At 62.7% G+C, this 56,379-nt stretch carries 50 protein-coding genes, 1 tRNA gene, 1 other RNA gene and 1 pseudogene (1 of these 53 only partly in view); 21 read left to right on the top strand and 32 right to left on the bottom strand.

The window, feature by feature from the left end:
* Window positions 1–99: 99 nt before the first annotated feature.
* Together UCMB321_RS21085 and UCMB321_RS30815 are read right to left on the bottom strand one after the other, a co-directional pair.
* Entirely contained in the window at window positions 100–963 is an 864-nt protein-coding gene (locus tag UCMB321_RS21085) for a methyl-accepting chemotaxis protein (RefSeq protein WP_425338592.1), read from the bottom strand.
* Window positions 948–1,094: a hypothetical protein gene (locus UCMB321_RS30815; protein ID WP_157016017.1), complete on the bottom strand. Its 147-nt coding sequence runs from the start codon at window positions 1,092–1,094 to the stop codon at window positions 948–950. The genes UCMB321_RS21085 and UCMB321_RS30815 overlap by 16 nt, the downstream gene beginning before the upstream one ends.
* A 261-nt stretch (window positions 1,095–1,355) precedes the next feature.
* On the opposite strand from UCMB321_RS30815, the gene pyrF reads away from it, so the two are divergent.
* Window positions 1,356–2,054, top strand: a complete 699-nt coding sequence (gene pyrF, locus UCMB321_RS21090; RefSeq protein WP_040070385.1) for an orotidine-5'-phosphate decarboxylase — start codon at window positions 1,356–1,358, stop codon at window positions 2,052–2,054.
* Window positions 2,055–2,124: 70 nt separating this feature from the next.
* Here the strand turns inward: pyrF and UCMB321_RS21095 are convergent, their stop codons facing one another.
* The gene (locus tag UCMB321_RS21095) at window positions 2,125–3,129 is read right to left on the bottom strand and encodes an NADP-dependent oxidoreductase (protein WP_040070387.1); all 1,005 of its coding nucleotides are present in this window, start codon (window positions 3,127–3,129) and stop codon (window positions 2,125–2,127) included.
* A gap of 236 nt (window positions 3,130–3,365) precedes the next feature.
* Here UCMB321_RS21095 and UCMB321_RS21100 point away from each other — a divergent pair, with 236 nt between their 5' ends.
* From UCMB321_RS21100 to UCMB321_RS31845, 4 genes and pseudogenes are all read left to right on the top strand, one after another.
* Window positions 3,366–4,127, top strand: a complete 762-nt coding sequence (locus tag UCMB321_RS21100; protein WP_040070388.1) for an SDR family oxidoreductase — start codon at window positions 3,366–3,368, stop codon at window positions 4,125–4,127.
* 250 nt (window positions 4,128–4,377) lie between these two features.
* Entirely contained in the window at window positions 4,378–5,802 is a 1,425-nt protein-coding gene (locus UCMB321_RS21105; protein ID WP_040070389.1) for an aminotransferase-like domain-containing protein, read from the top strand.
* Window positions 5,803–6,800: 998 nt separating this feature from the next.
* A pseudogene (locus UCMB321_RS31840) lies at window positions 6,801–6,977 on the top strand (HAMP domain-containing protein); the annotation flags it as partial.
* Window positions 6,978–7,181: 204 nt separating this feature from the next.
* On the top strand, window positions 7,182–7,886 hold the full coding sequence (locus UCMB321_RS31845) for a methyl-accepting chemotaxis protein (protein WP_425338594.1): 705 nt from the start codon (window positions 7,182–7,184) through the stop codon (window positions 7,884–7,886).
* A gap of 130 nt (window positions 7,887–8,016) precedes the next feature.
* Here UCMB321_RS31845 and UCMB321_RS21115 read toward each other — a convergent pair whose 3' ends face one another.
* Window positions 8,017–9,207 (bottom strand): benzoate/H(+) symporter BenE family transporter, encoded by a 1,191-nt coding sequence (locus UCMB321_RS21115; RefSeq protein WP_040070392.1) that lies wholly within the window; start codon window positions 9,205–9,207, stop codon window positions 8,017–8,019.
* A 227-nt stretch (window positions 9,208–9,434) separates the two neighbouring features.
* Here UCMB321_RS21115 and UCMB321_RS21120 point away from each other — a divergent pair, with 227 nt between their 5' ends.
* Window positions 9,435–10,199, top strand: a complete 765-nt coding sequence (locus tag UCMB321_RS21120) for a GntR family transcriptional regulator (RefSeq protein WP_040070393.1) — start codon at window positions 9,435–9,437, stop codon at window positions 10,197–10,199.
* Between the two features lie 10 nt (window positions 10,200–10,209).
* On the opposite strand, the gene guaD is transcribed toward UCMB321_RS21120, so the two are convergent.
* From guaD to xdhA, 4 genes are read right to left on the bottom strand one after another with little or no spacing between them, the layout of a single operon-like run.
* On the bottom strand, window positions 10,210–11,514 hold the full coding sequence (gene guaD / locus UCMB321_RS21125; protein WP_040070395.1) for a guanine deaminase: 1,305 nt from the start codon (window positions 11,512–11,514) through the stop codon (window positions 10,210–10,212).
* Between the two features lie 8 nt (window positions 11,515–11,522).
* A complete protein-coding gene (gene xdhC, locus UCMB321_RS21130) occupies window positions 11,523–12,365 on the bottom strand; it encodes a xanthine dehydrogenase accessory protein XdhC (protein ID WP_040070396.1) in 843 nt (280 codons plus the stop codon).
* Entirely contained in the window at window positions 12,362–14,764 is a 2,403-nt protein-coding gene (gene xdhB, locus UCMB321_RS21135) for a xanthine dehydrogenase molybdopterin binding subunit (protein WP_040070398.1), read from the bottom strand. Before xdhB ends, xdhC begins: the two co-directional genes overlap by 4 nt.
* Window positions 14,757–16,211, bottom strand: a complete 1,455-nt coding sequence (xdhA, locus tag UCMB321_RS21140; protein WP_040070400.1) for a xanthine dehydrogenase small subunit — start codon at window positions 16,209–16,211, stop codon at window positions 14,757–14,759. Before xdhA ends, xdhB begins: the two co-directional genes overlap by 8 nt.
* Before the next feature lie 256 nt (window positions 16,212–16,467).
* Here xdhA and UCMB321_RS21145 point away from each other — a divergent pair, with 256 nt between their 5' ends.
* The 5 genes from UCMB321_RS21145 (at window position 16,468) to UCMB321_RS21165 (ending at window position 25,549) form a co-directional block, all read left to right on the top strand.
* Window positions 16,468–17,127, top strand: coding sequence for a GntR family transcriptional regulator (locus UCMB321_RS21145; protein ID WP_040070402.1), 660 nt, complete (start codon window positions 16,468–16,470; stop codon window positions 17,125–17,127).
* Between the two features lie 2 nt (window positions 17,128–17,129).
* A complete protein-coding gene (gene smc, locus UCMB321_RS21150; protein WP_040070403.1) occupies window positions 17,130–20,618 on the top strand; it encodes a chromosome segregation protein SMC in 3,489 nt (1,162 codons plus the stop codon).
* Window positions 20,619–20,880: 262 nt separating this feature from the next.
* Window positions 20,881–21,732, top strand: coding sequence for a cell division protein ZipA (zipA, locus tag UCMB321_RS21155; RefSeq protein ID WP_040070404.1), 852 nt, complete (start codon window positions 20,881–20,883; stop codon window positions 21,730–21,732).
* Between the two features lie 111 nt (window positions 21,733–21,843).
* Window positions 21,844–24,201 carry an NAD-dependent DNA ligase LigA gene (gene ligA / locus UCMB321_RS21160; RefSeq protein ID WP_040070405.1) on the top strand — a complete coding sequence of 786 codons (2,358 nt, stop codon included), beginning with the start codon at window positions 21,844–21,846 and terminating at the stop codon, window positions 24,199–24,201.
* A gap of 181 nt (window positions 24,202–24,382) precedes the next feature.
* Window positions 24,383–25,549: a zinc-binding metallopeptidase family protein gene (locus UCMB321_RS21165; RefSeq protein WP_040070406.1), complete on the top strand. Its 1,167-nt coding sequence runs from the start codon at window positions 24,383–24,385 to the stop codon at window positions 25,547–25,549.
* Between the two features lie 87 nt (window positions 25,550–25,636).
* On the opposite strand, the gene UCMB321_RS21170 is transcribed toward UCMB321_RS21165, so the two are convergent.
* Complete coding sequence (locus UCMB321_RS21170; protein ID WP_245220838.1) at window positions 25,637–26,035, bottom strand: type VI secretion system amidase immunity protein Tai4; 399 nt, start codon at window positions 26,033–26,035, stop codon at window positions 25,637–25,639.
* A 678-nt stretch (window positions 26,036–26,713) separates the two neighbouring features.
* Here UCMB321_RS21170 and UCMB321_RS21175 point away from each other — a divergent pair.
* The 3 genes from UCMB321_RS21175 (at window position 26,714) to ffs (ending at window position 28,254) form a co-directional block, all read left to right on the top strand.
* Complete coding sequence (locus UCMB321_RS21175; RefSeq protein WP_040070407.1) at window positions 26,714–27,025, top strand: DUF6124 family protein; 312 nt, start codon at window positions 26,714–26,716, stop codon at window positions 27,023–27,025.
* A gap of 315 nt (window positions 27,026–27,340) precedes the next feature.
* Window positions 27,341–27,964: a hypothetical protein gene (locus tag UCMB321_RS21180; RefSeq protein WP_040070408.1), complete on the top strand. Its 624-nt coding sequence runs from the start codon at window positions 27,341–27,343 to the stop codon at window positions 27,962–27,964.
* A 193-nt stretch (window positions 27,965–28,157) separates the two neighbouring features.
* Window positions 28,158–28,254: signal recognition particle sRNA small type (gene ffs / locus UCMB321_RS30285), an RNA gene on the top strand.
* 123 nt (window positions 28,255–28,377) lie between these two features.
* On the opposite strand, the gene UCMB321_RS30820 is transcribed toward ffs, so the two are convergent.
* From UCMB321_RS30820 to UCMB321_RS21205, 5 genes are all read right to left on the bottom strand, one after another.
* The gene (locus UCMB321_RS30820; protein WP_157016019.1) at window positions 28,378–28,965 is read right to left on the bottom strand and encodes a hypothetical protein; all 588 of its coding nucleotides are present in this window, start codon (window positions 28,963–28,965) and stop codon (window positions 28,378–28,380) included.
* A 384-nt stretch (window positions 28,966–29,349) separates the two neighbouring features.
* A complete protein-coding gene (locus UCMB321_RS21190) occupies window positions 29,350–30,171 on the bottom strand; it encodes a helix-turn-helix transcriptional regulator (RefSeq protein WP_040070412.1) in 822 nt (273 codons plus the stop codon).
* 5 nt (window positions 30,172–30,176) lie between these two features.
* A complete protein-coding gene (locus UCMB321_RS21195) occupies window positions 30,177–30,728 on the bottom strand; it encodes a kinase inhibitor (protein WP_040070414.1) in 552 nt (183 codons plus the stop codon).
* Window positions 30,729–30,960: 232 nt separating this feature from the next.
* Window positions 30,961–31,872, bottom strand: coding sequence for a DUF2167 domain-containing protein (locus tag UCMB321_RS21200; protein WP_040070416.1), 912 nt, complete (start codon window positions 31,870–31,872; stop codon window positions 30,961–30,963).
* A 151-nt stretch (window positions 31,873–32,023) separates the two neighbouring features.
* A complete protein-coding gene (locus UCMB321_RS21205) occupies window positions 32,024–32,338 on the bottom strand; it encodes a helix-turn-helix domain-containing protein (protein ID WP_040070418.1) in 315 nt (104 codons plus the stop codon).
* A gap of 375 nt (window positions 32,339–32,713) precedes the next feature.
* Here UCMB321_RS21205 and UCMB321_RS21210 point away from each other — a divergent pair, with 375 nt between their 5' ends.
* The gene (locus UCMB321_RS21210; RefSeq protein WP_040070419.1) at window positions 32,714–34,405 is read left to right on the top strand and encodes a putative bifunctional diguanylate cyclase/phosphodiesterase; all 1,692 of its coding nucleotides are present in this window, start codon (window positions 32,714–32,716) and stop codon (window positions 34,403–34,405) included.
* Here the strand turns inward: UCMB321_RS21210 and UCMB321_RS21215 are convergent.
* Entirely contained in the window at window positions 34,385–35,161 is a 777-nt protein-coding gene (locus tag UCMB321_RS21215; protein WP_040070422.1) for a substrate-binding periplasmic protein, read from the bottom strand. The two genes, UCMB321_RS21210 and UCMB321_RS21215, sit on opposite strands and share 21 nt — an antisense overlap.
* Before the next feature lie 145 nt (window positions 35,162–35,306).
* On the opposite strand from UCMB321_RS21215, the gene dnaX reads away from it, so the two are divergent.
* The 3 genes from dnaX (at window position 35,307) to recR (ending at window position 38,596) form a co-directional block, all read left to right on the top strand.
* Window positions 35,307–37,418 (top strand): DNA polymerase III subunit gamma/tau, encoded by a 2,112-nt coding sequence (gene dnaX, locus UCMB321_RS21220; RefSeq protein ID WP_040070423.1) that lies wholly within the window; start codon window positions 35,307–35,309, stop codon window positions 37,416–37,418.
* Window positions 37,419–37,485: 67 nt separating this feature from the next.
* Window positions 37,486–37,812, top strand: coding sequence for a YbaB/EbfC family nucleoid-associated protein (locus tag UCMB321_RS21225; protein WP_040070424.1), 327 nt, complete (start codon window positions 37,486–37,488; stop codon window positions 37,810–37,812).
* A gap of 181 nt (window positions 37,813–37,993) precedes the next feature.
* Window positions 37,994–38,596: a recombination mediator RecR gene (gene recR, locus UCMB321_RS21230; protein WP_040070425.1), complete on the top strand. Its 603-nt coding sequence runs from the start codon at window positions 37,994–37,996 to the stop codon at window positions 38,594–38,596.
* Window positions 38,597–38,870: 274 nt separating this feature from the next.
* Here the strand turns inward: recR and UCMB321_RS21235 are convergent, their stop codons facing one another.
* The gene (locus UCMB321_RS21235; protein ID WP_040070428.1) at window positions 38,871–40,109 is read right to left on the bottom strand and encodes a hypothetical protein; all 1,239 of its coding nucleotides are present in this window, start codon (window positions 40,107–40,109) and stop codon (window positions 38,871–38,873) included.
* 63 nt (window positions 40,110–40,172) lie between these two features.
* Window positions 40,173–40,622: a YcgN family cysteine cluster protein gene (locus UCMB321_RS21240; protein WP_040070429.1), complete on the bottom strand. Its 450-nt coding sequence runs from the start codon at window positions 40,620–40,622 to the stop codon at window positions 40,173–40,175.
* A gap of 155 nt (window positions 40,623–40,777) precedes the next feature.
* On the opposite strand from UCMB321_RS21240, the gene UCMB321_RS21245 reads away from it, so the two are divergent.
* A complete protein-coding gene (locus UCMB321_RS21245) occupies window positions 40,778–41,371 on the top strand; it encodes a nitroreductase family protein (RefSeq protein ID WP_040070430.1) in 594 nt (197 codons plus the stop codon).
* A gap of 107 nt (window positions 41,372–41,478) precedes the next feature.
* Here UCMB321_RS21245 and UCMB321_RS21250 read toward each other — a convergent pair whose 3' ends face one another.
* The 5 genes from UCMB321_RS21250 to cynR form a co-directional block, all read right to left on the bottom strand.
* On the bottom strand, window positions 41,479–42,411 hold the full coding sequence (locus UCMB321_RS21250) for a D-2-hydroxyacid dehydrogenase (protein WP_040070432.1): 933 nt from the start codon (window positions 42,409–42,411) through the stop codon (window positions 41,479–41,481).
* A 125-nt stretch (window positions 42,412–42,536) separates the two neighbouring features.
* The gene (locus UCMB321_RS21255) at window positions 42,537–42,830 is read right to left on the bottom strand and encodes a YcgL domain-containing protein (protein ID WP_040070433.1); all 294 of its coding nucleotides are present in this window, start codon (window positions 42,828–42,830) and stop codon (window positions 42,537–42,539) included.
* Window positions 42,827–43,960: a ribonuclease D gene (gene rnd, locus UCMB321_RS21260; RefSeq protein ID WP_040070434.1), complete on the bottom strand. Its 1,134-nt coding sequence runs from the start codon at window positions 43,958–43,960 to the stop codon at window positions 42,827–42,829. The genes UCMB321_RS21255 and rnd overlap by 4 nt, the downstream gene beginning before the upstream one ends.
* 141 nt (window positions 43,961–44,101) lie before the next feature.
* Window positions 44,102–44,779, bottom strand: coding sequence for a class I SAM-dependent methyltransferase (locus UCMB321_RS21265; protein WP_040070435.1), 678 nt, complete (start codon window positions 44,777–44,779; stop codon window positions 44,102–44,104).
* A gap of 149 nt (window positions 44,780–44,928) precedes the next feature.
* Window positions 44,929–45,819, bottom strand: coding sequence for a transcriptional regulator CynR (gene cynR / locus UCMB321_RS21270; RefSeq protein ID WP_040070437.1), 891 nt, complete (start codon window positions 45,817–45,819; stop codon window positions 44,929–44,931).
* A gap of 111 nt (window positions 45,820–45,930) precedes the next feature.
* Here cynR and UCMB321_RS21275 point away from each other — a divergent pair, with 111 nt between their 5' ends.
* Window positions 45,931–46,590: a carbonic anhydrase gene (locus tag UCMB321_RS21275; RefSeq protein WP_040070439.1), complete on the top strand. Its 660-nt coding sequence runs from the start codon at window positions 45,931–45,933 to the stop codon at window positions 46,588–46,590.
* Window positions 46,591–46,624: 34 nt separating this feature from the next.
* Window positions 46,625–47,095: a cyanase gene (gene cynS, locus UCMB321_RS21280; RefSeq protein ID WP_040070440.1), complete on the top strand. Its 471-nt coding sequence runs from the start codon at window positions 46,625–46,627 to the stop codon at window positions 47,093–47,095.
* A gap of 133 nt (window positions 47,096–47,228) precedes the next feature.
* Here the strand turns inward: cynS and UCMB321_RS21285 are convergent, their stop codons facing one another.
* From UCMB321_RS21285 to purC, 10 genes are all read right to left on the bottom strand, one after another.
* The gene (locus UCMB321_RS21285) at window positions 47,229–47,588 is read right to left on the bottom strand and encodes a 5-carboxymethyl-2-hydroxymuconate Delta-isomerase (RefSeq protein ID WP_040070441.1); all 360 of its coding nucleotides are present in this window, start codon (window positions 47,586–47,588) and stop codon (window positions 47,229–47,231) included.
* 118 nt (window positions 47,589–47,706) lie between these two features.
* Entirely contained in the window at window positions 47,707–48,627 is a 921-nt protein-coding gene (locus tag UCMB321_RS21290; RefSeq protein WP_040070443.1) for a LysR family transcriptional regulator, read from the bottom strand.
* A 128-nt stretch (window positions 48,628–48,755) separates the two neighbouring features.
* The gene (locus tag UCMB321_RS29575; RefSeq protein WP_084615123.1) at window positions 48,756–52,097 is read right to left on the bottom strand and encodes an autotransporter domain-containing protein; all 3,342 of its coding nucleotides are present in this window, start codon (window positions 52,095–52,097) and stop codon (window positions 48,756–48,758) included.
* A gap of 43 nt (window positions 52,098–52,140) precedes the next feature.
* A complete protein-coding gene (locus UCMB321_RS21300) occupies window positions 52,141–52,959 on the bottom strand; it encodes a sulfotransferase family protein (RefSeq protein WP_040070444.1) in 819 nt (272 codons plus the stop codon).
* 39 nt (window positions 52,960–52,998) lie between these two features.
* The gene (locus tag UCMB321_RS21305) at window positions 52,999–53,490 is read right to left on the bottom strand and encodes a hypothetical protein (RefSeq protein ID WP_157016021.1); all 492 of its coding nucleotides are present in this window, start codon (window positions 53,488–53,490) and stop codon (window positions 52,999–53,001) included.
* A gap of 21 nt (window positions 53,491–53,511) precedes the next feature.
* Complete coding sequence (locus UCMB321_RS21310) at window positions 53,512–54,615, bottom strand: radical SAM protein (RefSeq protein ID WP_040070446.1); 1,104 nt, start codon at window positions 54,613–54,615, stop codon at window positions 53,512–53,514.
* A gap of 22 nt (window positions 54,616–54,637) precedes the next feature.
* Window positions 54,638–54,874 (bottom strand): hypothetical protein, encoded by a 237-nt coding sequence (locus tag UCMB321_RS30825; RefSeq protein ID WP_157016023.1) that lies wholly within the window; start codon window positions 54,872–54,874, stop codon window positions 54,638–54,640.
* A gap of 76 nt (window positions 54,875–54,950) precedes the next feature.
* Window positions 54,951–55,790, bottom strand: a complete 840-nt coding sequence (locus tag UCMB321_RS21315) for an alpha/beta hydrolase family protein (RefSeq protein WP_040070447.1) — start codon at window positions 55,788–55,790, stop codon at window positions 54,951–54,953.
* A gap of 73 nt (window positions 55,791–55,863) precedes the next feature.
* Window positions 55,864–55,953 (bottom strand) — tRNA-Ser (locus UCMB321_RS21320).
* A gap of 85 nt (window positions 55,954–56,038) precedes the next feature.
* A protein-coding gene (gene purC, locus UCMB321_RS21325; protein ID WP_040070449.1) for a phosphoribosylaminoimidazolesuccinocarboxamide synthase crosses the window boundary here: on the bottom strand, window positions 56,039–56,379 show its end. Its footprint extends 370 nt past the window's final position; the window shows 341 of its 711 coding nt (coding positions 371–711); the start codon falls outside the window, past its right edge — the gene reads right to left on this strand; the stop codon is at window positions 56,039–56,041.

A 56,379-nucleotide genomic window follows, 5' to 3' on the forward strand; every position in this document is an offset into this window, starting at 1 on the left:
CTGGCGATGGTATCGACGCGGTGTCCTGGCAAACCGCGTCGCCTGCATCGCCAGCAAGCCGGCTCCTACAGGAAACGCGTTCAGCCGGGCCTGAGCGGATCAGATCCGGAAATGCCCCACCATCCCCTTCAATTCCATCCCCAGTTGCGCCAGCTCGATGCTTGACGCCGCGTTGCCCTGCATCGCCACCGCCGACTGATCGGCGCTGGCGCGAATGCTCGTCACGCTGCGATTGATCTCTTCGGCCACCGAACTCTGTTCCTCGGCCGCCGCCGCGATCTGCTGGTTCATCTGCTGGATCAGCGACACCGCCGCGGCGATGCTGCCCAGCGCGCTCTCGGTCTGCAACGCGTCGCTGACCGCCAGCTTGACCAACTCGCCGCTGCTCTGGATCTGCTGCACCGACGTCTGCGCCGCCGCGCGCAGGGCACTGACCAGGCGCTCGATCTCTTCGGTGGACTGCTGGGTGCGCTTGGCCAAGGCCCGCACCTCATCGGCCACCACGGCAAAGCCACGGCCCTGCTCACCGGCACGGGCCGCCTCGATGGCCGCGTTGAGGGCCAGCAGGTTGGTCTGCTCGGCCACGCTCTTGATCACGCTGAGCACCGTGCCGATGTTCTGGATTTCCGCGCTGAGGCTTTCGATGCTCTGGCTCGCCGAGTTGGCCGAATCCGCCAGTTGCTCGATACGCTGCATGCTCTGGCGCACCACCTGCTGGCCGCTGTCGACCTTGCCGTCGGCGGTCTGCGCCGCCTGGGCGGCTTCTTCGGCATTGCGCGCGACATCGTGCACCGTGGCCGTCATCTGGTTCATGGCGGTGGCGACCTGCTCGGTCTCCTCCTTCTGGGTGCTGACTTCCAGATTGGTCTGCTCGGTGACCGCCGACAACGAATGCGCCGACGTCGCCAGTTGCTCGATCCCCGCCTGCAGGCCGCTGACGATACCGCTCAAGCCCGCGCCCATCCGAGAAAGCCCAGGGTGCCGGCGCTCCCCCAGCCGTAGCTCCAGCCGAAGTATTCGCCGGAGATCACCAGGCCGACCGCGATACCCCACAGGTGCAACGTGCCCAGCGTGGGTTTGAGTTGTGTGTTCATGCGTTTCTCCCTGAACGGTTTGGATACTGCTCGGATCAGGTGAGTGCAGCGGGCGTGCCAGTCGCCGGGATCAGGTCGTAATAGACGAAAAGCTGTCGTATCGAGGACGTTTCGCCGATGTTCACCTGGATTTCGACTTGCTTTGGTGCGAGCTCGGGCATTTATGGCGCATCAAGGCTAGATTTACCGATCACCGGGTCCCGGTCCGCCCCGGGTTCCGCTACAATGCGCGCCGATTTCGACTTGCCAGAGAGCCCGCCCATGTCCGCCTGCCAGACGCCTATCATCGTCGCCCTGGATTTCCCTTCCCGTGACGCAGCCCTGAAGCTGGCCGATCAACTGGACCCGAAGCTGTGCCGGGTCAAGGTCGGCAAGGAGCTGTTCACCAGCTGTGCGGCGGACATTGTCGGCACCTTGCGTGACAAGGGCTTCGAGGTGTTCCTCGATCTGAAATTCCACGACATCCCCAACACCACGGCCATGGCGGTCAAGGCGGCGGCGGAGATGGGCGTGTGGATGGTCAACGTGCATTGTTCCGGTGGCCTGCGCATGATGGCGGCGTGCCGTGAGGTGCTGGACCAGCGCAGTGGGCCGCAGCCGTTGTTGATCGGTGTGACCGTATTGACCAGCATGGAGCGCGAGGACCTGGCTGGCATCGGCCTGGATGTCGACCCGCAGGTGCAGGTATTGCGTCTGGCGGCGCTGGCGGAAAAGGCCGGGATGGACGGCCTGGTGTGCTCGGCCATGGAGGCCACGGCGCTCAAGAGTGCCCACCCGGGCTTGCAACTGGTGACCCCGGGGATTCGTCCTGCGGGCGCTGCCCAGGATGATCAGCGGCGTATCCTGACCCCGCGTCAGGCGCTGGATGCCGGTTCCGATTACCTGGTGATCGGTCGTCCGATCAGCCAGGCGGCCGACCCGGCCCAGGCGCTGGCGGCGGTGGTGGCCGAGCTGGCCTGACATGGCCCCGTCGTGAGCAATCGGTCGCTGCCCGATTGCTCACGCGACGATCAGCTGGAAAAACGCCGGTTCAGACCTTCAGCACCAGCTTGCCGAAATTCTCCCCGCTGAACAGCTTCATCAGCGTCTCCGGAAAGGTCTCCAGGCCTTCGACGATATCTTCCTTGCTCTTGAGCTGGCCCTTGGCGATCCAGCCGGCCATTTCCTGTCCGGCCGCAGCGAAGCGGCTGGCGTAGTCCATCACCACGAAGCCTTCCATGCGGGCGCGATTGACCAGCAACGCCAGGTAATTGGCCGGGCCTTTCACCGCTTCCTTGTTGTTGTACTGGCTGATGGCGCCGCAGATCACCACGCGGGCCTTGAAGTTCAGGCGGGTGAGCACCGCGTCGAGAATATCGCCGCCGACGTTGTCGAAATACACATCGACGCCTTTCGGGCATTCGCGTTTCAGGCCGGTGTTGACGTCCTCGCTCTTGTAGTCGATGGCGCCATCGAAGCCCAGTTCGTCAATCAGGAACCGGCACTTCTCGGCGCCGCCGGCAATCCCCACCACCCGGCAACCCTTGAGCTTGGCGATCTGTCCGGCAATGCTGCCGACCGCGCCGGCCGCGCCGGAAATCACCACGGTTTCGCCGTCTTTCGGGGCGCCGACATCCAGCAGGGCGAAGTAGGCGGTCATGCCGGTCATGCCCAGGGCGGACAGGTAGCGCGGCAACGGCGCCAGTTTCGGATCGACCTTGTAGAAGCCCTTCGGCTCACCGAGGAAATAATCCTGCACGCCCAGGGCGCCGTTGACATGATCGCCGACGGCAAAGCCCGGGTGGTTGGAGGCCACGACCTGGCCGACACCCAGGGCGCGCATCACTTCGCCAATACCCACCGGCGGGATGTAGGACTTGCCCTCGTTCATCCAGCCACGCATGGCCGGGTCAAGGGACAGGTATTGGTTCTTGACCAGGATCTGGCCCGCTCCCGGCTCGCCCACCGGCACTTGCTGGTAGGTGAAGGTCTCGCGGGTCGCAGGGCCGACCGGGCGCTTGGCCAGCAGGAATTGGCGATTGTTCTGGGTGGTCATGGCAGGCACTCGAAGATCAATGAAGTCTTGTAGATAGACCCTCATCGGGCCGACGGCAAGTTTTGCAGGTCAGGCGAATAGGCCGCGATCCACTTCAATGATGAAAGGTCGCAGGAACTTATCACTGCGATGCATGAGCCATTAACCGGCCTTCTGATAGTGCTGCCGTGACCGTCGGTCCGCTGGCTAGACTTGAGAGCACAGCAGCCCTTTCGTATTGCATTGAGGACATCACCATGAGCATGACGTTTTCCGGCCAGGTAGCCCTGGTGACCGGCGCGGCGGCCGGCATTGGCCGCGCGACCGCCCTGGCGTTCGCCGCCGAAGGCCTGAAGGTGGTCGTCGCCGACCTTGACGTCGCCGGCGCCGAAGGCACGGTCGAGCTGATCCGCGCTGCTGGCGGCGACGCCGTGTTCGTGCGTTGCAATGTCACTCAGGAGGCGGATGTCGAGAACCTCATGGCCCAGGCCGTGAGTACCTACGGACGGGTCGACTACGCCTTCAACAACGCCGGTATCGAGATCGAGAAAGGCAAGCTGGCCGATGGCACCCAGGACGAGTTCGACGCGATCATGGGCGTCAATGTCAAAGGCGTCTGGCTGTGCATGAAGCACCAGTTGCCGCTGATGCTGGCCCAGGGCGGTGGTGCCATCGTCAACACGGCCTCGGTAGCCGGCCTTGGCGCGGCGCCGAAGATGAGTATCTACGCGGCGTCCAAGCATGCGGTCATCGGTTTGACCAAGTCGGCGGCGATCGAATACGCGAAGAAGAAAATCCGCGTCAATGCCGTCTGCCCGGCGGTGATCGATACCGACATGTTCCGTCGCGCCTATGAGGCCGATCCGAAGAAAGCCGAGTTCGCGGCGGCCATGCATCCGGTCGGACGCATCGGCAAGGTCGAGGAGATCGCCAGTGCGGTGCTGTACCTGTGCAGCGACGGCGCCGCTTTCACCACCGGCCATGCCCTGGCCGTGGACGGCGGAGCCACCGCGATTTGAGCTGTCGCTCGCTTCGCCCGGGGCAGTAGCCCTTTTGCAAGGAACCCGCCTAATGGCGGGTTTTTTTATGTCCGCCGGTGTTGGAAATACAGTCGGTGGATTCCCTTCCGCGCGTCAGTCGGTGTCTCCAGGGCCCGGCGGGCGGGCCTTCCAGGGCGCCGGCGAGAGGCTTTTTGTGCAAGCAAGGCCCCCGGTCTTTTGTGTTTAACTGTTTAACGAGAGATAACAATGGGTTGGAGCGTCAAACACAATGGATTTGGAAATTGATCGGCAGGCGCTGGTTCCCGTCGTGCAGCAAATCGTCAACGCGGTGATCGAGTGGATTCGTAGCCATCGCGCGGGACCCGGGACTCGCCTGCCATCCGTTCGACAGTTGGCCAAGGACAACCTGCTCAGCCAGGCGAATGTCCTGGAAGCGTGCCAGCGCCTGGTGGCCCAAGGGGTGCTGACGCCCCGCAACGGCTCGGCCTTTATTGTCTCGGACGCCCAGGGTGATGCCCGGGACAGCGGCGAGCCGCAATGGTATGAAGGGTTGGAAGCGCAGTGGGGGGGCTTCAGCGAGCATCCCCTGGGCGAGTTGAAGCTGGGCTGCGGCTGGGTGCCCGAAAGCTGGCGCGAGAGCGATGACATCGCCTATGCCATTCGCCAGGTCAGTCGTACGCAGATGCATGGGATGTTCAGCTACAGCACGCCCCTGGGACTGCTGGCGTTGCGTCAGCAGATCCACAAGCGCCTGGTGCAAAAGGGTATCCCCTGCGCCCCCGAGCAGATCCTCACGACCCACGGGGTCACCCAGGCGCTGGACCTGCTGGTGCGCCACCTGCTCAAGCCGGGTGACTGCGTGCTGGTGGAAACACCGGGTTACGCCAACCTGTACAAGCTGCTGGCACTGCAGGGGGTCAAGTTGCTGGAGGTGGAGCGGACACATTCCGGGCCGGACCTGGAGCAATTGCGCAAGCTGTTGCAGCAGTACCGCCCGCGGTGCCTGTTCATCAACAGCCTCTACCACAACCCGACAGGTACCAGCCTGAGCCTGGCGGTGGCCACCCAACTGTTGCAGTTGGCGCAGGCCCATGACTTCCAGATCATCGAGGACGCGGTCTACAGCGATCTCCAGAGCGGGCCGGGCGTGCAGTTGGCTGCGCTGGATAACGCCCAGCGGGTGATCTACGTGGGCGGATTCTCGAAAACCCTGAGCAGCTCGTTGCGGGTCGGCTTCGTCCGCGCCCGGGGCGAACTGATCCAGCGTCTGGCGCAAGTGAAGATGATCACCAGCCTCGGTGCCTCGCGTTTCGCCGAGTGCGTGGTCGCCACGCTGTTGGCCAATGGCACCTATCGCAAGTTGGTGCAGCGACTGCGCCAGCGCCTGGGCGTGGAACGGATCACCACCCTGGATACCTTGGAGAGGGCGGGCTGGGAGGTGTTCGCCGAGCCTGCCGGCGGCATGTTCATCTGGGCGCGCAGCCCGGGTTATCCACTGGCGCAGGTGCTGGCGCGCGCGCGCAAGCTGGGGGTGCTGCTGGCGCCGGGTGAAGCCTTCATGCCGCAGGGTACACCCAGCGACTGGCTGCGGATCAATGTGGCCTATGCTTCGGATCTGCGCGCGCAGAAGTTCTTCCGTCTGCTGGGTAGCGCCGAATCGACCTCGACCATTCTGAAAGCGACGCGGATGTAGCTTCTGGCCATTATTCCGGCGCCAGAGGCTTGTGCTTTACCCGTCCCGATTGCCAATCTGCACGAATCTTGAATGGGCGTGTGCACCTTCAGCCTTCTAATCGGGGATTTAGCGCCATGATTTCTGCCGCGCAAGGACGTTTCGCCAACCTCGGTATGGCCAAGAAACTGGGTATCGGGTTTGCCTTGGTATTGCTGCTGACCGGTCTGGTGGCGGCCATCGGCGTCTGGTCCTTGCAAACCATCAGCTTGCGCTTCGATGGACTCAAGCAGATGTCTTCGCTCAACAGCCAGTTGCTGCGGGTGCGTTTGCTCGAGCAGGAATATGCGTTGCATTCGGACCCCAAGACGGTCGATGCCCTGCACAAGGGCGTCGACGGCCTGTTGGCGCAGGCGCAGACCCTCAAGGCGCAATCGCCGGCCAATGTGCCGGTCATGACCGATGTCGAGCAGGCCCTGGGCGCCTACCGCAAGGCGTTCGACGAGTTCGTCGAGTTGAACCAGACCAAGGACCTGGCGCTGGAAATGGCCAGTTGGTCGGTTGACAGCGTGGCGAACAACCTGGATGTGCTGCAGTCCGGCCTGTCCGATGACGGCACTTATGCCCTCAAGGACTCCCAGGGCAAGGACGGCAAGGATTTTGTCGAGCAGGCCGGTCAGGTCAGCCATGTCTCGCAGTTGATGTTGCAGGCGATGAACGAGGCCCGGGTGCGCCTGGACCAGAGCCGCAAAGGCGATGAAGAGAACCAGAACAAGGGCAAGATCGAGCAGGCCGACCAGGCGTTGGCCCAGGTGGAGCAACTCAAGGCTTCGGTCAAGGACCCCGGCTACCAGACAGTGCTCACCGAGGTCAGCGGCCACATCGCCAGCTTCGGCGAAAAGCTGACCGAATACACCGGCCTGCTGGAGCAGGAGAAAAAGGTTTACCAGCAGTTGCATGAGCGCGCGGCCCAGGTGGTGGAGCGGGTCAACCAGGCCTATGCCGCCGAGGACCTGTCGATGCAGGCCGAGCTGAAGAAGAACTCGCTGCTGATCATCGGCTCGTCCGCCCTGGCCTTGCTGGTCGGCCTGGTGGCGGCGCTGGTGATTACCCGCCTGATTGTCGCGCCGCTGCGCAGTGTGATTCTGGTGGCCCAGCAGATTGCCGCCGGTGACCTGACCGGCAAGGTGGAGGTCAAGCGCCGCGATGAAATCGGTCAGCTGATGCTGGCCATGCAGCAGATGGGCGCGGGCTTGAGCGGTATCGTCAGCGGCCTGCAGGCGGGGATCGAGCAACTGGCGACGTCGGCGCATTCGTTGTCGGCGGTCACCGAGCAGACCAATCTGGAAGTCAGCACCCAGAAGGAGGAGACCGAGCAGGTCGCCACCGCCATGAACCAGATGACGGCCACGGTGCACGATGTCGCGCGCAATGCCGAAGAAGCCGCCCAGGCGGCGCAGACCGCCGACGGCAAGGTCGACAGCGGCCAGCAGGTGGTGCGCCAGAGCATGCAGCGTATCGAGCAACTGGCGGATTCGGCCAACTCGGCGAGCCAGAGCATCGAAAGCCTCAGCGCGGAAATCCAGAACATCGGCACGGTGCTCAGCGTGATCAAGAGCGTGGCCGAGCAGACCAACCTGCTGGCCCTCAACGCGGCCATCGAGGCGGCCCGTGCCGGTGAGCAGGGCCGTGGCTTTGCCGTGGTGGCCGATGAGGTGCGGGCCTTGGCCAAGCGCACCCAGCAGTCCACCGAAGAGATCGAGCGCCTGGTCAGTGCCCTGCGCGCGGCGGCGCAGACGTCGGTGCAGCAGATCCAGAGCAGCGGCGAGTTGGTCAAGCTGGCGGTCAGCGACGCGTTGCAGACCGAGAGCGCGCTGGGCAGCATCGCCGCGGCGGTGTCGCTGATCCAGCAGATGAACCAGCAGATCGCGGCGGCGGCCGAGGAACAGAGTTCGGTGGCCGAAGAGATCAATCGCAGCGTGACGAGCATTCGCGCCAGCGCCGATCAGTCGGCGGTGGCGATGCAGGGCAACGCGGCGTCAAGCATCGAGCTGGCGCAACTGGGGATGGAATTGAAGGGGATGGTGGGGCATTTCCGGATCTGATCCGCTCAGGCCCGGCTGAACGCGTTTCCTGTAGGAGCCGGCTTGCTGGCGATGCAGGCGACGCGGTTTGCCAGGACACCGCGTCGATACCATCGCCAGCAAGCCGGCTCCTACAGGTTTTGCAGTGTGCTCAGGTCCTGCGCGCGTTGAGGATCATCAGCGTCAGCACCCCCGCCACGATCCCCCAGAAGGCCGAACCCACCGAAAACAGCGTGAACCCCGACGCCGTCACCATGAAGGTGATCAGTGCCGCTTCCCGTTCCCTGGGCTCGGTCATGGCGAGGTACAAACCGTTCATGATCGAGCCGAACAGCGCCAGCGCCGCGATCGACAGCACCAGCTCCTTGGGCAGGGCGGCGAACAGGGCCGCCAGGGTGGCGCCGAAGGTCCCGGCAATCCCGTAGAAAATCCCGCACCAGACGGCGGCCGTGTAGCGCTTGCGCTTGTCCTCATGGGCATGCGGCCCGGTGCAGATGGCCGCGCTGATGGCGGCCAGGTTGATCCCGTGGGAGCCGAAGGGCGCCAGCAGCAGCGAGGCGATCCCGGTCACGCTGATCAACGGCGACGACGGCACGTTGTAGCCGTCGGCGCGCAGCACGGCAATACCGGGCATGTTCTGCGAGGTCATGGCCACCACGAACAGCGGAATGCCGATGCTGATGGTCGCGGCCAGGGAGAACGACGGCGTGGTCCATACCGGCTTCGCCACCTCCAGGTTGAAGCCGCTGAAATCCAGTAACCCGAGCATGCCCGACAGGGCGGTACCGACCAGCAGGGCGGCCAGCACGGCATAACGCGGCGACAGGCGCTTGACGATCAGGTAGCTGAAGAACATCCCCAGCACCAGCCCGGTGCGATGTTGCGCGGCGATGAAGATCTCGCTGCCGATCTTGAACAGGATGCCCGCCAGCAGGGCCGCCGCCAGTGAAGAGGGCAGGCGCTTGACCAGCTTCTCGAAACTGCCGGTCAGGCCGCAGAGGGTCACCAGCACCGCGCAGGTGATGTAGGCGCCGATCGCCTCGCCGTAGGTCACCCCGGACAGGCTGGTGATCAACAGCGCCGCACCGGGCGTCGACCAGGCAATGGTGATCGGCGTGCGATAGCGCAGGGACAGGCCGATGCTGCAAATCGCCATGCCGATCGACAGGGCCCAGATCCACGAGGATATCTGGCCGCTGGTCAGCCCCGCGGCTTGCCCGGCCTGGAACATCAGCACCAGGGAACTGGTGTAGCCGGTCATCATCGCGATAAAACCGGCGACCACGGCGGAGGGCGACGTGTCGGCCAATGGGCGCAGGCGTGCCTGGGTGAGATCGGTCATGGGGCGGCATTCCTTGTACAGGGAAAACGGGCGATAACGGTTTCGGTAGACTAAACGTAAAGGTGACCGCTGATTGCAATACAGCCGGCGCGGCAAACAGCCGTACAGTCGTGTTGGCACCCAGGTTTGTGTACAATGTGCCATGCTTTTCCGTGCTACTTGTCAGTGACCCGCTGTGCCGTTCGCCAGCCGAGGTCCATTCGCCGCCGTCTCCGATCCGAGTGCCCATGAACGAACAGTTGCAGCCCCTCAAGAAACAACCGCGCGCCGGCAAGGCCGGCCGCACCGGGACCCAGGACGATATCGTCTACGCGCATATCTTCGAGGCGATTCTCGAACAGCGGCTGGCGCCCGGGACCAAGTTGAGCGAAGAAGCGCTGGGGGAGATTTTCGGGGTCAGCCGGACCATCATTCGGCGCGCCTTGTCGCGCCTGGCCCATGAAGGCGTGGTGTTGTTGCGACCGAACCGTGGCGCGGTGGTGGCCAGCCCCAGTGTCGAGGAAGCCCGCCAGGTGTTCCTGGCCCGGCGCATGGTGGAGAAGGCGATTACCGAGCTTGCGGTATTGCACGCCACGGCCGAGGAGCTGGCCCAGTTGCGGCAGCTGGTCAACGACGAGCGCGACAGTTTTTCCCGGGGCGATCGTGGGGCGGGGATCCGCCTTTCCGGCGAGTTCCACCTCAAGCTGGCGGAGGCGGCGAAGAACGCCCCGCTGATCAGCTTCCAGCGCAGCCTGGTGTCGCAGACTTCGTTGATCATCGCCCAGTACGAAAGCGGTAACCGCTCGCACTGCTCCTACGATGAACACACCCAGTTGATCGACGCCATCGAGGCCCGGGACGGGGTGTTGGCGGTGGACCTGATGATGCACCACATGGACCATATCGACAGCAAGCTCAACCTCGACGAGGAAAGCGCCTCGGATGACCTGCATGCGGTGTTCTCGCATTTGCTGCAGGCCAAGAAACCGGGGCGGCCTGCGGCAAAGCTGTAGATCGGGGGCCTCAGCGCTGGTGCACCAGGTTCCCCGCCGCGTAGGTCTGCTTCACCGTCCGGTCATCCCCCAGGGTCATCAGCACGAACAAGGTCTCGGCAATGTTCTTCGCCTGCTTCAGGCGATAGCTGAGCAGCGGTGTGGCGTGGTAGTCGAGCACCAGGAAGTCGGCGTCGCTGCCCGGTTGCAGGCTGCCGACCTTGTCCTCCAGGCGCAACGCCCGGGCGCCGCCTAGGGTCGCCAGGTACAGCGACTTGAACGGACTCAAGCGTGCCCCCTGCAGTTGCATCACCTTGTAGGCCTCGTTCAGCGTCTGCAGGATCGAGAAGCTGGTCCCGCCGCCCACGTCCGTGCCCACGCCGACATTCAACTTGTGCTTCTCCGCCATCGGCAGGTTGAACAGGCCGCTGCCGAGGAAGAAGTTCGACGTCGGGCAGAACGCCACCGCCGAGCCGGTCTGCGCCAGGCGTGCACATTCGTCGTCACACAGGTGCACGCCATGGGCGAACACCGAGCGCTCGCCCAGCAACCGGTAATGGTCATAGACATCCAGATAGCCCTTGCGCTCGGGGAACAGCTCCTTGACCCACTGCACTTCCCGCAGGTTCTCGCTGATATGGGTCTGCATGTACAGGTCCGGGTATTCGCCCAGCAACTGACCGGCCAGGGTCAATTGCTCCGGCGTTGAAGTCGGTGCAAAACGCGGCGTCACCGCATAGTGCAGGCGCCCCTTGCCATGCCAGCGCTCGATCAGCGCCTTGCTCTCCAGGTAGCCGGACTCGGCGGTGTCGGTCAGGTAGTCCGGCGCGTTGCGGTCCATCATCACCTTGCCGGCGATCATCCGTAGGTCGAGCTTGCTGGCGGCCTCGAAGAAGGCCTCCACCGATTGCGGATGCACGCTGCCGAAGACCAGTGCGGTGGTGGTGCCGTTGCGCAGCAGTTCCTTGATGAAAATATCCGCGACTTCCTCGGCATGGGCCGGGTCGGCGAACTGGCTTTCGCAGGGGAAGGTGTAGGTGTTCAGCCAGTCCAGCAATTGCTCGCCATAGGCGCCGACCATGCCGGTCTGCGGCAGGTGGATATGGGTGTCGATAAAGCCCGGGGTGATCAGCGAGTCGGTATGGTGGATGACTTCAACGTCGGCGCTCAGGGTCGGCAACAGATCGCTGGCAGCGCCGAGGGCGATGATGCGGCCGTTCTCGACCACCAGCAGGCCGTCTTCGAAATATTCATAGGACGCCTCGATGCCGACCTCGGCCGGATCGGCGAGGCTGTGGAGGAGGGCGGCGCGGTAGGCTTTGCGGTTCGAAGGCATGGTTTCTCTCAGTGCGTGGCCTGGCTGCGGCGCGAAGCCGGCAGCAGTTTGGCAATGGGTTCGGCGCTCGCGGTGTGCTGGCCGAAATTCGCGTTATAGGTGGCGATGATCTCGCCGGCGATGGAGATGGCGATTTCCACGGGCAGCTTGCCTTTGACTTCGGCCAATCCCAGCGGGCAGCGCATGCGTTGCAGTACGCCGTTGTCGAAGCCGCGTTCGCGCAGGCGGTGTTCGAACTTGACCCGTTTGGTCTTCGAGCCGATCAGGCCGAAGTAGGCGAAGTCGTTGCGCTTGAGGATCGCGGCGCTGAGCTCCAGGTCAAGCGGGTGGTTATGGGTCATGACGATGCAGTAGCTGCCCACGGGCAGGTGCTCGATTTCGTCCACCGGCTCCTCGCTGACGATCTTGCGCACGCCGCTGGGGATCTGCTCCGGAAACTCCTGCTCGCGGGAATCGATCCAGCGTATCCGGCAGGGCAGGCTGGCCAGCAAGGGGACCAGGGCGCGACCGACATGCCCGGCACCGAACACGGCGATTTCCGCCTGGACCTGGCCTATGGGCTCGAACAGCAGCACCGTGACCCCGCCGCAGCACTGGCCGAGGCTGGCGCCGAGCGTGAGGCGTTCCAGACGGGTGCTCTGCTGGCCGCTGGCGAGCATCTCGCGGGCGATCTGCATGGCCTTGTATTCCAGGTGACCGCCGCCGATGGTGTCGAAGCTGCTGGCCGCACTGACGACCATTTTCGAACCGGCATTGCGCGGTGTCGAGCCGAGCTCTTCGATAATGGTCACCAGCACGCAGGGTTCACCCTGGTTCTGCAGGTCGGCGAGGGCGCTGAGCCAGCTGTTCATAGACACCTCTCCGTCGTCTGTTCGATCACCATCGTCTTCTCCGCCTTGGCTTGGCGCATCTGCTCGCAGCCCCACAACACCCGTTCCGGCGTGGCCGGTGCATCGATCTTCGGCTGAACCCGGTAATCCGCCAGGCTCGCCACCGCATCCTTGAGCGCGCACCACACGGCAATCCCCAGCATGAACGGCGGCTCGCCCACCGCCTTGGAATGGAACACCGTGTCTTCCGGGTTCTTGCGGTTCTCCACCAGCCTGACCCGCAGGTCCAGCGGCATGTCGGCCACCGCCGGGATCTTGTAGCTGGCCGGGCCATTGGTCATCAACTTGCCCTTGGCGTTCCACACCAGCTCCTCCATGGTCAGCCAGCCCATGCCCTGGATAAAGCCGCCTTCCACCTGGCCGATATCGATGGCCGGGTTCAGCGAGGCGCCGACGTCATGCAGGATGTCGGTGCGCAGCAGCTTGTACTCGCCGGTCAGGGTATCGACGATCACCTCGGCACAGGCCACGCCAAAGGCGAAGTAGTAGAAGGGCCGGCCACGCGCCTGGCTGCGGTCGTAGTAGATCTTCGGCGTCTTGTAGAAACCGGTGCTCGACAGCGACACCTGGGCGAAATACGCCTGCTGGATCAACGCCTCGAACGTCAGGATCTGGTCGCGTACCCGCACATGGCCGTTGCGGAACTCCACATCCGCCTCGCTGACCTTGTACTGCCGCGCGGCAAATTCCACCAGCCGCTGCTTGATGATCTCGGCGGCGTTCTGCGCCGCCTTGCCGTTCAGGTCGGCACCGCTGGAGGCGGCGGTGGGCGAGGTGTTGGGTACCTTGTCGGTGTTGGTGGCGGTGATCTGCACCCGGTCGATTTCCACCTGGAACACCTCGGCCACCACCTGCGCGACCTTGGTGTTCAAGCCCTGGCCCATCTCCGTACCGCCGTGGTTCAGGTGGATGCTGCCGTCGGTGTAGACGTGCACCAGCGCCCCGGCCTGGTTGAGGAAACTGGCGGTGAACGAGATGCCGAATTTCACCGGTGTCAGCGCCAGGCCTTTTTTCAGCACCGGGCTGTGGGCGTTGTAGCGGCGAATGGTTTCCCGCCGCTCGGCGTACTGGCTGCTGGCTTCGAGTTCGGCGGTCATCTCTTCGAGCATGTTGTGCTCGACGGTCTGGTAGTAATGGGTGACGTTGCGCTCGGTCTTGCCGTAGTAGTTGGCCTTGCGCACCGCCAGCGGATCGAGGCCCAGGTGCCGGGCGATGCTGTCCATCACCTCCTCGATGGCGACCATGCCCTGCGGGCCGCCGAAACCGCGATAGGCGGTGTTGGAGGCGATATTAGTCTTGCAGCGGTGGCCGTTGACGGTGACGTCGCCCAGGTAATAGGCGTTGTCGGCATGGAACATCGCCCGGTCGACAATCGACGCCGACAGGTCCGGCGAACAGCCGCAGTTGCCCGCCAGTTCCAGGTTGATTCCGTGCAGGCGGCCGTTGCTGTCGAAGCCGACGTCGTACTCGATATAGAAGGGGTGGCGCTTGCCGGTCATGAGCATGTCTTCGACCCGTGGCAGGCGCATCTTGGTCGGTTGCCCGGTCAGGTGCGCCACCACCGCGCACAGGCAGGCAGGGCTGGCGGCCTGGGTTTCCTTGCCGCCGAAACCGCCGCCCATGCGGCGCATGTCGACCACGATCTTGTTCATCGACACACCGAGCACCTCGGCCACCAGCTTCTGCACTTCGGTGGGGTTCTGGGTCGAGCAGTAGACGAGCATGCCGCCGTCTTCGGTGGGCATCACCGAGGAAATCTGGGTTTCCAGGTAGAAGTGTTCCTGCCCGCCGATATGCAGGTTGCCCTGGATACGGTGTTCGGCAGTGGCCAGGGCGGCGGCCGAATCGCCGCGCTTGTGGGTGTGGCTGTCGAGCACGAAATGGCGCTTGCGCAGGGCCTCGACCACATCCAGCACCGGCTCCAGGTCTTCGTATTCGATCACCGCGGCCATGGCCGCCTGGCGTGCGGTGTCCAGGTCGCGGGCGGCCACGGCCAGCACCGGCTGGCCGACGAACTCGACGATGTCGATGGCCAGCAACGGGTCGCCCGGTAGCAGCGGGCCGATGTCCTTGAGGCCGGGAATGTCTTCGTGGGTAATGGCGATGCGCACCCCCTCGAAGGCGTAGCACGGCGTGGTGTCGATGCTGAGGATGCGCGCATGGGCGCGGTCGGACATCCGTGCATAGACATGCAACTGGTTGGGGAACTCCAGGCGGTCGTCGATATACACCGCCTCGCCGGACACGTGCTTGTCGGCGCTTTCGTGCTTGACGCTGCGACCGACGCCGGTGCTCAGGTCCCGGGCGAACAGTTCGGCCATCTCGGCCTGGGTTTTTTCCACCACGTGAGGGTTAGACATAAGCGGTCACCCGAGTCTCGATGTACGGTGTTTGCAGTTCGATGAAGTACTTGCGCAGCAGGTTGCGGGCACTGAGCAGGCGATATTCCTTGCTGGCGCGGAAGTCCGACAGCGGGGTGAAATCTTCTCCCAGCGCCGTGCAGGCACGTTCCAGGCTGTCCAGGTTCCAGGGCTGGCCGAGCAGTGCGCGTTCGCAGGCCCTGGCCCGTTTGGGAATCGCCGCCATGCCGCCGAAGGCGATCCGCGCCTCGGCCACGACGCCGTTTTCGATGCGCAGGTTGAAGGCCGCGCAGACCGCCGAGATATCGTCATCCAGGCGCTTGGAAACCTTGTAGGCGCGGAACTGCCAGGCGGCACTGGCCCGGGGCACGCTGATGCTTTCGATGAACTCGCTGTCCTGGCGGGCGGTGACCCGGTAGTCGATGAAATAGTCTTCCAGCGCCAGGGTACGAGTGGCGTCGCCCTTGCGCAGTCGCAGTTGTGCGTTCAGGGCGATCAGCAGCGGTGGCGAATCGCCGATGGGCGAGGCGTTGCCGATATTGCCGCCTAGGGTGCCCTGGTTGCGGATCTGCAGCGAGGCGAAGCGTTGCAGCAGTTCACCGAAGTCCGGGTACTCGGCCTTGAGGGCGGCGTAGCAATCGGAGAGCGGGGTGGCGGCACCGATTTCCAGGCGGTCGTCGAAGGTTTCGATGCGCTTGAGTTCAGCCACGTTGCCGACATAGATCATCACCGGCAAGGTGCGGTGGAACTGGGTGACCTCCAGGGCCAGGTCGGTGCCGCCGGCCAACAGCCGGGCTTGCGGATACGAGTCGTAGAGCGCGGCCAGGTCGGCGACCGTCAACGGCACCAGGCAGCGCTTGTCGCCGCTGTTCAGTTCCGCGGTTTCGCTGGGGGCGATGGCTTTGAGTTGGGCGATGGTCTGGGCTTCGCGGGCGTCGAACTGGTCGGCCGGCTTGTTGCAGCAGGCGCGTTCGGCGGCGGCCAGGATCGGCCGGTAGCCGGTGCAGCGGCAGAGGTTGCCGGCCAGGGCTTCATGGGCCTTGTGGCTGTCCGGTGCGTCGCTGTTCTTTTGCAGGGCGAACAGCGACATCACGAAGCCTGGCGTGCAGAAACCGCACTGCGAACCGTGGCAGTCGACCATGGCCTGTTGCACGCTGTGCAGTTGGCCCTGGTGCTTGAGGTCTTCGACGCTGATCAGCTGCTTGCCGTGCAGCGACGAGACAAAGGTCAGGCAGGAATTGAGGCTGCGATAGCGGATGTGCTCATGGCCCGAATCGTCGCGATGCAACTCGCCGACCACCACGGTGCAGGCGCCGCAGTCGCCGCTGGCGCAGCCTTCCTTGGTACCGGGCTTGCCCAGGTGCTCGCGCAAATACTCGAGCACCGTCAGATTCGGGTCCAGGGCGTGCTCGCGACGGAGTTCCTGGTTGAGTAAAAACTGGATCACGGAAGGCCTCGCAGACTCATTATTGTTGTTGACCAATGAGCAGAATTTAGTGAGGTCTGACTTTCCGGTCAACAAATATCTGACTCAAAGGTCAGGAAAATATCGCGATTGAGAGCGTAGAGCGCTTTCTCTCAGTCTAGCCGCTGAAATAATTGCTGGATTCGTGCCAAATTCCGTCCTCGCGGCCCTGCGCCACCCTGTATCAAGTGCGCTACACTGCGCCGCTTGCACTGATCGAAGATTTTGAAGGAAAACCATGACGTTCAAGGCGCCGGACAGCCTCGCCGAGCAAATTGCTCACCACCTCGCCGAACGCATCATTCGCGGCGATCTCAAGCCCGGGGAGCGCATCCAGGAACAGAAGGTCACGCTGGCACTCAATGTCAGCCGTGGCTCTGTACGCGAAGCGCTGCTGATTCTCGAGCGCCGCCATCTGATCGCCATCCTGCCCAGGCGTGGTGCCCATGTCACCGAGCTGACCGCGCACAAGGTGCAGAGCCTGTGCACCCTGATGAGCGAGTTGTACATCCTGCTGGGCAACGCCGTGGCCCAGCGCTGGACGGAGCAGGCCGACCTCGCGCCGTTCCTGCAATTGCAGCAGCGCCTGAGCGCCAGTTTCGAGCGCCAGGACATCCGCACCTTCGTCGAAGACAGCTTCAACGTGATGCGCGCCGCCTTTCCGTTCGCCGACAACCCGTACCTGCAGGAAACCGTCGAGAACCTGCAACCGGCCATGAGCCGCGCCTACTACCTGGCGCTGGAGCGGCGCAAGGCGGAAATGAGCGAATACCTGACCCTGTTCTCGCAACTGCTGGCCGCCGTCATGGCCCGCGACCTGGCGCTGATCCGCACGGTCCTGGCCAACTACGCCCAGCGTAGCTGCGACATCGTCCTGTCTGCCCTGGCGGTCGATTAAGCGTGCGGCTCAAGTGCATCAAGTTGGCGGGGTTCAAGTCCTTCGTCGACCCGACCACGGTGAACTTCCCCAGCAACATGGCGGCGGTGGTCGGTCCCAACGGTTGCGGCAAGTCGAACATCATCGACGCCGTCCGCTGGGTGATGGGCGAGAGCTCGGCGAAGAACCTGCGCGGCGAGTCGATGACCGACGTCATCTTCAACGGCTCCACCAGCCGCAAGCCAGTGAGCCAGGCGAGCATCGAGCTGGTGTTCGACAACTCCGACGGCACCCTGATCGGCGAATATGCCGCCTACGCGGAAATCTCCATTCGCCGCAAGGTCACCCGCGACAGCCAGAACAGCTACTTCCTCAATGGCACCAAATGCCGGCGGCGGGATATCACCGACATCTTCCTCGGTACCGGCCTGGGCCCGCGCAGCTACTCGATCATCGAGCAGGGGATGATCTCCAAGCTGATCGAAGCCAAGCCCGAGGACCTGCGCAACTTCATCGAGGAAGCGGCAGGCATCTCCAAGTACAAGGAGCGCCGTCGCGAGACCGAAAACCGCATTCGCCGGACCCATGAAAACCTGGCGCGCCTGACCGACCTGCGCGAAGAGCTGGAGCGCCAGCTCGAACGCCTGCACCGCCAGGCCCAGGCCGCCGAGAAATACCAGGAATACAAGGCCGAGGAGCGTCAGCTCAAGGCCCAGCTGTCGGCCCTGCGCTGGCAGGCGCTGAACGAACAGGTCGGCCAGCGCGAAGCGATCATCGGCAACCAGGAAATCAGCTTCGAAGCCCTGGTGGCCGAGCAGCGCAATGCCGATGCCAGCATCGAACGCCTGCGCGACGGGCACCATGAGCTGTCCGAACGCTTCAATCTGGTGCAGGGGCGCTTCTATTCGGTCGGCGGCGATATCGCCCGGGTCGAACAGAACATCCAGCATGGCCAGCAGCGCCTGCGCCAGTTGCAGGACGACTTGCGCGAAGCCGAGCGGGCCCGGCTGGAAACCGAATCCCACCTGGGCCACGACCGCACCTTGCTGGCGACCCTCAGTGAAGAGCTGGCGATGCTCGGCCCCGAGCAGGAACTGACCAGCGCTGCCGCCGAAGAGGCCGCCGCCGCGCTGGAAGAGTCGGAAGCCACCATGCACGGCTGGCAGGAGCAGTGGGACAGCTTCAACCTGAGCTCGGCCGAGCCGCGGCGTCAGGCCGAAGTCCAGCAGTCGCGCATCCAGCAGCTGGAAACCAGCATGGAGCGCCTGGCCGAGCGCCAGCGGCGCCTGGCCGAAGAGCGCGCCTTGCTGTCCGCCGACCCGGAAGACGCGGCGATCCTCGAACTCAGCGAGCAGTTGGCCGAGAGCGAGCAGACCCTGGAAGACTTGCAGGCCAGCGAAGAAGCTCAGGTCGAGCGCCTGGAACAGCTGCGCCAGGATTTGCAGCAGGCCATGCAGGACCAGCAGCAGGCCCAGGGCGACTTGCAGCGCCTCAATGGCCGGCTGGCCTCCCTGGAGGCCTTGCAGCAGGCGGCGCTCGATCCGGGCACCGGCACGGCCGAGTGGCTGCGTGAGCAGCAGTTGGCGCAACGGCCGCTTCTGGCCGAGGGCCTGAAGGTCGAGGCGGGTTGGGAGCTGGCGGTGGAAACCGTGCTCGGCGCCGACCTGCAGGCCGTATTGGTGGATGATTTCACCGGTCTCGACCTGGGCGGTTTCCAGCAGGGCGATCTGCGCCTGCTCAGTCCTTCGGCGGATGGTGCCCGGGTGCCGGGCAGCCTGTTGGAGAAGGTCGAGGCGCAGATCGACCTGTCGCCCTGGCTGGGACAGGTCAAACCCGTCGAAAGCCTTGAGCAGGCCTTGTCCCAGCGGGGCCGGTTGGCGGCCGGGGAGAGCCTGATCAGCCGCGACGGCTTCTGGGTCGGTCGGCATTTTCTGCGGGTGCGGCGGGCCAGCGAGGCCGAGAGCGGCGTGCTTGCCCGTGGCCAGGAAATCCAGCGCCTGGGCCAGGAACGTGAAGAGCGCGAAGAAACCCTGGCCACCCTCGAAACCCGCCTGCAAACCCTGCGTGCCACCCAGCGCCAGCAGGAAACCGGTCGCGAACACCTGCGCCGTTTGCTGCAGGACGAAGCCCGCCAGCAGGGCGAGCTCAAGGCCAAGCTGTCCGCCGGCAAGGCCAAGGTCGAACAGCTGCAATTGCGCCGTACCCGTCTCGATGAAGAGTTGGGTGAGCTGGCCGAGCAGCGTGCCCAGGAACACGAAGAGGTCGGTGAGGCCCGCCTGCAACTGCAGGAGGCCCTCGACACCATGGCCGTCGACACCGAGCAGCGCGAGTTGCTGCTGGCCCAGCGCGACAGCCTGCGCGAACGCCTCGACCGGGTTCGCCAGGAAGCCCGGCAGCACAAGGATCACGCCCACCAGTTGGCGGTGCGCCTCGGCTCGCTCAAGGCCCAGCACGACTCCACCCGTCAGGCCCTGGAGCGCCTGGAGCTGCAGTCCGAGCGCCTGAGCGAAAAGCGCGAGCAACTGAGCCTGAACCTGGAGGAGGGCGAGGCACCGCTGGAAGAACTGCGCCTCAAGCTCGAAGAGTTGCTCGACAAGCGCATGAGCGTCGATGTCGAACTCAAGAGCGCGCAGATCGCCCTGGAAGACGCCGACCGCGAACTGCGTGACGCCGAGAAGCGCCGTAGCCAGGCCGAGCAGCAGTCCCAGCTGATTCGCGGCCAGCTCGAACAGCAGCGCATGGAATGGCAGGCCCTCAGCGTACGGCGCAAGACCTTGCAGGACCAGTTGCTGGAAGACGGCTACGACCTGCACGGCGTGCTCGCCACTCTGACCCCTGATGCCAGCGAGAAGGAGGCCGAGGAAGAGCTGGAGCGCATCGCCGCGCGGATCCAGCGCCTGGGCGCGATCAACCTCGCGGCCATCGACGAATACCAGCAACAATCCGAGCGTAAACGTTACCTGGATGCCCAGGACGCCGACCTGGTGGAAGCCCTCGACACCCTGGAAAACGTCATTCGCAAGATTGACAAGGAAACCCGCAATCGCTTCAAGGACACCTTCGACCAGATCAACGCTGGGCTACAAGCTTTGTTTCCAAAAGTGTTCGGCGGCGGCAGTGCTTACCTCGAACTCACCGGTGATGATCTGCTCGACACCGGGGTCACCATCATGGCGCGGCCCCCGGGCAAGAAGAACAGCACCATCCATTTGCTCTCCGGTGGCGAAAAGGCCCTCACCGCCCTGGCGCTGGTGTTTGCCATCTTCAAATTGAATCCGGCACCGTTTTGTATGCTCGACGAAGTTGACGCCCCGCTGGATGACGCTAACGTTGGACGGTACGCCCGGCTTGTCAAAGAGATGTCACAAACGGTGCAGTTCATCTATATCACCCACAACAAGATCGCCATGGAGATGGCCGATCAACTGATGGGGGTCACCATGCACGAGCCGGGTTGCTCACGGCTGGTGGCGGTGGATGTGGAGGAGGCCATGGCCATGGTGGACGCCTGAGTCGTCCGCCGCTGAGGCAAAGATATTTGAGGCGTAAGGGGATTTCCTTGGCCGTCGTGGGAACTAGCGCCGATCCTTGGGGACTTATAAATGCAAGCCTGTACGACAGACGGTGTAAAGTTTCCTTGGGTCGTGTTAATTTAATGTCAAGTTTTCTTGTGCGTGGGAAAAAAGGCCTGTCAGAACATAGAGTTGGCGCCACGCTTTAAAGGGTTTTCGGCCCTTTCTTCATAGAACCATTTATTTAGAGGCACGGGATTACATGGAAATCGGTCTGCGCGAGTGGCTGATCGTCATCGGCATCATAGTCATTGCCGGTATTCTTTTCGATGGCTGGCGCCGGATGCGCGGTGGCAAGGGCAAGCTCAAGTTCCGTTTGGACAGAAACCTGTCCAACCTGCCGGACGATGACGGCAGCGCCGAGCTGCTGGGCCCGGCCCGTGTGCTGGATACCCATAAGGAGCCTGAGCTGGACGAGCATGACCTGCCGTCGGTGAGCATGCCGGTGCGCGAAGGTCGCGAAAAGCCGTCCAAGCGCGGCAAGCGCGGTGGCGAGCCGAGCCAGGGCGATTTGAACCTGAACCTGGACCTGGATGAAGGTCCGAGCTTCAGCAGCCGCGACGATGACTTCGCCGAGGCCGGCAACAAGCCGGCGGCGCGTCAGGAAAAAGAACAGCCGGCGGCGGAAGAAGTGCTGGTGATCAGCGTGATCAGTCGCGATGCCAACGGTTTCAAAGGTCCAGCCCTGTTGCAGAACATCCTCGAAAGCGGCCTGCGTTTCGGCGAGATGGATATCTTCCATCGCCACGAAAGCATGGCCGGTAATGGCGAAGTGTTGTTCTCCATGGCCAACGCGGTGAAGCCGGGTGTGTTCGATCTCGACGATATCGACCACTTCACCACGCCGGCGGTGAGCTTCTTCCTGGGCCTGCCGGGTCCGCGGCATCCGAAGCAGGCCTTCGACGTGATGGTGGCCGCTGCTCGCAAATTGTCACAAGAGCTCAATGGCGAACTGAAGGACGACCAGCGTAGTGTGCTGACCGCCCAGACCATCGAGCACTACCGCCAGCGCATCGTCGAGTTCGAGCGTCGCGCCCTGACCCAGAAGCGCTGAGTGTTGAGCGCTTTGCGCTCAACATCGGAACGCCGCCCGCAGCATGCCGGCTCCTACCGCACTAACATATTGAGCAGCCTCGGCTGCTCTTTTGCTTCATGAGAGAACTCCATGACCGCCGCCCACACCCGGATTCTAGAGTTGCGCGCTGAACTGGATCAGCACAACTACCGTTACCACGTCCTCGACGAGCCGAGCATTCCGGACGCCGAATACGATCGCCTGTTCCGCGAACTCAAGGCCCTGGAGGCCGAGCACCCGGAACTGGTCAGCGCCGATTCGCCGACCCAGCGTGTCGGCAGCGCCGCCTTGTCGGCCTTCACCCAGGTCCGTCATGAAATCCCCATGCTGAGCCTGGGCAACGCCTTCGAAGAAACCGACATGCGCGAGTTCGACCGCCGGGTCGGCGAAGGCCTGGACCTGCCGGCCGGCGACCTGTTCGGCGGCGCTGCCGAGGTCGAATACAGCTGCGAGCCCAAGCTCGACGGCCTGGCGGTCAGCCTGCTTTACCAGGACGGCGCCCTGGTCCGTGGCGCCACCCGTGGCGACGGCACCACCGGCGAAGACATCAGCGTCAATGTGCGCACCGTGCGCAACATCCCCCTCAAGCTCCACGGCAGTGGCTGGCCGGCGACCCTGGAAGTGCGCGGCGAAGTCTTCATGTCCAAGGCCGGCTTCGAACGGCTGAACGCTGCGCAGCTGGAAGCCGGCGGCAAGACCTTCGCCAACCCGCGTAACGCCGCGGCCGGCAGCCTGCGCCAGCTGGATTCGAAGATCACCGCCAGTCGTCCGCTGGAGTTCTGCTGCTACGGCCTGGGCCAGGTGTCCGCCGAGATTGCCGACACCCATATCGGCAACCTGAAGCAGCTCCGGGAGTGGGGTATGCCGGTCAGCCGCGAACTCAAGCTGGCGAAAGGGATCGGCGAGTGCCTGGATTATTACCGCGACATCGGTGAGCGGCGTAACGCGCTGCCGTACGAAATCGACGGCGTGGTGTTCAAGGTCAACAGCCTGGCGTCCCAGCGTGAACTGGGTTTTCGCGCCCGTGAACCGCGTTGGGCCATCGCCCACAAATTCCCGGCCATGGAAGAACTCACCGAATTGCTCGACGTGGAGTTCCAGGTGGGCCGCACCGGTGCCGTCACCCCCGTGGCCCGACTCAAGCCGGTCAAGGTGGCGGGCGTGACCGTGTCCAACGCCACCCTGCACAACATGGACGAAGTGGCCCGCCTGGGGCTGATGATCGGCGATACCGTGATCATTCGCCGGGCCGGTGACGTGATTCCGCAAGTGGTGCAGGTGGTGACCGAGCGGCGTCCGGAAGATGCCCGTGCCGTGCAGATCCCGGAGCATTGCCCGGTGTGCGGCTCCCATGTCGAGCGCACGCAACTGATCAAACGCAGCAAGGGCCGCGAGACGGTCAGCGAAGGTGCGGTGTATCGCTGCGTCGGCCGGCTGGCCTGTGGCGCGCAACTCAAGCAGGCGATCATCCACTTCGTTTCCCGTCGGGCCATGGACATCGAAGGCCTGGGCGACAAGACCATCGAGCAACTGGTGGATGAAAAGCTGATCGCCTCGCCGGCGGATCTCTACACCCTGGCGTACGAGCAGATCGTCGACCTGGAAGGCTTTGCCGAGCTGTCGACGCGCAACCTGCTGGAGGCCATTGCCGACAGCCGGAAACCGAGCCTGGCGCGGTTTATCTACGCCCTGGGCATTCCCGATGTGGGTGAGGAAACGGCCAAGGTCCTGGCGCGCTCCCTTGGCTCGCTGGAGCGGGTCATGCAGGCCCTGCCGGCGGTGCTGACCTACCTGCCGGATGTCGGCACGGAAGTGGCCTACGAGATCCACAGCTTCTTTGAAGACGAACACAACCGTACGGTCATCGCGCAGTTGCTGGAGCGCGGGCTGGAATTGCAGGACCAGGGCGAACTGGGGGCCGAGTTTGCCGCCAGCACCACCCTGGGCGGACTGATCGCGAAGTTGGACATCAGCTCGGTGGGGCCGACGGCGGCGGAGAAGCTGGCAGCCAAGTTCGGTTCGGTCGAGGGCATTATCGCGGCGGACTGGCTGGATCTGCGTCAGGCGTTGAATGAAAAGCCGGCCAATGCCGTGCGGGAATTCTTCGCCCAGTCGGGGAATGCCGAGCGTGCCCTGGCGATCGAGGTGCAGCTGCGCGATTTCGGCATGCATTGGCAGAGCGAGAAAAAGGCGGTGGAAGGCTTGCCGCTGACGGGGCAGACCTGGGTGCTGACCGGCTCGTTGGAGCTGATGAGTCGTGATGTGGCCAAGGACAAGCTGGAAAGCCTGGGGGCCAAGGTGGCGGGTTCGGTATCGGCCAAGACCCACTGCGTGGTGGCGGGCCCGGGTGCCGGCTCGAAACTGGCGAAGGCCAACGAGCTGGGACTCAAGGTGCTGGATGAAGAGGCGTTCGTGGTGTTCCTGAAAGGACATGGCATCGAGGTCTAAACCCCTACGCCAGCGCCGAATATACCTCGATCCCGTGTAGGAGCCGGCTTGCCGGCGATAGCGCTCTCAAGAACGCCATCGCCAGCAAGCCGGCTCCTACAGTCCGTGTTTCTTCCCTGCATCAGGGAACCCGCCATCGCGCCCAATGATCTAGTCTTGGCGGGCCCAGGGAGAGATCGCCATGTACCGGTTTTTCGAACAACTCAGCTCACGCATCGCCGCCCCTTTCATCAGCGAGCCATCGCGGGGCAGCAAGATCTGGCATTGCCGCTGTGGCCAATCGGTATTTTTCCGCAACAGCCAATGCCTGGCCTGTTCCGCGGCACTGGGCTACGAGCCACAGGGCAGTACACTGTCATCCCTCCGGCCCGGTCCCTACCCGGACAGTTGGCAGCTGGACACCGACCTCGACGCCGGCCTGTTCCGCCGCTGCGCCAACCTCGACACCGCGGCCGCCTGCAACTGGCTGATTCCCTACGCCCACGGCAGCACCCTGTGCACCGCCTGCGCCCTCAACCGCACCATTCCCGACCTGTCCATCGCGGAAAACCCCGAGCGCTGGCGCAAGGTCGAAACCGCCAAGCGTCGCCTGGTCGCCCAACTGATCAGCCTCGGCTTGCGCGTCATCCCGAAAACCTGGGACGAAGAAAACGGCCTGGCCTTCGACTTCGTCGGCGTCGACCTGGAAGGCAAGGCGCCCATGACCGGCCACGCCAACGGCCTGGTCACCCTCGACATCAAGGAAGCCGACGACGCCCACCGGGAAAAAGTCCGGGTGCAGATGCATGAGCCGTACCGCACCTTGCTCGGCCATTTCCGACATGAAGTGGGGCATTACTACTGGGACCGACTGATTGCCGACAGTCACTGGCTGGAAGCGTTTCGCGGTCTGTTCGGCGACGAGCGCGCCAGTTATGCCGACGCCCTGGAGCGCCACTACCAGCAAGGCGCACCACAGGACTGGCAGCAAGGCTTCGTCAGTGCCTACGCCAGCATGCACCCCTGGGAAGACTGGGCGGAAACCTGGGCTCACTACCTGCACATGATGGACGCGGTGGACACGGCGCTGGGCTTTGGCATGAGCGCCAAGGAATCGGATTTCGACTATCCGTCGTTTCCACTGAGCGCGCTCTATGACGCGGGGCATCCGGAGGGACCGGCGTTCCTGTCGTTCGTCAATGCCTGGATCGAACTGGCGGGCATGCTCAACGAACTGTCCCGCAGCATGGGGCAGCCGGATTTCTACCCCTTTGTGCTACCGCCGGCAACCATTGCCAAGCTGCACTTCATTCACCTGGTGATCCAGGAGGAGGGTGGTCAGGCGGATGAGGTACTACAGGCGTCATAGCCGACTCGTTTCTGTAGGAGCCAGCTTGCTGGCGATGGCCGTGAGAACGCCGCGCTGTTCCAGAGGCACCGCGTTCGAGTGAACGCTTCACTTGTCCTGCCTGTAAATCCGATTTGGGTGGATAACCAGGCGCTTGACCTGCGTATCCAGCTCCTTGCTGTGATACAGGTCCAGGCATTTCAGCAAATCGAAACGCACGCCCTGGACTTCCGACTCCACCAGCGGGTTGTGATAGTCGTGCGCCAGGTAACGATCCACCAGGGCCTTGATCGCGTTGGGGGCCTTTTCCAGGTCGTATTCGGTCCAGTCGCGCAATGTGCTGACGCTGCTTCCCGCATCAATGGTTGCCGACTTGTCGTCCTTGTAGGCGTTCGCAATACAGGTCGCGAGCACCATGTCCTTGTAGTTCTGCCCATAGGTGCGTGCGCCGGCCTCCGGGGATATGCCCCCAGCATCCTTCGAGTACCCAGCGGAGACCAGCAGCATAAGTGGCAGAATGCCTGATAGAACCTTCATCACAGCAAGCTCCAGTACGTCCTTGTTTTCAGGATTCAGCAAAGTCGCCATGGCTCCATTGCCAATAATCGCTTCGGCCCCAGCAGTCCAGCGGAGGGTGCTCGGATAAAGCGTGGGTCATACCGGTCATTGTGCTGACGCGGCTGGAACCCTGCGACTGTCCTATTGACCTGTTGCCAGTAAGAAGATTCCTTTAATTAATGTGGATTTTGCTTTCCGTCGACATTGCTCGACCGATCAACTCCCGTTTGGTGCATCGACTGTGGTAGCAACTACCAGCAAGCGTCTGTTCCAGACCCCGATTGTCGAAAGATCCCTTTCACTTGCCTGAAATTTCCTAGAAAATCCCAGCCCGTTGCGCCTGTTCGAGCCGGCGGCTAGTCTGCATTTCGTCACCGCAAAATCGGTGATGTGGACGTGCAAGTCCGGACAGCGAGATAAGGCGCATCAACGCCACCACTACCTTTGGGTATCTTCATGCCTGGAGTTTGGTGTTATGGCGGCTGTACGTGGGAGATCTTCGGGATCTGCCGGGTAGTGCGCCTCTTCTTGCCCCGGTCTTGCACACCTGCGTATAGCTGCCACCCTCTTTGCGTGCAAGCAAACGGTGACGGCCTCTCTCAATCAGCAAGAAAGAGGTACACCTGTATGTTCAAGATCACTCCCAATCCGCCCGAAGACCTGTCGTCTCTCGCCAGCAAACTCGCCATTGAGCGAGCGTTCGCCCACTACGAGTTACCACCGGACAACACCCCACGCCGTCGACGTGAACAACTGACTACTGAAGACGCCCTGACGCAAATCGACGAAATCCTCCAATCCGCCTCGGCCACGGCTTACGAGTGTGCGGATAACCTGCAGGGCTCCAATCGCAAACTGGCCTTGGGCGTGGTGCACCTGGTCGATCTGGCCTTGAGTCGCGTGGATGACCTGCTGGAAAAGCAAGCACACCCCGCCTGACCCATCGGTGTGGGGGGAGGAGCGAGCTTGCTCGCGATGGTCGTCAACGATAACGTGGGGTTCCTGGCACACCGCAGCGTTCTCCGGTCCATCGCGAGCAATCGAGCGTCGACCGGCTGCTCCTACAGAGGGCTGGCGCTCGACGATATTTTCGCGCTGAAACACCGAACTGTAGGAGCCGGCTTGCTGGCGATGACGGCGGTGAATCCACCAGCGCCGTTGCTGGCACGCCATAAGGGCCTAACGGCAAGGATTATGGCGACTATGACTCGCGCATTAAAAAGGACTACGAAGCACTTGAAGGGAAAAAATAACATGACGTTCAAACTTTCCATTTCCCGTTGGCTGGCGGCGGGGGCGATGTCGTTCTGTGTCGGTGCACCAGCCTTCGCTGTGGGTTCGGCACTGCATTCCGGCAAGTACGAGCAGTTGATGCTGGCAGTGACGCCTGAGCATCAGGTCGAGGGGTTCTACGCAGAGGAGCGGGGCGAGGGTCCGACCTTCAGTTGCGCTTTCTACCTGCAAGGCAAGGTCGAGGCCGGGAAGGACGTATCGGTGTCCACCTGGCTCGATGACGTTTACCCGGGATCTGTGAAGCCCTCGGTTGATGGCGTGACCCTGACGGTCGAGCAAGGTCAACAGCACCCGGGCTGCATGAACGTGCTGATGCCGGATATCGCCACCGGCCTGGACCTGACCCAGACCGCGAGCAAGAAGTGGATCGGTCTGGTGACTGTCTCGGCTGACAAGGCCTGGCTGCAGAAGGCCCCGGACGCCAAGGCCACTCAGGGTCCCTATATCGTCAAGGGCGATGTCGTCGGGGTGCTGGCGTTCAAGAATGGCGCGGCCCAGGTCGAGTTCATCAATGCCCAGAACCGTTCCTTCACCGGCTGGATCAGCCAGGACCAATATGCTCGGCTGAGTGTGCCCAAGCACTGACTCTGCCGGTTTATCCAATCGAGTGTGGGAGCGGGCAGGCCCACTCCCACAGGGGATGAAGGGAGAGGCCAAAGGCCATAGGCAAGTGCTTGAGCGTCCTCATATTTTTTATCTGGAACCAACGGTTGTAACTTCCGATGAGATCGGTACAATGGCGCGGCTTGCCGAGAGGCGAGCGTCGTTATGGTGACCCCATCGGTCCCCCCGCAACGATCAGCCGTGAACCCGGTCAGGCCTGGAAGGGAGCAGCCGCAGCGGTGACATTGTGTGCCGGGGTGTGGCTGGTGGGGTTGCCTCCATAACGCACCCTCAAGCTATATCCCCCCCTGAATATCCGCCCAAGTGCCCGATCAAAATCAGCGCTTCGTTTTCCTGCGTCTAAAAATCATGCAGTCAACTTCTGAAACACCACGCTAGTTATTCAGTACTTGGCTGAACTTGATGGTGACCGGAGTGGTGGTGGTATCGACGTGATACCAGACTCGATCGGTGCTGCCCAGGGCGTTTCCGGGAGGGGCCACGTGGAAATGATCATAGGCACCGTAACGGGCAAGTCCGGAGACTCCCTGGCGCAAGTTGAATACAGCGGAATTACTGGTGAGCACCTTTCCACCGCCACTTCCATTGGTGGCCGCCTTCATGGGAGGGGAGAAGGACTTGCCCTCCGTGGCTGACCAGATGGCGAGTACGTCACATGACTCGGGAGGGTAGCTACCCGGTGGGCAGTTGTAGGAATGCGTTGTCCTTCTTGCGCCGACAATCACCGTTACCGTTTGCAAGATGCTGTGGGCCGCAGCGTTCTGCCGCGTCGACGAGCCTGAGAGGATGACGCTTGCAGGCTTGTAGTTGCTGTGATGACAGCCCAGCATCGCCAGATTCTCTCGACAAAGGTGGCACACGAGCCTTCGGCACGCCGAGCAATACGGCATCGGTAGATTTTGAAATGCAAGAAGCCGGGTCGGCGTCTCGAGCATGCAATGCCCACAGTTAACATTAATCATGTTCAGTTCCAGCAACGCTGTGAGTTATTACTGTTCGCCTGTTCCGTGATGAACCATGAAATATTATCTATCGCTTGCTGGGGGATATGCTCTATCAGATTATTCCTAAAAACCAGATTGCGGTCGTTCATAATGCTCTCCAACGGTTGAATAAACACTTCGCGGCAAGGAAAGTGCCAGCGGGCGTGTAGTATTTTTTGAATGGAGAGAAGGGTATTTTATAGAACAGGGCGAGGACAAGTGATCAAACGTGATGAAATATTTCTGTGTTAAAACAGCAAGTGAGGAAGGCTTTAATCGTTTTGATGCGGCTGCAAGAATGGCTTTTTCGAGCCGATGGGATATACACAAACGCTTGTTTGGTAGTTTTGTTCCTTTGGTGCACTATAACGCCGCCCGCAACTCCCTCGGCGACAGCCCATAATGCTTGCGAAACCGCACCGCAAACCGTGAAGCCGAGGCATAGCCGCTGGCTGCGGCAATTTCCCCAATGGGTCGCGGAGTGACCTGCAACCACTGTAGCGCCATCCCCAGCCTGACGTTCTCGAGGATATTGCTGAAGCTGTCGTTCTCGTTCGCCAACTGCCGGCGCAGCGTCGAGGCGCCAAGGTTCAGGCGCTCGGCGACATTGGCAACGGTCCAGTCCCGCGCCGGGTCGGTCATGAGAATCTGCTGCACGCGCTCGCACAGCGGATCATGGCGATCCAGCAACAACGGTCCGGCCCAGCCACCCAGGGCCAACGCCAACAGCACGGCTTCCGCGTAATGCGTACGCAAGGCGTCCGGTGAGTCGGCGTTGATGCAGTCCAGCAGGTTTTCCCAGGCCTGGGTTGTATGCCGATCCAGCGGTACACAGAGTTCCTGCGTTGCCGTTCGCCCAGGGTGTGCGGTGATCTGTTGGCTGTAACGAACGCTGAACGCCCGCAACAGCTCCGTGGGAAAGGTCACCGCATCGGCGATGTAGTCACCCTGTGCCCCGGGATAGTTGCTGATCCCCAACTCGCATCCCGCCGGCATCAGGATCAAATGCCGTGAACCCACGCGCATTTGCCGATCATCCCAACCCATCAGCTTTTCGCCCTGGCGGACACGGCACAGGGTGGTGACGAAAATCGGCACCCGTTGCAAGGCGTGGGGCTGGCGCGCCTGTATGACACTGGCGCCGATGCGGCTTTGGCGATGCTGGACGCCGGCGGGGTTGTTCATGGTGGCTAGCGTCCGTAAGTGGCGGTAAGGGTGGCCTTGCTCAGTGCATTGGCGTTGAGCATGTAGCCCACCATGGCGCCGCTGGCCTGTTCATTGATCGGCAGTTTATCGACCTTCAGGGCCCAGACGGTGAATTGATAGCGATGCGCTTTATCACCCGCCGGTGGGCAGGCGCCGCCGAAGCCGGGCTGACCATAATCGGTGCGGCCCTGGACGGCACCGGCGGGCAGTTGGCTGGCCGACGGGTTGCCCGCGCCGGAGGGCAGTTCGTGGGTGGAGGTCGGGAGGTTGACGACGGTCCAGTGCCACCAGCCGCTGCCGGTCGGGGCATCGGGATCGTAGACGGTGATGGCGAAGCTTTTCGTGCCGGCCGGGGCGTTTTTCCAGGACAGTTCAGGGGAGGTGTTGCCGCCTTCGCAGCCGAAGCCCTGGAACACTTCGCGGCTGCTCATCGGCTTGCCGTCGCTGATGTCGCGGCTGCTGAGGGTGAAATCGGCGGCCTGGGCGCTGAGGCTCAGGCCGAGGGAGAGGGCGGTGAGGAGAAATCGGGTTTTCATGCTGATCTCGTCTTTGTTGGGAGAGGAGAGACGAGTGTATTGAGGGCGGGAAGGGGCTGTTGTGCCGCTGCGCTCGACCATTGTGCCGAAACGCTCAGGGTGATTGCTGCAGGAGCAGCCGGTCGGCGCTGGATTGATCGCGATGGACGTCGGAACAACCCGGGGTGTCAGGTGTTCCGCGTCATCGTTGGCGTTTATCGCTGGCAAGCCAGTTCCTACAAGGGGCAGCGTGTTACTGACGCTTGAACAGCTTACGGAAGAATCCGGCAATCACCACCAATCCGAGCACGATGAATTTCTTCAGCGCCAGCAAGGCCACGCCGATCTTGGCGAACAACCCGGCCTTGGCCGCAATACCGCCCGCCACCAACGCCGCCAGCCCATAAGGCGCCAGCTTGTCGGTCTTGGAGTCGTAGTCGGCGTAGCGGTTGCCCTCGGTGAAGTTGGTGAACGCGAGGATCTTCGGCGTTTCCTGCTTGATGGTCTGCAAGTCGGCCATCGCGGCCACCGCATTGAGTTCCAGCACACCCTCGCGACCCAGCACGCGGATGCTGTAGTTCAGGGTGGTCTGTTGCGCATCATCGGCCTTCAGCTCGCGGGCCCAGTACATCTTGTGGCTGCCCTGGTCGTAGCTCGGCGGCTCGGCCCAGCCCAGCAGCGACAGGCCGGCATAACCCTGCTTGCGCCGCTCCTTGTTGTCTTCTTCGTCATCGGCCTGCATCTGCTTGAGTAGGTCGGTGTAGTCAATCTTGGCCGCGTCATCGTCGGAAATGTGGCCGTCGTTCTTGTAGCTGACGATCACGCCCCAGCCATTGGCCGCCAGCGGGCTGACCGACTTGGGAATGATCATGCCCAGGGTCTTGTGACCGGGCGGGTTGCCCCAGCCCTCGGTCAGCAGGCGCTCGGTGTCGGCCGGCGACAGGTAGTAGAAGTCGTCATTGAGTTGCAGGGTGGCGATGCCGCTGGGCAGGGTGATGTTGCCGTGCTGCTGCTTGAGGGTGGCCAGCCATTGTTCGGGGCTTTGGTGCGCTTGTGTGCTGGCGGTCGGCGCCGGCGCCGGAGCGGGAGTGCTGGCAGCCAGGGCAGGCAAGGTGATGGTGCAGAGCGCCACCACGGCCAGAAGCTGGCGCAGAGGATGTTTCATTGTAGTCCCTTACATTTGGAAATAAATTTGCCGGCAGGATAGCGGAAGTGACTTTGTATTACCAAGTTCCAGGCGCGCACGCGCTATCCTGCGGTCTTGCGCGAATGGGCAGGACCGCATTTTGCTGGCAGACAACTCGGCAGGCGTAAGGCTAAGGCTTGGACAAGGCCAGATCGACCGCGGCGATCAGCTTTCCCAGGTCCTTCGGGGGAGCGTTGTGAATGACGCCGAACAGGTAGGCACGCTGCTCGTCTTCGTCACCCAGATCCGTGAAAAAGGCTTTGAGCTTCACACCCAGTACGTCGGCAAACAGGAACAAGGCCTCCACGCTGGGTGTGTAACTGCCGGTTTCGAAGCGGCTGATGGTTTTGGGGTCAAAACCGGTTCTCTCTCCAAGTTCAGCCTGAGTTAGCCCCGCTACCTTGCGGTAGCGCCTGATGGCTGCACCCAAACTTGAAATTTTCATCGCTCAATTCCCATTTAGAATCAAGAACTTAACGATAAATCTTTACATTAGACAACACCATGGTTCATCACCTTCTGTTGCATAATGTGATGTAATTCGTAGAATTGGCATTTAAGACAGGTATTTGGTGATCCCGTTTCAGGCGAAATATTTGTGAAGCCGGAAATCCGCGGATGTCTTTGCTGTCCATGCCGTGATGGCCATATAACCTGAGCCACGCATTGTTTCGGGATGGTCACGAAGGCCTGCACCAATTGCTGATGACTATCATATAATCTTAGTTGATCTTCGTCGAAGTACGGCCAGGCGATGTCGCCAGGTGCAGTTGTGCTGCGAATTCGGGACAACCTCTAGCTGCCCAGGTGAGCTGACCTCATGGATGAGACGTATCGCAGGGTCGTGGACGTCGCCGCCATTTTTTCAGAAACAGACCTGAATGGACGGATCACCTACGTCAACGATCCATTCTGTGTGATTTCCGGCTATAGCCGTGACGAACTCCTCGGGCAGGATCACCGCCTGTTGAATTCCGGCTACCACCCCCCCGAGTTCTTTGTCGACATGTGGCGCACCATCGCCCTGGGCCGGGTCTGGAAAGGCGAGGTCTGCAACCGCGCCAAGGACGGTTCCCTGTACTGGGTCGACAGCACCATGGTGCCGCTGCTGGATGAGGCCACCGGGCGAGTGCGCAAGTATGTGTCGATCCGTTTCGACGTCAGCGAAAAGTTGCGCCTGCTGCATACCCTGCAATGGCGGGTGGGGCACGATGTACTGACCGGGTTGCCCAATCGGGCGTTCCTCTCGGACCTGCTGAACCAGGCCCTGGATTTTTCCCGGCGCGAAGCCATTCCGCTGGCGGTCTGCATGCTCGACCTGGACGGCTTCAAGGCGGTCAACGATGGCTACGGGCATGCCAGTGGCGATCTGCTGTTGGTGGAGGTGGCGGCGCGCCTGCGCAGCATCATGCGTGGCGAGGACGTGGTGGCCCGGTTGGCCGGTGACGAGTTCGTGCTGATCCTGCGTTATGTGCGTAACGCCCAGGAGTTGCAGGGGGCGTTGCAACGGGTGCTCGGCGCGATTTCGGCGCCGTATTCGATACATGGCCAGACCATCCATGTGGATGCCAGCATCGGCGTGACACTGTTTCCCGCCGACGACGAAGACGCCGATACCTTGTTGCGCCACGCCGACCAGGCGATGTACCTGGCCAAGCAGGGCGGGCGCAATCGTTTCCATTTGTTTGACGTGTCGCTGGACCAGGAGGTCAAGGCGACTCACCAGACCGTGGCGCTGATACGCCAGGCCCTGGCCAATGGTGAGCTGTGCCTGGTCTATCAGCCCAAGGTCAATATGCGCACCGGCGCCGTGGTGGGTTTCGAGGCGCTGATGCGCTGGCAGCACCCACGCGACGGCCTGCTCCTGCCCCAGGCGTTCCTGCCGCAGGTGGCGCAGACCGATGTGATCATCGATATCGGTGAGTGGGTCATCGACCGGGTCCTGGCGCAGATGCAGGCCTGGCGCCAGGCGGGGCATGAGTGGCCGGTCAGTCTCAATATCGCCGCCCGGCATTTCCAGCGTGGCGATTTCGTCGAGCGTCTGCGCGCCTTGCTGATGCGCCACGCCAAGGTGCCGCCGCACCTGCTGGACCTGGAAATCATCGAGTCGATGGCCATCGAGAACATCCAGCGGGTAAGCCAGTGCCTGCAAGACTGCCAGGCGCTGGGGGTGCGTTTTTCCCTGGACGATTTCGGCACCGGTTACTCGTCCCTGAGTTACCTCAAGCGCCTGCCCAGCCAGACGATCAAGATCGATCGCTCGTTCGTGCGCGACATTCTCCATGACCAGGACGATCTGGCGCTGACCACTGCGGTGATCGGCCTGGCCCGGGCCTTTGGCCGGGAAGTGATAGCCGAGGGCCTGGAGTCCGCCGAGCACGGTCGCCTGCTGATGAGCCTGGGGTGCGATGTGGCGCAGGGCTATTTCATTGCCCGGCCGATGTCGGCGGACGAGGTGCCGGCTTGGGTCGAGGGCTTCGAGCCTCCGGGGTTATGGCGCAGCGCCACCTGACGGCGTAGCGTCCATCGGCTCGCCATGCCCGGTATAGAGCTGGATGATTCTGTCGATTTCCCCGGACATTTTCATCCGCAGCAAGGTCCCGAGTATGCGTTGTACCGGCAGGGCCGGGTCATTGCGTACGACGCAGCCCACGGCTTGTTCCTGCACGACCATCACGGCGTGCAACTGGCGATCCGGCATCTGTGTCTGGTTGAACCAGTCCAACCCCCACTGGCTGCTGATGGCATAGGCGTAGCGGCCTGCCGCGAGCTTTTGCAGCACCTGTTCCTGGTTGCGCGCATCGTCGCGGATCAGTCGACCGCTTTCGAACTGCGCGCGCAGGGACGGGTACGAGTAGCCCAGTACGGTACCGAGGCGTTGTGTCTCAAGATTTTGCAGCGCCAGAGACGGCGGCGGCGTGGCCTTGCTGACCAGCATGTCCCGTTGGGTGAGGAGCGCAACGCTCCATAGGTAGTCGTCGGACAGGTTGGGCAGCCAGGATTGCGCGACGTAGCAACGCACATCGATTTCGCCGCGCTCCATGGCACTTTGCACCCGGGTGCGCGGCAGTACGTGAAACCTGGCCGGACTGCCGACCTGATGGGCAAGGCTGGTCATCAGGTCATACAAGATGCCCTGGGTCGGCTGCCCGTGCTCGATCTGTATGAGCGGCATGCTCCAACCGTCGGTCACGGAGAAGCGCAGGGGCGGCGGCGCGGCCAGGACAGGGGCGCTCATCAACGCCAGGGCATAAAGAACTGCACGCATCAAACTCTCCGGCGGGAGCACAACGAGGCCGCCAATCTTTGCACAAAGTGCAGCTTAGCCAGATTAGCGCCGCGTGCCGGATGCATTTTTACCCCTGCTCCGCTAGCATTAGCGGTCTTCCGCTTCCCCGACGCGATGGTTATCGATGAGTTATCAGGTTCTTGCACGTAAATGGCGTCCGCGCTCGTTCCGCGAAATGGTCGGCCAGACCCATGTGCTCAAGGCTCTGATCAATGCCCTGGACAGCCAGCGGTTGCATCACGCCTATCTGTTCACCGGTACCCGCGGTGTCGGCAAGACCACCATCGCGCGGATCATCGCCAAGTGCCTGAACTGCGAGACCGGCATCACCTCGAGCCCCTGCGGGACCTGCTCGGTCTGCCGGGAGATCGACGAAGGGCGTTTCGTCGACCTGATCGAGATCGACGCCGCGAGCCGGACCAAGGTCGAGGACACCCGCGAGCTGCTCGACAACGTGCAGTACGCCCCCAGCCGCGGGCGCTTCAAGGTCTACCTGATCGACGAAGTGCACATGCTCTCCAGCCACTCTTTCAACGCCCTGTTGAAAACCCTGGAAGAGCCGCCGCCCTACGTCAAGTTCATCCTGGCGACCACCGATCCGCAGAAACTGCCGGCCACGATCCTGTCGCGCTGCCTGCAATTCTCCCTGAAGAACATGACCCCGGAGCGGGTGGTCGAGCACCTGACCCACGTGCTCGGGGTCGAGAACGTACCGTTCGAGGACGACGCCCTGTGGTTGCTGGGCCGTGCTGCCGACGGTTCGATGCGCGATGCCATGAGCCTGACCGACCAGGCCATCGCCTTCGGTGAAGGCAAGGTCATGGCCGCCGATGTGCGGGCGATGCTCGGCACCCTCGACCATGGCCAGGTCTACGACGTCTTGCATGCGCTGCTCGACGGCGATGCCAAGGCCTTGCTCGAAGCGGTTCGGCACTTGGCCGAACAGGGCCCGGACTGGAACGGCGTGTTGTCGGAAATCCTCAATGTGTTGCACCGGGTGGCGATTGCCCAGGCGCTGCCGGAGGGGGTCGACAATGGCCATGGCGACCGCGACCGCGTGTTGGCGTTGGCCCAGGCCCTGCCGGCCGAAGATGTGCAGTTTTATTACCAGATGGGCTTGATCGGCCGGCGCGACCTGCCGCTGGCGCCGGACCCGCGAAGTGGTTTCGAGATGGTGCTGTTGCGAATGCTGGCTTTCCGCCCAGCCGACAGCACGGCATCGCCGAGACCACCGCTAAAGCCAGTGGGGATCAGCCAGGCCACAGTTGATTCCGCACAAAGCGTGGCTGACGCGGCCGTTGCCGCGCCAGCGCCAGCACCTGTGGCTCCGGTGGCCGCGCCAGTTGTCCAGGCGCCGGTGACGGCGGCCGTGCCAGCCGAGGTGGCTGCGCCGATTGCCGCGCCGGTCGAGGTCGCGCCCGTCGTGGGGGCCGAGGTTCCAGCGCCGGTCGAGCCCGTGGCCCCGGCGCAGGATGCCGTGGATCTGCCCTGGAACGATCCGGTCGAGCCGGAGGTGGTGCAGGAGCCCGCTGTCGCGCCGCTGCTGGAAACCGTCGCCGAGCAGCCGGAGTTGGCCGCCATGCCGCTACCGACACCGGACAGAGTGGTCCCGGAGGCCCCCGAATGGGTGGCCGCGCCCCTGCCTGAGCCGACCCCGGCGCAGGTGGATGCCGCGACGCCGGGGCTGGACCCGGACGACGAACCGCCGCTGGATGAAGACTATATCGAGCCGGACATGGACTCGGCCTACAGCTATCTCGACGAGCTGGCCAGCGAGCACGCCGCGGACCCGGCACCGGAACCCGAGCCGCAACCGGCCGCGGCACCGGCCACGGGCCTGGCGCTGGAGTGGCTGGAACTGTTCCCGAAACTGCCGGTCTCCGGCATGACCGGCAGCATTGCGGCCAACTGCACGCTGATCGCGGTCAGCGGTGACGACTGGCTGCTGCACCTGGACCCGGCCCACAGTGCCTTGTTCAACGCCACGCAGCAGCGTCGTCTCAACGACGCCCTGAACCAGTACCACGGGCGTCCCCTGAAGCTGAGCATCGAGCTGATCAAGCCCGAGCAGGAAACCCCGGCCCAGGCGGCCTCCCGTCGGCGCCATGAGCGCCAGGACGAGGCGGTGGCGTCGATTCATGCCGATCCGTTCATCCAGCAGATGATGCAACAGTTCGGCGCGGTGGTCCGTGGCGATACAATCGAACCTGTCGATGTCCTGGTGACCCAGGATTAATCAATTGAACGACGCCAGGGCTTGTACCTTGCGTCTCTTTGTACATGTAACTCTTGAGGTGATTCCCATGATGAAAGGTGGCATGGCCGGCCTGATGAAGCAGGCGCAGCAGATGCAGGAAAAAATGGCCAAGATGCAGGAAGAACTGGCCAACGCCGAAGTGACCGGCCAGTCCGGTGCCGGCCTGGTGTCCGTGGTGATGACCGGTCGTCACGACGTCAAGCGCGTCAGCATCGACCCGAGCCTGAAGGACGAAGACCTGGAAGTGCTGGAAGACCTGATCGCCGCCGCATTCAACGACGCGACGCGCAAGATCGAAGCCAACAGCCAGGACAAGATGTCCGGCATGACCGCCGGCATGCAACTGCCGCCAGGTTTCAAGATGCCGTTCTAAGGCTGCTACAGCGCCGCCTTACCTTGTGAGCAGGGCTTGCCCGCGAAGCTTTTAAGCGGTCTCAGGGGCTCCTTCGCCAGCAAGCTCGCTCCTACAAGGGAACCGTGTTCCAGCGCCCCCCTAGACGCTGGCTGGAGGCGCAGGTATAAACCGCGTCTCCTGTTCTGTCGGACCCTTTGCCATGAGCTTCAGCCCCCTGATTCGCCAACTGATCGATGCCTTGCGGGTTCTCCCCGGCGTCGGCCAGAAAACCGCCCAGCGCATGGCCCTGCAACTGCTCGAGCGTGATCGCAGTGGCGGTTCGCGTCTGGCCCAGGCCCTTGCTCAGGCCATGGAAGGGGTTGGGCATTGTCGCCAGTGCCGCACCCTGACCGAAGACGATCTTTGCCCGCAGTGCGCCGACCCTCGGCGTGATGACACCCTGTTGTGCGTGGTCGAAGGCCCGATGGATGTCTATGCGGTGGAGCAGACGGGCTACCGTGGCCGCTACTTCGTGCTCAAGGGGCATCTGTCGCCGCTCGATGGCCTCGGTCCGGAAGCCATCGGTATCCCGCAGTTACTGACGCGAATCGAAGAGCAGGGCAGCTTCACCGAGATCATCCTCGCCACCAACCCGACCGTCGAAGGCGAAGCCACGGCTCATTACATCGCCCAGTTGCTGACCAACAAAGGCCTGATCACCTCGCGTATCGCCCATGGCGTGCCGCTGGGAGGAGAGCTGGAACTGGTGGACGGTGGAACCCTGGCGCATTCGTTTGCCGGGCGCAAGCCGATTTCCTTGTGAGTCGCCGTATCGCTTGAGGCTATGGCGTTCCCGGTCGCGCCCAGGGGCGCGACGCGAGTCACGGGGTGGTTTAGGCTCTGTACGATAACTGCCTGCGCGACGATCATGCTGCGTTAAAAACAGGCTCGGACGAACGAAGTGAGAACGTCCGAAGGACGGCCCGAAGGGCGAGCGAAGCGAGTAATGCTCATTTAGTGGACTAAACTCCGCTTCCTCGCCTGTTTTTGCCTTGCCTGATCGCCGCTCGGCGAGCTCTCGTACAGACCCTGGTTTTTTACTTCAACAGCCCGCTCGCCAACACCGTCGACGACTCACCCGTCACGCTCTCGCACAGCTGGATGAACGCCTGGGTACTGACGGTATCCAGGCGCATCGCCGCCCGGCTCACATCGTCCAGGGAGCGCTTGCCATCGGTCTGTTGGCGAATCTCGCGGTCCAGCTCCTGCAACAGCAACACCGCCCGCGCAACCGTCGCGCCGCTCACCTGCTCGCCCCGCAGCGTGGTGACCTTGCGACTGTCCCGTGTCAGCCGCGCCTGCAACGCCTGATAGCGCTCCTCGCTCATCCCGCCCGCACGACGCACCAGCTCGATCGCGTAATACCGCGCCAGCCCTTCGCCGATCCAGTCACTGCGATGGCTGCCATTGATACGCCCGAACACGTGAACCAGCTCGCGCACCAATGCACTTTCCCCGGACTCGCCGATCAGCGGGCCGGTGCTGTGCAGGTAGATCGAATCACGGGCCGCCTGGCTGCCGCGCACCATCGACTCACCGGCCCCCACCACCAGCAATTTGCCGGGATTGCGCGGAAACACTTCCTGCAGCCTGGGCCAGACGAATGTCAGCAGTGTCAGCACCTCCATGCGCCGCATGTGCTCGCCCCGGGGCGCCGCAACCGTGACATCGGTCTCACCGAGCCGGGTCCGTCGGCTGCCCAGGTCGCCAGCCAGCATCCAGCCGACAGGTCGATCGAACAGGCGTGACACGTTGTCGATCCGAAAGCGGTTCTTGCCGATGCGCGGCCAGGCGGTTTCGACGCTTTTCCAACCGTCGGGCAACTCGAACGCCAGGCGCGAGACCAGATCGGTGCCGTCCTGCTGATCCAGATGAGCCGGCGGTACCAGGTCTTCGCCGCGCAACAGCGCCCAGTTCGGCGTCATGCGGGTCACGAACGGGCCATTGCCGCGTGGATGGCTGAGGCTGACCCGATAGCTCAGGCTGGCCTTGCCCGGCGCCGGACGCCAGAGACCGCGACGGCTGTCGGTCGTCAGGCCGGGGCTGAGTTGCCACTGCCCGTCGGCCTGGAAATCACTGTAATACCCCTGGGTGCCGAGATCGAAATCCAGGCTACGCACCGCCGAACCCTGGGCCAGGGTCAGCCGCACCTCGGCCTGGTCGCTCTGGGGCAACAGGCGGATCCGATAGTCCAGGTCGACTTTCTTCCCGGCCCAGCCCAGGCCGCTGAACACCATCAGCAGCAGGAACAAGGGCAGCTTGCACGGTAACGACATGGGGCTCCTGGGGGCAGGCGGGCTTTATTGGCGGGGCTAATTGTCGGAGCTAATTGTCGGAGCTTAGCCGGCACGGAAAATCAGATGATCTTCCCAGTCATCCTCGGGCACGCTGCCTTCGGCCAGCATGCGCCCGGACTGGGAAATCCGCTCGTGGTGCACCGCATCGCGGTCACCGCAGACCAGGTGGTGCCAAAGCGGCAGGTCCTTGCCTTCGCTGACCAGGCGATAGCCGCAGGTCGGTGGCAGCCACTTGAACTGGTCGGCCTGGCCCGGCGTCAGCTGGATGCAGTCCGGCACCGAGTCGCGACGCTTGGCGTAGTCGGTGCACTGGCAGGTCTTCAGGTCCAGGAGCTTGCAGGCAATGCGTGTGTAATACACGCTGTTGTCCTCTTCGTCCTCGAGCTTTTGCAGGCAGCACAGGCCACAACCGTCGCACAACGATTCCCATTCCTCCTGATCGAGTTGCTCGAGGGTCTTGCGTATCCAGAAGGGTTCGACTTTCGCGGCCATGGTTCAGAGATCTGCATCGGGGAGTGAAAAGGCCGCCAGTCTAGTGCGCCGCGCCTTTGCGGCCAAGCGCCGGCGACTGTCGGTTGAACAGGACTTGTCAGCCCGACCGTGGCGCAGTAGCTTTCCAGCTCATTTTCCCCAGCCAGGACTCCCCCATGAGCGCCAACCCACGCATCGCCGATTACCCCATCGACGCCCAGTTCACCCAGCGCTGGTCGCCACGCGCCTTTACCGGCGAGAGCATCCCGGAAGAAACCCTGCTGAGCTTTTTCGAAGCGGCCCGCTGGGCACCTTCGGCCTATAACTCGCAACCCTGGCGCTTTCTCTACGCGCGCCGCGACACACCGAACTGGGAGCGCTTCCTGGGTCTGCTGAACGAGTTCAACCGCGGTTGGGCGCAGCACGCTTCGGCCCTGGTGATCGTGATTTCGAAAACCACCTTCACCGCACCCGGCGCCAGCGAGGAAACCCCGGCGCTGTGGCACACCTTCGACACCGGTTCGGCCTGGGGCCACCTGGCGCTGCAAGCCAGCAACAGCGGCTGGCACAGCCACGGCATGGCCGGCTTCGACCAGGAGCTGACCCGCCGCGAGCTGAAGATTCCGGAAGGTTATGCGCTGCATGCAGCAGTGGCCATCGGCAAGCTGGGCGACAAGGCCAGCCTGCCGGATTACCTGCAGGCCCGTGAAACCCCAAGCCCACGCCAGCCGCTGAGCGCGCTGGTGGCCGAGGGCGATTTCAGCCTGTAACCAAGGCCAAACACGGTCCTGTAGGAGCCGGCTTGCTGGCGATGGCGGCGTAACATTCACCATCGCAATCGCCAGCAAGCCAGCTCCCACAGGTTATACGCAGGCCATCAATACCCGCGTGCGAAATCCACTTCCCCGCGCAACGCTTCCCCGCCCTGATAGGCCCGCAGGTTCTCGACAAACAGCTGCACCATCATCCCCGGCGAGGTCGGCGCCGAACTGTGGCCGGTCAGCAACAGCCCCCAGGCCGTCCAGAACGGATGACGCTGCGGCAACGGCTCCTGCCGGCAGACGTCGATCACCGCCCCCGCCAGGTGCCCTTCCTTCAAGGCTTCCACCAGATCCGCATCGACCACCGCCACGCCGCGCCCGACGTTGATGAACAGCCCGGTGGGTTTGAAACGCTTGAACAGCGCCGCATCGAACAGGTCATGGGTATTGGGCGTGTTGGGCAACAGGTTGATCACGTAGTCCACCTTGCCGACCCACTCACCCAGGGCATCGAGCGCCGCCACCTCGATGAACGGCGCCTGCTCCCGCGCGGTACTGGCAATGCCGTACAACTCGACGCCGAAGGGTTGCAGGAACTGCGCCACGCTCTGACCGATATCCCCGGCACCGACGATCAGCACCTTGCGCCCCGCCAGGCTCTGGCCCATGCGGTTATCCCACTTGCGCTCGACCTGGCTAACCAACCGGGCCAGGACCTCGCGCTCATGCCCCAGCATGTAGGTCAGCACATACTCGGCCATCACCTGGCCAAAAATCCCCACCGCCCGGGTCAGGCGGTAATCGCGCGGCAAGCCCTCGGAGAGCAGCGGCGTGATACCCGCCCAGGTCGCTTGCAGCCATTGGGGGCGGTGCCCCTGACGCAGCAGGGTCGCCAGCAGATCCGGCTGCCCCAACCAGACCGGACAGTCGGCCGCCATGCTCGACAGCGTGGCCGAATCGCCGCTGGTCATGATTTCAAGTTCGGGGGCCATCTGGCTCAGCAGGCGGGTGTAGAGGACGTGGTCGTGTTCGGCAATCAGAACGCGCATGGTTCAAACCTTTCAAAAACAGTGCAGGCAGCCGCCGACGGAGTTCGCTCCATCGTCATCGGCCACTGCCAGGAAATACAGTCCATTTGAATCGAGCGCTCCGGACAGAGCACCAGGGTTACCCATCAGATCGGATCATTGCGCCGTAACAGCTCTTCGGGCAAATGTTCGATGTATTCGTCTTCGGCCGGCGGCATCTGCAAGTGATACCCCTGCTTCTCGAGATTCTCCAGCACCTGGTGGATGTCTTCGCGCGCCAGCGTGCGCTCGGGTGTCAGGACCAGGTCGAAGGCATGTTGCGGCTTGCCGAAGGCCAGCAGCAGATTCTCCGGAACGCGCTCCAGGGCATCGCTCTTGAGCACGTAGAGGTACATTTCGTTCTTGCGCGGGCTTCGGTAGATGGAGCAGATACGTTTCAAGGCTGTTCTCCGGCAGTGACCAGGCAATCGAGCAGCGCCTGGCCCATCAACTCGCGGCGCCAGCCACGCAGCGAATCGGGCAATTGGTAAGGTCCATCGGGGAAACCGCTCTTGATCAGGGCTTCCAGGGTTTTCTTGCGCAGCATCAGTTCCGGTGCGACCCCCAGGCGTTCGGCTTCAGCCTGGCCAAGGGCACGCAGGCGCTTGACCAGCGCCGAGGCTTCGATCGGCAACGGCTCGGGCACCGCCGGCGGCCATTGGTCCGCAGGCACGCTGCCAGCACGCTTGATCAGCTCCAGCAGGAACTCGCCGTCCTGACGCACGGTACGCGGGTGCATGTCCTCGATCCGGGCCAGCGCTACCAGGTTGTCCGGCTGGCTCTTGGCCAACGGCCACAAGGAATGTTCACGCACGATTCGGTTACGCGGCAGATCCCGGGCCCGGGCTTCGCGTTCGCGCCAGGCGCACAGCTCGCGCAGGACAGCCAATTGCGCACGGGACAGCTTCCAGGCCAGTTTCGCCTCGCGATAGACCTCGTAGGGGTCGACCTCGCGACGCAGGTTGGCCACCAGTTCCGCGCCATCGTCCAGGACCCAGGCGTACTTGTCGTCCGACAGCTGCGGGCGCAGGCGCGTGTAGACCTCGGCCAGATGCACGGCATCTTCGGCGGCGTAACTGACCTGCGTCTCGGACAAGGGCCGCTGCAGCCAATCCGAACGGGTCTCGCCCTTGGGCAGCTCGATGCCGAGAACCTCCTGCACCAGGCGCGAATAGCCCATGGAGAACCCGAGGTTCAGGTAGGCGGCCGCGAGCTGGGTGTCGAACAACGGCACCGGCAGGCTGCCGGTCAGGCGCAACAGGACTTCGAGGTCTTCACTGCAGGCATGCACGACCTTGACCACGGCCGGGTCTTCCAGCAACGCCGCCAGGGGCTGCCACTGGTCGATGGTCAGCGGGTCGATCAGATAGGCGCGCTCGCCGTCACCGATCTGGATCAGTCCGGCAATCGGATAAAAGGTGTCGACCCGCATGAACTCGGTGTCGAGGGCAACGAAGGGTAGCTGTTGCCATTGGGCACAATGCCGAACGAGGCTATCGTTGTCGCGAATCCAGTGAATATCGATGGCCACACGGCTCTCCCTTGAAGAATGGCGCGCAGTATATCTCGCCACCGGGGTTTGCGAGCACTCACTCTGCAAGTGCATCAGCGAAAGCACTGACTGAACAACAAGAATAGCCCTACTCAACGGCTTGGCGTGTTCACGCCGGGATCAGTGGTTCTTGCGCAGCACATAGAGACGCCGCAGGGCATAGCCGGGAAAGAAATCCCGATGACCGACGATCTCGAAACCGGCCTGGCGGAACTCCCCTTCGACCAGAGCCTTGCCGAACAGGACGCGCTGCGCCTGCTGGCCGCCAGCCCGGGCCTGGCGCCGCCGATGCCAGTCCATGACCTTGCCGCCTATCCACAACGAGAGGATCACGGTGTCGCGGCTGACCCGGTGGAACTCACGCAACATCGCCATCCGCTGCTGACTGTCGCTGACCTGCTGGAACAACTGCATACAGAAAATGCAGTCCACCGCATTCTCCGGCAAGCCGATGGCGAACACCGAGCTCTGAAACGTCCTGACCCGCTTGAGCACATCGAGGGAGTGATGGACCGCGCAGTGATCCAGCATCTCTTGAGAGGGGTCGGCCGCCAGGATCACCCGATTGGCCCGTTCGGCCAGCACCGGCCAGAAACGCCCGGCACCGCAGGGCAGGTCTAGGATCAGGCCGGGCTCGCCGGCCAGCTTCAACGCCTGGCGCACCCACTGCTTTTCGCGGGCCAACCCCAAGCGCCGGGCCAGGCTGCCGGGCCCCTTCTCCGGGCACGAGCGGGCATGCTCACGCTCATGCTGGCGGGCAAATTCAAGCTCAATGGGGGAAGGCGGCTGCGCAGGCATGACTCGCGAACTCTCGGGCGGGAACCTGTGTCGATCTGAGCGCACACACAGGCTCGGTTTGAAGGGCTGCCGGGGGCCATGACCCACCACCCGGCAACGCCTTGAACCTTAGTCAGGCACACATCAATTTTTCGTGAAAAATTCCCGCGCTACTTGTTCAATACGTTACCGAGCGGCTGCCTCGCCAGCGCCGCGAACGCCTGGCAGGCGGCGCTGCGCCAGGCGCCCCGGCGACTGAGCAGGGCCACCGTGCGCCGTGGCAACGCCGGTGTCAGTTCCAGTGAGGCCAGCCCCGGCTGCTCGACGGCAATGGCCGCGGGCAGGATGGTCGCCAGTTGACCACGACGGACCAACTCGACAATCGCACTAATGGAATTGGCCTCGATGGCGATGCGCGGCGCGATGCCGTGCTGGCGGCAGTAGAGGTCGATGTGTTGGCGCGTGGCGAAATCCCGGCTGAGCAGGACCAGCGCCTGCTGCTCCAGATCGCGGGCGCCGAGGGTCTTGCTACCTGCCTGCGGATGGGTCGCGCCGACCATCAGGCTCAAGGTTTCGCTGAACAACGCTTCACCCTCGATATCCGCCAGATGCATCCCGGTAAAACCAATGCCGATATCCAGCCGATCCTCGGCCAGTGCGGCCTCGAGGCGATCCTGGGTCATTTCCTCGACCCCCAGGGTGATGCCCGGATAAAGACTGTTGAAACGATGCAGCAACGGCGCGATGAGGTAGGCCGTGAAGGTCGGCGTCATGGCCAGGCGCAGGCTGCCGCGACTGAGGTCCTGCACATCGTGCATCGCCCGCTTGCCCGCCTCCAGGTCCTGCAGGGCCAGCCTGGCAAAACGCACGTAGGCCTCGCCGGCATCGGTCAGGCGGATGCTGCGCCCGGAACGGTCGAACAGCGCCGCCCCCAGGCTGTCTTCCAGTTGCCTGATCTGCTGCGACAAGGTCGGCTGGGAGACATGCAAGGCCTCCGCGGCCCGGGTGAAATTGCGCTGCTCGGCAACCGCCAGCAGATAACGAATATGACGCAGCAGCATCGGACACCCAACTATAGGCAGGACTTATGGCTTTCATAATAAGCCGGTCTTGGACGCTATGCCTGGAAACTTCCATCCTTGCCCCATCAGCCACCTGCAAGGAGAAACCCCATGCAAGCCATCATCGACGGATTCCTGAAGTTCCAGCGCGAAGCCTTCCCGACCCGCAGCGCCCTGTTCAAGCAACTGGCGACCACCCAGAGCCCCGCCACCCTGTTCGTCACCTGCTCGGACAGCCGAGTGGTACCGGAACTGCTGACCCAGCAAGAGCCCGGCGATCTGTTCGTGATTCGCAATGCCGGCAACATCGTGCCCTCCTACGGCCCGGAACCGGGCGGTGTCTCGGCCACGGTGGAGTATGCGGTGGCGGTACTGGGGGTGCGCGATATCGTGATCTGCGGCCACTCCGACTGCGGGGCGATGACCGCTATTTCCACCTGCAAGTGTCTCGACCACCTCCCGGCGGTCGCCAATTGGCTGCGCCACGCCGAGTCGGCCAAGGTCATCAACGCCGCCCGCAGCCACGCCTCGGCCGAGGCACGACTGGACGCGCTGGTCCGGGAAAACGTGATCGCCCAGTTGGCTAACCTCAAGACTCACCCATCGGTCGCCCTGGCGCTGGAACAAGGTCGGCTGAACCTGCACGGCTGGGTGTACGACATCGAGAGCGGCTCGATCATGGCTCTCGACGGCAACTCCGGTCGTTTTGTCCCGCTCGCCGAACAGCCGCAGGCCTGCGCGCTGTCGACGCAATCACCACAGGTCGCCTGACCTGAACCCTACCTACGAAAACGAGGAAATCACCATGTTGCAGTCCCAATTCGCACAAGCTCCACGCCTGGCCCTGGCCGACACCATCATCGACGCCAAGCAGCGTCTGAATCTGTCCTGGCAGGACCTGACCGACGGCACCGGCCTGAGCCTGGCCTTCGTCACCGCCGCCCTGCTCGGCCAGCATCCACTGCCGGCCAGCGCCGCCAACGTCGTGTGTGAAAAGCTTGGCCTGGACCAGGACGCCAGTCGCCTGCTGCAAAGCGTGCCGTTGCGCGGCAGCATTCCAGCCGGCATCCCGTCCGACCCGACGATTTATCGTTTCTACGAAATGATCCAGGTCTACGGCACCACCTTGAAGGCCCTGGTCCACGAACAGTTCGGCGACGGCATCATCAGTGCCATCAACTTCAAGCTGGATATCAAGAAGGTCGAGGACCCGGAGGGCGGCTCGCGCGCGGTCATCACCCTGGACGGCAAGTACCTGCCGACCAAACCGTTCTGATGCCCCCCTGTAGGAGCTGGCTTGCCAGCGATGAGGCCCTGAAGGCTTGCATCGTCTGATTGGCCGCCATCGCCAGCAAGCTGGCTCCTACACAGGTTTCGAGGTGTTTTCCAGAATGGGGGTTGCCGTTCGATCAGAACGTAACCTTGGCGTAGGACTCGCGATCCAGGTCCACCACTTCCACCGACAGCTGGACTTCGACACCCGCCGGCCAGTCACCGAGATCCTTCAGCCCCGCCAGCAGGCTCTCGGACAGTTGCGTCTTGATCTGCGCCGAGCGCCCACTCAGGAGCGCCAGCTTCACATGCACGAAGCCACGCTCGCCCGCCCCCGTGCCCACGCGAAATGCCTCCAGTTTCGTGGCCCGGCTCTTGATATCGAACTCGGCCCCGAACTGACCCGATGCCACCAACGCATGGTTGATACGCAGCAGCGCCTTGTCGGCGTCGAAGTCAGTCAGGTTGGCGGTGTATTCCAGGAAAACGTGAGGCATTGGCAGGCTCCGAAACAGCGGGATAGGAAGGCGCACAGATATAGCACGCAGCCTTCGGGAAAAATTGTGAAAGAACGTGAACGATAGTGCATTGACGCAACCGCGCCCCTGAGAGGTATCAAGGCGCCAGGGGTTGCCGATCGCTCATGAAGTGCTCAAGCCGCGAGCGCAGCCAACGCTCGGCCGGGTCGGTATCGACAATACCCAGCCAGACCATGGACAGGTCCAGGTTCGGCACCTTGAACGGCAGCGGTTCGTCAAACAGCAGCCCCGAGGCCGCCATGGCCGTCGCCGTGTAATCCGGCAGGCTGGCGATCAGGTCCGTGCCCGCCAGCAACGCCGGCAAGGCGCTGTATTGCGGCACCGAGAGCACCACATGGCGCTTGCGGCCGATTTCCGCCAGCCACTCGTCGGCCAGGCTGCTGATATTGGCGGTGTGGGACACCAGGACATGCGGCCGTGCGCAGTATTCATCCAGGCTCAGGGGCGCCGTCGAGGCGTCGGCCCGCAGAATCCTCGGTTGGATATGGCGCAACAGCTTGCGCTTGGCATTGGCCGGCAGGCCTCGGGTCTGGCTGATGCCTACGGTGATCTCGCCGGAGGCCAACAGGTCGGGAATGCGCCAGTAGTCGACGTGCTGGACCACGATCACCACATGCGGCGCTTCCTGGCGCAATGCCCGCAGCAAGGAGGGCAACAGGCCAAACTCGACATCGTCCGACAGGCCGATGCGAAAGGTCATGGTGCTGCTGGCCGGGTCGAAGTCGTGGGTCAGGCTCAAGGCATTGGACAGAGAATCCAGCGCGGGCGACAGGTGCTGGATGATCTCTTCGGCCCGCGCGGTGGGCTCCATGCGGTGTCCGACACGGATAAACAGCGGATCGTTGAACATCGCCCGCAGGCGATTGAGCGCCGAACTGATGGTCGGCTGGCCGAGAAACAGCTTCTCCGCCACCCGCGTCACATTGCGTTCGAGCATCAGTGCCTCGAACACCACCATCAGGTTGATGTCGGCTTTACGCAGTTCGTTGCGGTTCATCTGTGGTCCCTGCTCTTCGATTGCGCCTCAGTGTAGGAAGGCAAGAAGGGACATGTCTAGGCGACAAGGGGACGTACGCCATGGAAGTCTTGCACTCCCATGACGTACAGGGTCGCCGACACTGTCTTTTAGAACGCCCAGCGTGCTTCGGCCGACGCGGTCTGGTTGACGTAGTGAGAGCGCTCCTCCACGTCATACCGCACGGCCAGTTGCAGTTGGCCGTTGACCTTGTAGTTCAACTCGGTGCCGCCGCGAGCCAGCCAACGCTGTGGGCTGCCGGCATAGGTGGTAAAGACCGTTCCGGGCGCACCGGCAAAGCTGCTGGTCAGCGAGTTGCGACTCGCCAGGAAGTCATAGCCGACCCCCAACTTGCCGCTCAAGGTCAGCTGTTGCGTGAAGTCATGGGCCAGTTTGCCATCCACACCGAGAATAAATTGATCGGTGCTACGACTCTTGACCTGCAAATCCAGCGCATCGGCACCTTTCTCGTTGTAGGCCTCGTCCTTGATCCACGTGTAGTCCGCCCGCACCGAGGGAGTGAAGCGAGTGGCAGGTGTCAGGCTGAAGGTCCGATCCAGGCTGACGCCGGCGTGAGCGGTCCAGGAGTCGTAGTTGGACTTGGCTTGTAGCCCCGCAAAGTCGAGGTCGCGCTTGCCGTCGTTGTGGTTCTGCCCACCATCGAACTGGAAGTTCAGGTCGGTCGTGTCGTCCAGATGGTAAGTGCCATAGCCCACCAGTTGGTAGACGTCGGTGGTGAGTTGCTGCCGGGCCGTGTCGCCATTGTTATGAGTGTCCGCTTTGGCGTAGATGAAAGCGGTACCCAGTATCCAGCGATCATTGAGGCTGGCGTCGAGACCGAACACCATCCCCCCCACACTGGAACTGAACCCGGCGACGCCATCGCTGCGGTCCTGATCAGCCCAGGAACCGAACGGCTTGATCCAGAGGTGCTGGTCAGTCAGGGCGCTCTCGCCGGAAGACAGCCCGCTACGGACCGACTCACTGCGCGCCTGTATCACGCCGTTGATGCTGCTCAGTGCGGTCTTCGCCGCCGCCGTGGAACCTCCGGTCATCAGCGGCAAGGTTGCAGTGACCGCCTGGGACACTTCGCCCTGGGTACTGAGCGCTACAAAATGGCTGGCCAACTGACCATTTGGATTGCTGCCAATGATCTGGTCCAACGCTACGGCCGCACCTTGGCCCGCCGTGTTGCCCAGGGCCTGGACACTGCCTTGGAAGGTGTTGGGGGCGGGGTTGCTACCAGCGCTATTGGAAGCGGGGGTGCTGCCGCCACTACTGGAAGCGGGGGTGCTGCTGCCGCTATTGGAAGCAGGGGTGCTGCCGCCGCTATTGGAAGCGGGAGTGCTGCCACCGCTATTGGAAGCGGGGGTGCTGCCGCCGCTATTGGAAGCGGGAGTGCTGCCACCGCTATTGGAAGCGGGAGTGCTGCCACCGCTATTGGAAGCGGGGGTGCTGCCGCCACTATTGGAAGCGGCGGCAATCAGCTTCAAGTCGACGCTGTTGCTGTTGTAGGTCGGCGTGAAGTCGAACAACAGGCTGTTATCGGTGACATGAGTGAATTGCCCGGTGACCGTGCCGGTCGCGCTGATCACGTTGGCCAACCGATTGCCCGCGGCCAGGGTATTGGCACTTTTGACATCAACGTCCAGGGTACCGTCCAGATGGACGTTGCCGGCAACGTTGAGTTTGCTGTACTGCGACGAACTCAAGGCACTTACCCGCAATATGCCGTTGCTGCTTTGGCTGAAGGCACTACCGACGCTCAGCGTCGCATAAGGGCTGGCCGTGCTACCCACCACCAGCGTACCGGCGTTGTTCACGCCACTGGCAATGGAAGCGCTACCGGTATTGAGCGTGGCGCCGCTGGCAACCGACACGGAACCCAGCAGGCTTGCGCCATTGTCCAAGGCCAGGGTGCCGGCATTGACACTCCAGTTCTTGCCATAGGCGTCGGTGCCTGTCAGCGTCCAGGTGTTGCTGCCGTCCTTCTCGAAGCTACCGAACCCCTGGTATTGCACAGCGCTTCCTTGAGCACCGGCCGAACCGAGGTCGAAGGTCGTGGCGCCAGTGTTGCTATTGCCCCCAAGGGCCAATACATCGCTACCACCGCTCGTGCTGACGACATTGCCGTTGATCACCGAACCCGCGGCGAGTGTCAGCTTGTTGCTGCCGCCACTGAGTTCAATCGCATCGGCCCGGGCACCTGCACCGCCATTGGCCAATCCGCCGGAAATGGTCCCAGCGTTGTAGATCGTGGAGTTTCCCGTCGCGACGATGCCCACGCCGCCCGCTCCCGCACTGCCACCAGTACCGTTGGTGCCTGCGGAGCCTGCCAGGCCGTTGTGAATGCCCGAGCCTCCCGCACCTCCCGCGCCTCCCGCACCGCCCACACCGGCAATCCCCGCAAGACCACCGTTACCCCCCTGAATGGTCCCGGTGTTGACGACCTGGATGTTGGAACCGGTGATACCGGCACCGCCGGCACCGCCCGCGCCGCCGTTGCCACCGTTGCCGCCATTACCGCCTTGGCCACCATATTTACCGGAACTGCTGCCAGCGCCACCCTGACCACCGGCGCCACCGGCGACGCCGGCGGCGCCATTACCGCCGAAGATACTGGCGTTGTTGGTCACGGAAAAGTAACTGCCTGAAACACCGGCACCGCCAGCGGCAGCGACTCCACCGCTGGCGCCGGCGCCACCGTTGCCACCGCGTCCTCCAGTGTTCCCAAAGGTATTGGAGCCAACGCTACCACCACTCCCCCCCATGCCGCCGGCACCCGCCGAGAGCGCGGAAACGCCGGCACCCCCTGTGAGAGTGGCGTTGTTGGTAATGGCAAAAAAATTCCCGTTGACGGCGCTCGAACCCGCGGGTGAGCCGGAAAGGTACTTGCCATTCGAACCCGTGCCGCCGGCACCACCGAGGCCTAAACTGACGTTCGTGCCAGCGGCGCCTATAAAACCGCTTAACCCCGTTCCGGCGGTCGATGGGCTGCCGGTAAACTGACCCGAAATGGCGGTGGTAACAGTGCCGGTGCTCGTGCCGTTCAAAAACAGAGAACTACCGTTACCCGCCAAGCCGGCACCGGTAATGGTCAGCGGTGCCGTTACGTCCAGCGTGGTTCCGCTATTGAAGGCCGGAACATCCGAGCTGAGTGTAATGGTACTGACGTTAGGGTTTACGCGGAGCGATCCGGTAATGGCCAACTGTTCGCGCAGTGAACCCGGACCGGAGTCGGCACCGGAGGAGACGTTATAACTGGGTACTGCCCAGACTGAAGAAGCCATGCCCAGCGACAACAATGCCAGCGGCCAGGCGGCCGCCTTGGCCCGAACGCCCGACATGCGGGCACCCGTGCCGCCGCAGGCTCTTGACTTGGCGGTCTCGGAAACGACTTGCAGCGCTCCCAGGCCGCTATTCCAGACCAACCTATAGATCCCCTTATTCATCTACCAAGCTCCAATGGCTCATCTTCTATTTTTATGAGGTCGTTCAAAGAATCCTGACCCCTTGAGTGTTGTGTTGAGGGTGTTGCCAGAAAGCGTCGTTGATAAAACGGGCAAATAGATCGGGCGGCAGCAGCGTCGGCCGAGGAACCGCTTGCACCTGGGGCCTCACATCGTGCAGACCAGGCGTGCCGGCGCGTTTGTCGAACTCGCGGGCGTCGAACTGGACGTTGTGCAAGTCGTGGCTGAAGGTGGGCTCATCGATAAAGTCATAGAGGCCGTCCAGCACGGCTTGCGGATTGCTCACCAGACTCTCGTAGCGCACCAGCAGCAAGCGGCTCGCGTGTTCGCCATAAAAAGCCTGCTTGAGGGCGTTGTACGGATAACCCAGCATGCCTTCGGCATTCGCCAGGGCATCGGCGCGGCTATAAACAGTGCCTCCAGTCTGAAAATGGAAGATCGCCGAGGGTGAAAGCGTATTGCTCTGGATCAGCCGTTCGATGCTGTCGATGATCCAGGGGACGTCGCGCACACAAGCGATCACCTTGCTCGCGGGGAACAGGTTGCGCAGCAGCGCCATGCGTGAGCACCAGGAACGGTTGCTATCGAAGATCACCGGCGCGCCAAACTCGTCGCCGTAAAACTGCTCGAACAGCCCGCGCAGGACGCGCTCGCGCTGTCGATCCGAAATAAACAGCGAATACTCGTTCTTGCCGCCCATGCCATTCAGCAGATCATCGACCAGACCCGCGACGGGGCTGCTCATATGCGCATGAAAACGCGGATTCTGGCGCAACAGGGCCGACAGCAAGGTCGAGCCGGAACGGGGCAAGCCGGAAATGAAATGCAGGACGCGTTCAGTCATCGATCGAACTCCTGGTGAAAGGATTGATAACGCCCTGGTTCATGACAGGAACAGCCGATGCCAGACACTCTGGCCGTGCTCATCGATCCCCAGGTGCTGGAAACCGGCGCGTTGGATCACCCGGATACCCGCGGCGGTCTCCAGTTTCGGGTTTTCGACAACGATCATCATCCCCACCGGCGCCTGGGCTTCACCGGCATAGGCCAGTGCCAACTGCTCATAGGTATGGGCAAATAACCGGGGAGCCAGGCCGACATCGCGGCTGTCCTCGCGGATAAAGGTGCGATAAAACCAATAGAGCGCCCCCGCGCCCGGGCTGTAGGCGCAATACACCGAGCTGACCCCGACGATCCGGCCATCGGCGTTGCGGACCACACTGGCCACCTCGAAGGTTCTGCGCCAAGCCTCGCAGGGATCCGTCAGTGCTCCGGTTTCGCCCCAGAAGGCGATGAGTTCGCTGCGCAGTTGCGAGGTGATCTGCCCCCACACCCAGACAATCCGATGTTTTTTCAATGAGCCAATGGCCGACACGGCAACTTCTCGCTTTAAAGGTCAGGGATGGGCTTGGCTGCCATTGCCCGGGAAAGGCATGCGCAGGCGATCGTCGTTGAGGAACAGTTCGCACCACAGGCGCCATAGCTTGATCAGCCGTTGCTGACCGCCTTCCTGGCGCAACTCCCGGGTAGCCCGCGCCAGTACGCTGGCAAAGGACTGGGCGTAGAGCCGGCAACTGCCGCAATCGATGTTCGGCGTACAGCATTTGCCGGTGCTCTGGCTCAAGTCGGTGTTGTAGTGCCGCAGGGAGGGGGTCAGCAACACGCCGCAGTCACGGGTCACCGCCCCCGGACCTTGTGCATCGGGATACAAGCCCGCCGGGTCGTGAATCAGTTCGTTGAAGTCATCGTCATAAAGGATCCGCTGCCCCGGTTGCTGCAGCACCCGCGCAATGCTGTCTCTCGCACGCCGCAGATCGTCGGCAGTCAGGATCAGGTTGTCAGCCGCCGTGCTGGTGATGTGGTAGGGGTCGGCACCGGCACCGCTGCCAATAAAGTCCAGATACTTGCTGGTGGGGCTGTAGTGATTGAAGGTCAGCGCCAGGCCGTTATCCGCGCAGACCTGGGCGATATACGGAATATCGTCCAGGTTGCGCGCCGTCAGGGTGAACACGAAGACCGCCCTGGCGTCGTTGCGGTAGTTCCTGATCTGCTTGGTCATGATGTCGGCCCCGCGCAGTTCTCGGCTACGTTCGGGATTGCCCCAAAGCGACACATGCACGCGATAGTCGATTTCGGCACTCAACCGCTTGATGCCATTGGTGAACACCACACCGTAGGGTATGTGCCGATTGGCGATGACCAACTTGTTCTCCGCCAGCGACGGCTCGGCCCCACCGAAGTAACCGTAGCGCACCCCCCGGGCGCCTTCCCCCGCAAAGAAGGCCTCGATGCTCTGAAGGTCTTGCACGTCCTTGTGTCCGAGGTAATCGTCCCCCGAAAAGAACAGGCACCCTTCGCAAGTCAGGTTGCAGACCGAGGTGATGTCATACTGACTGGGACGAAGCGGCAACAGCTCCTGGCGTAGCAGCTTCCAGAACTCGGCGTCACTCAGCGATCGGGCAGCCGATTGCGGCCCACGAACAACGTCAAGGACGCCCATTCACGATGGCTCCGGTAGAAATTTACGGGTTGGCGCGACTCTGGAACCCTGCCCGGCGGCACCCTGCTGTGCGTGAGCTGGCTTGAGTCAAAATAATGTCAAAATGATACCTTTTTAATATCGCAATACCAATTCCCCAAATAAATGTTTCAAGACTTTTCTTCATTTTTTCCGCCAAGCGGCTAAAGACGCTCAAAAAAGCCAGCAAACCGACATTTTTCTCACGAAAAAACAAGCCAATAATTTGACGACCACTCAAAGCCCGTTCGTTAAGTCACGGTGCCGAGGGATACGGCCGGGAGCAGGGATGCCCGGCCGGGCAAAAACAGGCCCGGCTAAGGCGTCCTGGCACAAACAGGCGTCTTGGCGAGCAACTCGGGCCAGCGCTGGGCCCATTCGCTTTCGTGAGTCATGCCCGGCACCACGTAAAGGGTGGCACAGCGAGCACCTGACGCCTCCACGAAGCGTTGGGCAATACTCGGTGGCACCACACTGTCCTCGGCGCCACTGAAATGGATTTGCGGGATGGACGCCACTTGCCGGGCGACGTCGATGGCATTCAGTGACGCGGGCATGGGCGTCACGCGATGCAGCCGATTGACTTCGGCATGATCGAGGTTACCGGCCACGGTGCGTATCGAGGCCACGTCATGGCGCCGGGCGGCAATCAACACAGCCAGGGCGCCGCCCCCGGAGTAGCCCACCAGATTCACCTGCTGTCCCACGGCGACGTAGTGGGTCACCGCCTGATTCATGGCGACCACGACCTCTTCGGCAAAGCGCTTGTCGGTCCAGTAGGTCACATCGCAGCGGGGGTTATCAGGTATTGGCGTGAATTGGCAGGGGCGAGCCAGGTAGACCACGTTGGCCGCCGGATCGCTCGCGGCCAATGCCAGGCCCAATGCCTTGTACGGCGTCGGGTCGGTGGATGGCTGACTGCGTGTTGCCCAGGCCTTGCCGTCGCCCTCGATGTACAGGGTCAATGGCAAGTCCGGTCGTGTGATCCGATAAAAGCCGGTCAATATGAAGCTATCGGTTTTAATCAGTTCGCGTTTCAAGTGCGCCGGTTGCGCCAACTCATCGGCGTGCCGACTCGCGTCGGCGTGACGACCCGGATCGGCGCAACCGCCGAGTATCAGCGCCAGAACCATCAGCGCGGTTCGTGAATGATTCATTTGACCCCGACATGAAATGACAACCACGAAAAAGCCCCCGTAACTTTTCAGCTACGGGGGCTTTTTCCATGTATGGCGGAGAGATAGGGATTCGAACCCTAGGTACCGGTGAAGGTACAACGGATTTCGAATCCGTCCCATTCGGCCACTCTGGCATCTCTCCAACGGCGCGCATCATAACAGCACCTTTGCCGGAAGCGAACCCCCCAAAGCAAAAAAATTTCCGTGCTATCAGATGCTTGCGTCGATTACAGCGGTACGCCCAGACGGTTGGCGACTTCTTCGTAGGCTTCGATGACATCACCGAGGCCCTGGCGGAAGCGGTCCTTGTCCATCTTCTTGCGTGTTTCCTTGTCCCACAGGCGGCAACCGTCCGGGCTGAACTCGTCGCCCAGCACGATCTGGCCGTGGAATACACCGAATTCCAGCTTGAAGTCCACCAGCAGCAGGCCGGCTTCGTCGAACAGCTGGCTCAGCACTTCATTGACCTTGAGCGACAGCTCTTTCATCCGCGCCAGTTGCTCGGCAGTGCCCCAACCGAAAGCCACGACGTGGGATTCGTTGATGAACGGGTCACCCTTGGCGTCGT

The organism is Pseudomonas batumici (assembly GCF_000820515.1).
Taxonomy (GTDB): Bacteria; Pseudomonadota; Gammaproteobacteria; order Pseudomonadales; family Pseudomonadaceae; genus Aquipseudomonas; species Aquipseudomonas batumici.

Excerpts from the sequence above, each read along its gene's own strand:
- UCMB321_RS21085 (WP_425338592.1), bottom strand. The coding sequence starts at position 963 with ATGGGCGCGGGCTTGAGCGGTATCGTCAGCGGCCTGCAGGCGGGGATC.
- UCMB321_RS30815 (WP_157016017.1), bottom strand. The coding sequence starts at position 1,094 with ATGAACACACAACTCAAACCCACGCTGGGCACGTTGCACCTGTGGGGT.
- pyrF (WP_040070385.1), top strand. The coding sequence starts at position 1,356 with ATGTCCGCCTGCCAGACGCCTATCATCGTCGCCCTGGATTTCCCTTCC.
- UCMB321_RS21095 (WP_040070387.1), bottom strand. The coding sequence starts at position 3,129 with ATGACCACCCAGAACAATCGCCAATTCCTGCTGGCCAAGCGCCCGGTC.
- UCMB321_RS21100 (WP_040070388.1), top strand. The coding sequence starts at position 3,366 with ATGAGCATGACGTTTTCCGGCCAGGTAGCCCTGGTGACCGGCGCGGCG.
- UCMB321_RS21105 (WP_040070389.1), top strand. The coding sequence starts at position 4,378 with ATGGATTTGGAAATTGATCGGCAGGCGCTGGTTCCCGTCGTGCAGCAA.
- UCMB321_RS31845 (WP_425338594.1), top strand. The coding sequence starts at position 7,182 with ATGACGGCCACGGTGCACGATGTCGCGCGCAATGCCGAAGAAGCCGCC.
- UCMB321_RS21115 (WP_040070392.1), bottom strand. The coding sequence starts at position 9,207 with ATGACCGATCTCACCCAGGCACGCCTGCGCCCATTGGCCGACACGTCG.
- UCMB321_RS21120 (WP_040070393.1), top strand. The coding sequence starts at position 9,435 with ATGAACGAACAGTTGCAGCCCCTCAAGAAACAACCGCGCGCCGGCAAG.
- guaD (WP_040070395.1), bottom strand. The coding sequence starts at position 11,514 with ATGCCTTCGAACCGCAAAGCCTACCGCGCCGCCCTCCTCCACAGCCTC.
- xdhC (WP_040070396.1), bottom strand. The coding sequence starts at position 12,365 with ATGAACAGCTGGCTCAGCGCCCTCGCCGACCTGCAGAACCAGGGTGAA.
- xdhB (WP_040070398.1), bottom strand. The coding sequence starts at position 14,764 with ATGTCTAACCCTCACGTGGTGGAAAAAACCCAGGCCGAGATGGCCGAA.
- UCMB321_RS21145 (WP_040070402.1), top strand. The coding sequence starts at position 16,468 with ATGACGTTCAAGGCGCCGGACAGCCTCGCCGAGCAAATTGCTCACCAC.
- zipA (WP_040070404.1), top strand. The coding sequence starts at position 20,881 with ATGGAAATCGGTCTGCGCGAGTGGCTGATCGTCATCGGCATCATAGTC.
- ligA (WP_040070405.1), top strand. The coding sequence starts at position 21,844 with ATGACCGCCGCCCACACCCGGATTCTAGAGTTGCGCGCTGAACTGGAT.
- UCMB321_RS21165 (WP_040070406.1), top strand. The coding sequence starts at position 24,383 with ATGTACCGGTTTTTCGAACAACTCAGCTCACGCATCGCCGCCCCTTTC.
- UCMB321_RS21170 (WP_245220838.1), bottom strand. The coding sequence starts at position 26,035 with ATGCTGCTGGTCTCCGCTGGGTACTCGAAGGATGCTGGGGGCATATCC.
- UCMB321_RS21175 (WP_040070407.1), top strand. The coding sequence starts at position 26,714 with ATGTTCAAGATCACTCCCAATCCGCCCGAAGACCTGTCGTCTCTCGCC.
- UCMB321_RS21180 (WP_040070408.1), top strand. The coding sequence starts at position 27,341 with ATGACGTTCAAACTTTCCATTTCCCGTTGGCTGGCGGCGGGGGCGATG.
- UCMB321_RS30820 (WP_157016019.1), bottom strand. The coding sequence starts at position 28,965 with ATGATTAATGTTAACTGTGGGCATTGCATGCTCGAGACGCCGACCCGG.
- UCMB321_RS21190 (WP_040070412.1), bottom strand. The coding sequence starts at position 30,171 with ATGAACAACCCCGCCGGCGTCCAGCATCGCCAAAGCCGCATCGGCGCC.
- UCMB321_RS21195 (WP_040070414.1), bottom strand. The coding sequence starts at position 30,728 with ATGAAAACCCGATTTCTCCTCACCGCCCTCTCCCTCGGCCTGAGCCTC.
- UCMB321_RS21200 (WP_040070416.1), bottom strand. The coding sequence starts at position 31,872 with ATGAAACATCCTCTGCGCCAGCTTCTGGCCGTGGTGGCGCTCTGCACC.
- UCMB321_RS21205 (WP_040070418.1), bottom strand. The coding sequence starts at position 32,338 with ATGAAAATTTCAAGTTTGGGTGCAGCCATCAGGCGCTACCGCAAGGTA.
- UCMB321_RS21210 (WP_040070419.1), top strand. The coding sequence starts at position 32,714 with ATGGATGAGACGTATCGCAGGGTCGTGGACGTCGCCGCCATTTTTTCA.
- UCMB321_RS21215 (WP_040070422.1), bottom strand. The coding sequence starts at position 35,161 with ATGCGTGCAGTTCTTTATGCCCTGGCGTTGATGAGCGCCCCTGTCCTG.
- dnaX (WP_040070423.1), top strand. The coding sequence starts at position 35,307 with ATGAGTTATCAGGTTCTTGCACGTAAATGGCGTCCGCGCTCGTTCCGC.
- UCMB321_RS21225 (WP_040070424.1), top strand. The coding sequence starts at position 37,486 with ATGATGAAAGGTGGCATGGCCGGCCTGATGAAGCAGGCGCAGCAGATG.
- recR (WP_040070425.1), top strand. The coding sequence starts at position 37,994 with ATGAGCTTCAGCCCCCTGATTCGCCAACTGATCGATGCCTTGCGGGTT.
- UCMB321_RS21235 (WP_040070428.1), bottom strand. The coding sequence starts at position 40,109 with ATGTCGTTACCGTGCAAGCTGCCCTTGTTCCTGCTGCTGATGGTGTTC.
- UCMB321_RS21240 (WP_040070429.1), bottom strand. The coding sequence starts at position 40,622 with ATGGCCGCGAAAGTCGAACCCTTCTGGATACGCAAGACCCTCGAGCAA.
- UCMB321_RS21245 (WP_040070430.1), top strand. The coding sequence starts at position 40,778 with ATGAGCGCCAACCCACGCATCGCCGATTACCCCATCGACGCCCAGTTC.
- UCMB321_RS21250 (WP_040070432.1), bottom strand. The coding sequence starts at position 42,411 with ATGCGCGTTCTGATTGCCGAACACGACCACGTCCTCTACACCCGCCTG.
- UCMB321_RS21265 (WP_040070435.1), bottom strand. The coding sequence starts at position 44,779 with ATGCCTGCGCAGCCGCCTTCCCCCATTGAGCTTGAATTTGCCCGCCAG.
- cynR (WP_040070437.1), bottom strand. The coding sequence starts at position 45,819 with ATGCTGCTGCGTCATATTCGTTATCTGCTGGCGGTTGCCGAGCAGCGC.
- UCMB321_RS21275 (WP_040070439.1), top strand. The coding sequence starts at position 45,931 with ATGCAAGCCATCATCGACGGATTCCTGAAGTTCCAGCGCGAAGCCTTC.
- cynS (WP_040070440.1), top strand. The coding sequence starts at position 46,625 with ATGTTGCAGTCCCAATTCGCACAAGCTCCACGCCTGGCCCTGGCCGAC.
- UCMB321_RS21285 (WP_040070441.1), bottom strand. The coding sequence starts at position 47,588 with ATGCCTCACGTTTTCCTGGAATACACCGCCAACCTGACTGACTTCGAC.
- UCMB321_RS21290 (WP_040070443.1), bottom strand. The coding sequence starts at position 48,627 with ATGAACCGCAACGAACTGCGTAAAGCCGACATCAACCTGATGGTGGTG.
- UCMB321_RS29575 (WP_084615123.1), bottom strand. The coding sequence starts at position 52,097 with ATGAATAAGGGGATCTATAGGTTGGTCTGGAATAGCGGCCTGGGAGCG.
- UCMB321_RS21300 (WP_040070444.1), bottom strand. The coding sequence starts at position 52,959 with ATGACTGAACGCGTCCTGCATTTCATTTCCGGCTTGCCCCGTTCCGGC.
- UCMB321_RS21310 (WP_040070446.1), bottom strand. The coding sequence starts at position 54,615 with ATGGGCGTCCTTGACGTTGTTCGTGGGCCGCAATCGGCTGCCCGATCG.
- UCMB321_RS21315 (WP_040070447.1), bottom strand. The coding sequence starts at position 55,790 with ATGAATCATTCACGAACCGCGCTGATGGTTCTGGCGCTGATACTCGGC.